The organism is Paenibacillus tyrphae, assembly GCF_024158745.1.
Classification (GTDB): domain Bacteria; phylum Bacillota; class Bacilli; order Paenibacillales; family NBRC-103111; genus Paenibacillus_G; species Paenibacillus_G tyrfis_A.
In genome coordinates this window covers 115,344-171,181 of record NZ_JAMZAW010000018.1, presented here as the reverse complement: position 1 = coordinate 171,181, position 55,838 = coordinate 115,344, and the positions used below count along the sequence as shown (strand labels likewise).

Annotated in this window: 60 protein-coding genes, 2 tRNA genes and 2 riboswitches; of the genes, 57 read left to right on the top strand and 5 right to left on the bottom strand. The window is 54.4% G+C overall.

The genetic code is table 11. From position 1 onward, the window contains the following. The first annotated feature begins 231 nt into the window (after window positions 1-231). From NI000_RS25235 to map, 4 genes are all read left to right on the top strand, one after another. Window positions 232-579 carry a hypothetical protein gene (locus NI000_RS25235; RefSeq protein ID WP_253414131.1) on the top strand — a complete coding sequence of 116 codons (348 nt, stop codon included), beginning with the start codon at window positions 232-234 and terminating at the stop codon, window positions 577-579. 19 nt (window positions 580-598) lie between these two features. After that, window positions 599-778: a hypothetical protein gene (locus tag NI000_RS25230; RefSeq protein WP_253414130.1), complete on the top strand. Its 180-nt coding sequence runs from the start codon at window positions 599-601 to the stop codon at window positions 776-778. Window positions 779-795: 17 nt separating this feature from the next. Beyond that, window positions 796-939: a small acid-soluble spore protein P gene (locus tag NI000_RS25225; protein ID WP_253414129.1), complete on the top strand. Its 144-nt coding sequence runs from the start codon at window positions 796-798 to the stop codon at window positions 937-939. A gap of 515 nt (window positions 940-1,454) precedes the next feature. Next, window positions 1,455-2,198 (top strand): type I methionyl aminopeptidase, encoded by a 744-nt coding sequence (gene map / locus NI000_RS25220; RefSeq protein ID WP_253414128.1) that lies wholly within the window; start codon window positions 1,455-1,457, stop codon window positions 2,196-2,198. A 54-nt stretch (window positions 2,199-2,252) separates the two neighbouring features. Here map and NI000_RS25215 read toward each other — a convergent pair whose 3' ends face one another. Both NI000_RS25215 and NI000_RS25210 read right to left on the bottom strand, forming a co-directional pair. Next, the gene (locus NI000_RS25215) at window positions 2,253-2,468 is read right to left on the bottom strand and encodes a hypothetical protein (RefSeq protein WP_253414127.1); all 216 of its coding nucleotides are present in this window, start codon (window positions 2,466-2,468) and stop codon (window positions 2,253-2,255) included. Between the two features lie 68 nt (window positions 2,469-2,536). Further along, window positions 2,537-2,609 (bottom strand) — tRNA-Arg (locus tag NI000_RS25210). A 73-nt stretch (window positions 2,610-2,682) separates the two neighbouring features. Between NI000_RS25210 and NI000_RS25205 the strand changes: the two genes are divergently transcribed. The 6 genes from NI000_RS25205 to NI000_RS25180 all read left to right on the top strand — a co-directional run bounded on the left by NI000_RS25205 (window position 2,683) and on the right by NI000_RS25180 (window position 8,681). Beyond that, window positions 2,683-2,919: a hypothetical protein gene (locus NI000_RS25205; protein WP_253414126.1), complete on the top strand. Its 237-nt coding sequence runs from the start codon at window positions 2,683-2,685 to the stop codon at window positions 2,917-2,919. Continuing rightward, window positions 2,873-5,578 (top strand): discoidin domain-containing protein, encoded by a 2,706-nt coding sequence (locus NI000_RS25200; RefSeq protein ID WP_253414125.1) that lies wholly within the window; start codon window positions 2,873-2,875, stop codon window positions 5,576-5,578. The genes NI000_RS25205 and NI000_RS25200 overlap by 47 nt, the downstream gene beginning before the upstream one ends. Before the next feature lie 190 nt (window positions 5,579-5,768). Further along, complete coding sequence (locus tag NI000_RS25195) at window positions 5,769-6,377, top strand: RNA polymerase sigma factor (protein WP_301292672.1); 609 nt, start codon at window positions 5,769-5,771, stop codon at window positions 6,375-6,377. Further along, window positions 6,374-6,886: an anti-sigma factor family protein gene (locus tag NI000_RS25190; RefSeq protein WP_253414124.1), complete on the top strand. Its 513-nt coding sequence runs from the start codon at window positions 6,374-6,376 to the stop codon at window positions 6,884-6,886. Before NI000_RS25195 ends, NI000_RS25190 begins: the two co-directional genes overlap by 4 nt. After that, a complete protein-coding gene (locus tag NI000_RS25185; protein ID WP_253414123.1) occupies window positions 6,883-8,016 on the top strand; it encodes a hypothetical protein in 1,134 nt (377 codons plus the stop codon). The genes NI000_RS25190 and NI000_RS25185 overlap by 4 nt, the downstream gene beginning before the upstream one ends. Continuing rightward, a complete protein-coding gene (locus tag NI000_RS25180) occupies window positions 8,013-8,681 on the top strand; it encodes a hypothetical protein (RefSeq protein ID WP_253414122.1) in 669 nt (222 codons plus the stop codon). Before NI000_RS25185 ends, NI000_RS25180 begins: the two co-directional genes overlap by 4 nt. A gap of 88 nt (window positions 8,682-8,769) precedes the next feature. On the opposite strand, the gene NI000_RS25175 is transcribed toward NI000_RS25180, so the two are convergent. Further along, entirely contained in the window at window positions 8,770-9,252 is a 483-nt protein-coding gene (locus tag NI000_RS25175) for a GNAT family N-acetyltransferase (RefSeq protein WP_253414121.1), read from the bottom strand. 291 nt (window positions 9,253-9,543) lie between these two features. Here NI000_RS25175 and NI000_RS25170 point away from each other — a divergent pair, with 291 nt between their 5' ends. The 5 genes from NI000_RS25170 to NI000_RS25150 all read left to right on the top strand — a co-directional run bounded on the left by NI000_RS25170 (window position 9,544) and on the right by NI000_RS25150 (window position 14,699). Beyond that, complete coding sequence (locus tag NI000_RS25170; RefSeq protein WP_253414120.1) at window positions 9,544-10,164, top strand: glycerol-3-phosphate responsive antiterminator; 621 nt, start codon at window positions 9,544-9,546, stop codon at window positions 10,162-10,164. Then, window positions 10,161-11,087: a carbohydrate ABC transporter permease gene (locus tag NI000_RS25165; RefSeq protein WP_253414119.1), complete on the top strand. Its 927-nt coding sequence runs from the start codon at window positions 10,161-10,163 to the stop codon at window positions 11,085-11,087. Before NI000_RS25170 ends, NI000_RS25165 begins: the two co-directional genes overlap by 4 nt. Continuing rightward, a complete protein-coding gene (locus NI000_RS25160; RefSeq protein WP_253414118.1) occupies window positions 11,084-11,911 on the top strand; it encodes a carbohydrate ABC transporter permease in 828 nt (275 codons plus the stop codon). Before NI000_RS25165 ends, NI000_RS25160 begins: the two co-directional genes overlap by 4 nt. A gap of 40 nt (window positions 11,912-11,951) precedes the next feature. Next, window positions 11,952-13,349: an ABC transporter substrate-binding protein gene (locus NI000_RS25155; RefSeq protein WP_253414117.1), complete on the top strand. Its 1,398-nt coding sequence runs from the start codon at window positions 11,952-11,954 to the stop codon at window positions 13,347-13,349. Between the two features lie 150 nt (window positions 13,350-13,499). After that, window positions 13,500-14,699 (top strand): winged helix-turn-helix domain-containing protein, encoded by a 1,200-nt coding sequence (locus NI000_RS25150; RefSeq protein ID WP_253414116.1) that lies wholly within the window; start codon window positions 13,500-13,502, stop codon window positions 14,697-14,699. Window positions 14,700-14,741: 42 nt separating this feature from the next. Here the strand turns inward: NI000_RS25150 and NI000_RS25145 are convergent. Both NI000_RS25145 and tadA read right to left on the bottom strand, forming a co-directional pair. Then, window positions 14,742-14,815, bottom strand: a tRNA-Pro gene (locus NI000_RS25145). 115 nt (window positions 14,816-14,930) lie between these two features. Beyond that, window positions 14,931-15,404 (bottom strand): tRNA adenosine(34) deaminase TadA, encoded by a 474-nt coding sequence (gene tadA, locus NI000_RS25140; RefSeq protein WP_301292670.1) that lies wholly within the window; start codon window positions 15,402-15,404, stop codon window positions 14,931-14,933. Between the two features lie 348 nt (window positions 15,405-15,752). Then, window positions 15,753-15,841, top strand: a riboswitch (cyclic di-GMP riboswitch). A gap of 96 nt (window positions 15,842-15,937) precedes the next feature. Between tadA and NI000_RS25135 the strand changes: the two genes are divergently transcribed. From NI000_RS25135 to mreB, 42 genes are all read left to right on the top strand, one after another. Next, complete coding sequence (locus NI000_RS25135) at window positions 15,938-16,621, top strand: flagellar brake protein (protein ID WP_253414114.1); 684 nt, start codon at window positions 15,938-15,940, stop codon at window positions 16,619-16,621. A 91-nt stretch (window positions 16,622-16,712) separates the two neighbouring features. Continuing rightward, window positions 16,713-17,432 carry a peptidoglycan recognition protein family protein gene (locus tag NI000_RS25130; RefSeq protein ID WP_253414112.1) on the top strand — a complete coding sequence of 240 codons (720 nt, stop codon included), beginning with the start codon at window positions 16,713-16,715 and terminating at the stop codon, window positions 17,430-17,432. Between the two features lie 165 nt (window positions 17,433-17,597). Continuing rightward, window positions 17,598-18,698, top strand: a complete 1,101-nt coding sequence (gene ychF, locus NI000_RS25125) for a redox-regulated ATPase YchF (protein WP_054976172.1) — start codon at window positions 17,598-17,600, stop codon at window positions 18,696-18,698. 174 nt (window positions 18,699-18,872) lie between these two features. Next, window positions 18,873-19,952, top strand: coding sequence for a peptide chain release factor 1 (prfA, locus tag NI000_RS25120; protein ID WP_253414144.1), 1,080 nt, complete (start codon window positions 18,873-18,875; stop codon window positions 19,950-19,952). Further along, a complete protein-coding gene (prmC, locus tag NI000_RS25115; protein WP_253414111.1) occupies window positions 19,945-20,862 on the top strand; it encodes a peptide chain release factor N(5)-glutamine methyltransferase in 918 nt (305 codons plus the stop codon). Before prfA ends, prmC begins: the two co-directional genes overlap by 8 nt. Before the next feature lie 136 nt (window positions 20,863-20,998). Then, the gene (spoIIR, locus tag NI000_RS25110) at window positions 20,999-21,832 is read left to right on the top strand and encodes a stage II sporulation protein R (protein WP_253414110.1); all 834 of its coding nucleotides are present in this window, start codon (window positions 20,999-21,001) and stop codon (window positions 21,830-21,832) included. Window positions 21,833-21,880: 48 nt separating this feature from the next. After that, complete coding sequence (locus NI000_RS25105; protein ID WP_253414109.1) at window positions 21,881-22,942, top strand: L-threonylcarbamoyladenylate synthase; 1,062 nt, start codon at window positions 21,881-21,883, stop codon at window positions 22,940-22,942. A gap of 157 nt (window positions 22,943-23,099) precedes the next feature. Next, a complete protein-coding gene (locus tag NI000_RS25100) occupies window positions 23,100-23,663 on the top strand; it encodes a manganese efflux pump MntP (RefSeq protein WP_253414108.1) in 564 nt (187 codons plus the stop codon). 101 nt (window positions 23,664-23,764) lie between these two features. After that, the gene (locus NI000_RS25095; protein ID WP_253414107.1) at window positions 23,765-24,349 is read left to right on the top strand and encodes a low molecular weight protein arginine phosphatase; all 585 of its coding nucleotides are present in this window, start codon (window positions 23,765-23,767) and stop codon (window positions 24,347-24,349) included. Window positions 24,350-24,430: 81 nt separating this feature from the next. Next, window positions 24,431-24,511: riboswitch (ZMP/ZTP riboswitch) on the top strand. Window positions 24,512-24,610: 99 nt separating this feature from the next. Further along, window positions 24,611-25,069: a ribose 5-phosphate isomerase B gene (rpiB, locus tag NI000_RS25090; RefSeq protein ID WP_253414106.1), complete on the top strand. Its 459-nt coding sequence runs from the start codon at window positions 24,611-24,613 to the stop codon at window positions 25,067-25,069. A gap of 34 nt (window positions 25,070-25,103) precedes the next feature. Further along, on the top strand, window positions 25,104-25,733 hold the full coding sequence (locus tag NI000_RS25085; RefSeq protein ID WP_253414105.1) for a TIGR01440 family protein: 630 nt from the start codon (window positions 25,104-25,106) through the stop codon (window positions 25,731-25,733). Window positions 25,734-25,771: 38 nt separating this feature from the next. Continuing rightward, entirely contained in the window at window positions 25,772-27,019 is a 1,248-nt protein-coding gene (gene glyA / locus NI000_RS25080; protein WP_253414104.1) for a serine hydroxymethyltransferase, read from the top strand. Window positions 27,020-27,265: 246 nt separating this feature from the next. Further along, the gene (upp, locus tag NI000_RS25075) at window positions 27,266-27,895 is read left to right on the top strand and encodes a uracil phosphoribosyltransferase (RefSeq protein WP_036682788.1); all 630 of its coding nucleotides are present in this window, start codon (window positions 27,266-27,268) and stop codon (window positions 27,893-27,895) included. A 28-nt stretch (window positions 27,896-27,923) separates the two neighbouring features. Further along, a complete protein-coding gene (gene wecB, locus NI000_RS25070; RefSeq protein WP_253414103.1) occupies window positions 27,924-29,066 on the top strand; it encodes a non-hydrolyzing UDP-N-acetylglucosamine 2-epimerase in 1,143 nt (380 codons plus the stop codon). Window positions 29,067-29,239: 173 nt separating this feature from the next. Next, on the top strand, window positions 29,240-29,476 hold the full coding sequence (locus NI000_RS25065; protein ID WP_054977492.1) for an AtpZ/AtpI family protein: 237 nt from the start codon (window positions 29,240-29,242) through the stop codon (window positions 29,474-29,476). Continuing rightward, a complete protein-coding gene (locus NI000_RS25060; RefSeq protein WP_253414102.1) occupies window positions 29,477-29,842 on the top strand; it encodes an ATP synthase subunit I in 366 nt (121 codons plus the stop codon). A 26-nt stretch (window positions 29,843-29,868) separates the two neighbouring features. Then, the gene (atpB, locus tag NI000_RS25055) at window positions 29,869-30,642 is read left to right on the top strand and encodes a F0F1 ATP synthase subunit A (RefSeq protein WP_253414101.1); all 774 of its coding nucleotides are present in this window, start codon (window positions 29,869-29,871) and stop codon (window positions 30,640-30,642) included. Between the two features lie 81 nt (window positions 30,643-30,723). Next, entirely contained in the window at window positions 30,724-30,939 is a 216-nt protein-coding gene (gene atpE, locus NI000_RS25050) for a F0F1 ATP synthase subunit C (protein WP_025850351.1), read from the top strand. Between the two features lie 82 nt (window positions 30,940-31,021). Continuing rightward, on the top strand, window positions 31,022-31,507 hold the full coding sequence (gene atpF, locus NI000_RS25045; RefSeq protein WP_253414100.1) for a F0F1 ATP synthase subunit B: 486 nt from the start codon (window positions 31,022-31,024) through the stop codon (window positions 31,505-31,507). After that, complete coding sequence (locus NI000_RS25040; protein WP_253414099.1) at window positions 31,504-32,055, top strand: F0F1 ATP synthase subunit delta; 552 nt, start codon at window positions 31,504-31,506, stop codon at window positions 32,053-32,055. The genes atpF and NI000_RS25040 overlap by 4 nt, the downstream gene beginning before the upstream one ends. A 16-nt stretch (window positions 32,056-32,071) precedes the next feature. Further along, window positions 32,072-33,586, top strand: coding sequence for a F0F1 ATP synthase subunit alpha (gene atpA / locus NI000_RS25035; protein WP_010500435.1), 1,515 nt, complete (start codon window positions 32,072-32,074; stop codon window positions 33,584-33,586). 153 nt (window positions 33,587-33,739) lie between these two features. Beyond that, on the top strand, window positions 33,740-34,597 hold the full coding sequence (atpG, locus tag NI000_RS25030) for an ATP synthase F1 subunit gamma (protein ID WP_253414098.1): 858 nt from the start codon (window positions 33,740-33,742) through the stop codon (window positions 34,595-34,597). Between the two features lie 98 nt (window positions 34,598-34,695). Beyond that, a complete protein-coding gene (gene atpD / locus NI000_RS25025) occupies window positions 34,696-36,102 on the top strand; it encodes a F0F1 ATP synthase subunit beta (RefSeq protein ID WP_010500433.1) in 1,407 nt (468 codons plus the stop codon). 111 nt (window positions 36,103-36,213) lie between these two features. After that, a complete protein-coding gene (locus tag NI000_RS25020) occupies window positions 36,214-36,621 on the top strand; it encodes a F0F1 ATP synthase subunit epsilon (RefSeq protein ID WP_253414097.1) in 408 nt (135 codons plus the stop codon). A gap of 246 nt (window positions 36,622-36,867) precedes the next feature. Further along, entirely contained in the window at window positions 36,868-37,233 is a 366-nt protein-coding gene (locus NI000_RS25015; RefSeq protein ID WP_251602038.1) for an NADH-quinone oxidoreductase subunit A, read from the top strand. Next, window positions 37,218-37,736, top strand: coding sequence for a NuoB/complex I 20 kDa subunit family protein (locus NI000_RS25010; RefSeq protein WP_010500430.1), 519 nt, complete (start codon window positions 37,218-37,220; stop codon window positions 37,734-37,736). Before NI000_RS25015 ends, NI000_RS25010 begins: the two co-directional genes overlap by 16 nt. Beyond that, window positions 37,733-38,935, top strand: a complete 1,203-nt coding sequence (locus NI000_RS25005) for an NADH-quinone oxidoreductase subunit C (RefSeq protein ID WP_253414096.1) — start codon at window positions 37,733-37,735, stop codon at window positions 38,933-38,935. The genes NI000_RS25010 and NI000_RS25005 overlap by 4 nt, the downstream gene beginning before the upstream one ends. A gap of 6 nt (window positions 38,936-38,941) precedes the next feature. Beyond that, the gene (locus NI000_RS25000) at window positions 38,942-40,045 is read left to right on the top strand and encodes an NADH-quinone oxidoreductase subunit D (protein ID WP_253414095.1); all 1,104 of its coding nucleotides are present in this window, start codon (window positions 38,942-38,944) and stop codon (window positions 40,043-40,045) included. Beyond that, window positions 40,045-41,052 (top strand): NADH-quinone oxidoreductase subunit NuoH, encoded by a 1,008-nt coding sequence (gene nuoH / locus NI000_RS24995; protein ID WP_301292668.1) that lies wholly within the window; start codon window positions 40,045-40,047, stop codon window positions 41,050-41,052. Before NI000_RS25000 ends, nuoH begins: the two co-directional genes overlap by 1 nt. Window positions 41,053-41,097: 45 nt before the next feature. Then, window positions 41,098-41,541: an NADH-quinone oxidoreductase subunit NuoI gene (gene nuoI / locus NI000_RS24990; protein ID WP_090672266.1), complete on the top strand. Its 444-nt coding sequence runs from the start codon at window positions 41,098-41,100 to the stop codon at window positions 41,539-41,541. Next, window positions 41,541-42,068 (top strand): NADH-quinone oxidoreductase subunit J, encoded by a 528-nt coding sequence (locus NI000_RS24985; protein ID WP_253414094.1) that lies wholly within the window; start codon window positions 41,541-41,543, stop codon window positions 42,066-42,068. Before nuoI ends, NI000_RS24985 begins: the two co-directional genes overlap by 1 nt. 3 nt (window positions 42,069-42,071) lie before the next feature. Continuing rightward, window positions 42,072-42,389 carry an NADH-quinone oxidoreductase subunit NuoK gene (nuoK, locus tag NI000_RS24980; RefSeq protein ID WP_010499416.1) on the top strand — a complete coding sequence of 106 codons (318 nt, stop codon included), beginning with the start codon at window positions 42,072-42,074 and terminating at the stop codon, window positions 42,387-42,389. Between the two features lie 111 nt (window positions 42,390-42,500). Continuing rightward, window positions 42,501-44,396 (top strand): NADH-quinone oxidoreductase subunit L, encoded by a 1,896-nt coding sequence (nuoL, locus tag NI000_RS24975; protein WP_253414093.1) that lies wholly within the window; start codon window positions 42,501-42,503, stop codon window positions 44,394-44,396. Then, complete coding sequence (locus NI000_RS24970) at window positions 44,386-46,017, top strand: complex I subunit 4 family protein (protein ID WP_216794165.1); 1,632 nt, start codon at window positions 44,386-44,388, stop codon at window positions 46,015-46,017. Before nuoL ends, NI000_RS24970 begins: the two co-directional genes overlap by 11 nt. A gap of 4 nt (window positions 46,018-46,021) precedes the next feature. Next, complete coding sequence (locus tag NI000_RS24965; protein WP_253414092.1) at window positions 46,022-47,536, top strand: NADH-quinone oxidoreductase subunit N; 1,515 nt, start codon at window positions 46,022-46,024, stop codon at window positions 47,534-47,536. Window positions 47,537-47,739: 203 nt separating this feature from the next. Next, window positions 47,740-50,259: a S8 family serine peptidase gene (locus NI000_RS24960; RefSeq protein WP_375541001.1), complete on the top strand. Its 2,520-nt coding sequence runs from the start codon at window positions 47,740-47,742 to the stop codon at window positions 50,257-50,259. 75 nt (window positions 50,260-50,334) lie between these two features. Beyond that, entirely contained in the window at window positions 50,335-50,586 is a 252-nt protein-coding gene (locus tag NI000_RS24955; RefSeq protein ID WP_054972593.1) for a DUF1146 family protein, read from the top strand. 145 nt (window positions 50,587-50,731) lie between these two features. After that, window positions 50,732-52,057: a UDP-N-acetylglucosamine 1-carboxyvinyltransferase gene (murA, locus tag NI000_RS24950; protein ID WP_253414142.1), complete on the top strand. Its 1,326-nt coding sequence runs from the start codon at window positions 50,732-50,734 to the stop codon at window positions 52,055-52,057. 168 nt (window positions 52,058-52,225) lie between these two features. Then, window positions 52,226-53,281, top strand: a complete 1,056-nt coding sequence (gene spoIID, locus NI000_RS24945) for a stage II sporulation protein D (protein ID WP_253414090.1) — start codon at window positions 52,226-52,228, stop codon at window positions 53,279-53,281. A gap of 67 nt (window positions 53,282-53,348) precedes the next feature. Further along, complete coding sequence (locus NI000_RS24940; RefSeq protein ID WP_253414089.1) at window positions 53,349-54,080, top strand: M23 family metallopeptidase; 732 nt, start codon at window positions 53,349-53,351, stop codon at window positions 54,078-54,080. A gap of 191 nt (window positions 54,081-54,271) precedes the next feature. Then, entirely contained in the window at window positions 54,272-54,559 is a 288-nt protein-coding gene (spoIIID, locus tag NI000_RS24935) for a sporulation transcriptional regulator SpoIIID (RefSeq protein WP_036682840.1), read from the top strand. 280 nt (window positions 54,560-54,839) lie between these two features. Then, window positions 54,840-55,838, top strand: a complete 999-nt coding sequence (gene mreB, locus NI000_RS24930) for a rod shape-determining protein (RefSeq protein ID WP_036682843.1) — start codon at window positions 54,840-54,842, stop codon at window positions 55,836-55,838.

Below are 55,838 nucleotides of genomic sequence, written 5' to 3'. Positions count from 1 at the left end.
GGAGGAGCAAGCAGGTGGGATGAGAACCGAAGGTTCGTCGGAGCCTAAGCTTCGATAGGGATACATCGCAGTCGGCCACGAAGTGGGCGCATCCCACCCTCTCCGCCATAATTCAAAAATGTGAAAACGACCTTGCGAGAGGTCGTTTTTTTGATGGCTATTTTTGCTGCTTCGTCCTTGGTATAAGAAGGTCTCGGACTTCGCATGTTAACAACCATGGAGGTGTGACTCATGAGCAAAAAGGACAGCTTGCAAGTGGACAACCAACGTTTGGCGGAAGCTTGGGCGAGAACGATGCCGACCGTCCTGAACGCCTCGGACCGTGCGGAAGTGAAGGCAGATGAAGCGGAAGCGAACGTTATTCGGATTCATATCGCGACAGCCGGACGTAGCAATTACAGCTTCGATTTTAAATGCACGTATGTCGATTCCCGGGAAGTGCAGGTGGAGCTGGTCGACGTCGAGAGGGAAGGGACGGCTGTCGACGAGCGGACCGACGTCATTCAAACGCTTGTGGACGATTATGTGAGACATATCCATGAATGTGCCCAGCAGCTTCATGCTTTTACGCATAGCTAAAACGGAGGAAGGTCAAGTCATGACTCAAAATAAAAGCGGCGTCGATAAAAATTTGCAAAATGTCGTGAAGGATTTGGACAAAACGACGGTAACCAGTCATCAAGCTCAACAAGTACAGCAGCAAACAAACGATCATCGGCACCAGGATGCCCTGAACCACGATAAACCGCCTCATGAGCCGATGTCCGATATCGACTGAAGGGAGAAGGCCTAACGATGCCTAAAGATATTCCACAAGCCGTCAACCCTCCAAGCGGCCGGCATAACCGGGAAGAGAGCCGTCAGCCGAATGTCCCGTTATCCGGTTCGAAAAAAGTAAAAAATCAAAACCATAGCCACCATAATAATGGCGAAGGGTAACACAAATAAGCCTCTTACTTTTTGTAAGAGGCTGTTGTTTTTATACTACATAGTTATAGATTGTTTTTTTCTCTCTCCACCCTAAGAAAGCATTCATTCAATAACAAGTGAGCCATCTCTTCGTTATCTGCATATCCGTATAACGAAGACCCGCCTGCTATCGCATCACATACATCGTCCAACATGGTACAAATGGAAATGGAGTATTCATCATAAATGATGTAATAGCAGCTGTTTGCCGGCATCATGTCCACCTCGATTTTGTGATTGAAACCTTATTTTACCATAGGGCGCAACAAAAGAGAATGCATTTTTTGCGTGATATTAATCACTTTTTGCGTCATAATGCACAAGTCGTTGCGTGGATTTGTAATTGAACAAAAGCTTATTTTGACCTGAGTGGCAGGACACGGGGAATCGTCGTAAAATAGTTTGAAGCCGACTGTTGCCTGCCGTGCATCGGGATTCCTCCACGTCGCACGCAATCAATGATCGTCGGAGGGAGGAGTGGTCTGATGATTCATTTGAAAACGCCGCAAGAAATTGCTTTAATGGCCAAAGCCGGAGCCGTTTTGGCCAAATGTCATCAAGAAATCGCCAAGATGGTTCGTCCCGGGCTGACGACGCTTGAAATCAACGATTTTGCCGAACGGTTCATAAATGAGCATGGTGCAAAACAAGTGACCAAGGGTTACAAAGGATATCCGTTCGCCACCTGCGCTTCCGTGAACGATGTCATCGCCCACGGCTTTCCCAGCGAAGAGCCGCTGCAGGAGGGGGATATCTTAAAGATGGATATTGTCTGCAGCTACGATGGGTGGATGGCCGACTCGTGCCGTACGTATGCTGTCGGAAAAATATCTGAGGAAGCGGAGCGGTTGGTTCGCGTCACGAAGGAGTGCCTGGATATGTCCATCCCCAAAGCCATTGTCGGCAATCGAATCGGGGACGTCATGCATGTGGTGCAGCAGCATGCTCAGCAAGCGGGCTTTTCCATCGTTCGCGATTTGGTCGGACACGGCATCGGCCGCGAAATGCATGAAGAACCTTCCTTTGCGCATGTCGGCAAGCCGGGACGCGGATTTTTGCTGCAGGAGGGCATGGTGATCACGATCGAGCCGATGATCAACGCTGGGAAGCATGAAATGTTTATCGACTTCGACGGCTGGACCGCCAAGACGTACGACGGCAGCCTATCGGCGCAATTCGAGCATACGGTTGCCATTACCCGGGACGGTCCGCTCATTTTAACCGAATGAAGAACAAGAGCCTGCGGTACGAAACGAAATCGTACTGCGGGCTCTTGGCCGTTGTCAAGCTTGCTCAATTGGTTGGTTTTTTGGCGTTTCAGAGACATTCGTCCGTTTCGAAGAGCCCAGTTCGCCGGTGGCGTCCGGCTTGACATCGTTAATCGCTTCGTTGTTGAAAATGTAAATCTCTTCGTCCGAATCGTTCCTGCTGACCATCGGCATCACCTCAACGCTAGTATGGCAAGAGGGACGTTTTTTAATGCACGCATGTGCGCGCATAAAAAAGAGGCCCCCTGCACTTCAGGGCCTCTACTTTGCTGTCATCGGATCATACAAAAGTATATATACGTCCCCGAGAGGACTCGAACCTCTATCGGTCCTTTAGGAGAGGACTGCTCTATCCTGTTGAGCTACGGGGACTTGATTCAAGCAATACTCATTATATCATAGCGCGCAAAGGGAATAAAGTCGGCCTACGTTGATGTGCTGTAGGGTGAAACGCAAAAATATACAGGTGAAGCATAAATTAGCACATTTTCTGAGTGAGGAAAAGTTTGGTATGTTCATCTTGCAAGCGTTTTCCAAAAATTCAATGAAAATCGGAGGTATGCTTTATGGCTTGGCGCAAGTGGATAGGTTTCCCCCTTTCTTTTATCCTGGCCGTAACGCTTGGAATGCCGGCTATGAAAACAAAGGCGGCAGAACAGCCTGTCAATCTGGTACGGAATAAGCCGGTCCAAACAAGCTCGCAAGCAAGCTCCACCGGACCGGGGACAGCCGCCGTCGACGGCGATGCCTCGACGTTCTGGCAGCCCCTGGCGAAAGACCGGGAGGATATGAATGTGTGGATCTCGGCGGATCTGGGCAAGGCGGAGACGTTCAATACATTTACGGTATCGTTTCGGAGTGTGGACATGGTGTCGGCTGTAAGCGCACTTGTGTCGTCGGACGGTACGACTTGGCAAGAAGTTGCGTCCAAGAAAAGCGATTTGACCGCACAGGATAAAATCCGGTTTAAGGATACCTCCGCGCGGTACGTGAAGCTGGATATCACGCTTAGTAAGAACAGCAATGTCAATTTGTTCGAATGGGGCGTTTACCGGGAAAGTGGAGACGGTCCGGGACCGAATCCGGAGGAACCGGCCGTACCGGACTTGGCAAGCGTTTATTTTGTTAAGGAGAACGGAAAGCCTTACGCCGTAAACGAAGCGATTGAGCTGAAGAAAGGCGAGTCGAGAAAGCTGTCGCTGAATTTGAAAGGAAAGCGAAAGAACGGCGAGATCGTTGACTTGTCCAAGTACAATAAAACGTTAAAAACGAATACGAAGTTCATCACGGTGGAGCAGAACGGAACCGTTACGGCACTTCAAGTCGGAGCGAGCACGGTGTATACGGAAGTGAAGGTCACTAAGGACCTGACGCTGACCACCCCGGATATTTGGATCTTGGTCAATGATCCGAACGAGTTTTTGGCGGAAGCTTTGATTGCGAATACTTCGCTCACTCACCCCCGTATGAAAACGGAGATCGGCCAGCCTGCGGTACTTCAGCCCGGTGACGATTTTCCGGCCGTATCGGTGCAGGCAAACGTGAAGCTGGACGTGAGCGGGAGCGTGATCCGGAACGGTCAGCCTGTTGCGGTTATTCCGAAAGTAGCTGTGAACAAGTCGCAAACGAAGAACGTCAAGCTTCCGCTTAAGGCTGATCAACCCGGAAGCTACGAAATCCGGCTGACGCTGCAAAGAGAAGGTCTGCCTCCGGCTTATGACGTGTTCTATTTTACGGCGATGGATTCGGCTGCGATTCCGAGCGGGCAGAGCAGCATTGCGTATATGGGGCCTGACGGCAAGCTTGTGTATGTTCCGGATTATAAAGGCAACCGGGTGATCGATTTCTCGAACGCCGGGTATATGGGCGGCGGGGTTCAACTTCCGGATGTACAGGCTCGTGTAGCCGTCGAGCCGGGAGAAGGCGACGCTACGGCGCGAATCCAGCAAGCGATCGATCAGGTATCCCAAATGCCGGCCGGACCCGATGGATTCCGAGGAGCGGTGCTGCTGAAGAAGGGGCGCTACGAGATCGAAGGCACGCTGTACGTTCGGACGAGCGGCGTCGTGCTGCGTGGAGAAGGGCAGGACGAAGGAGGTACGCTCCTGTTCGGCGCGGGGAACAAACCGCGCAATCTGATCGAAATCGGCTCTTCCAAAGGGCCGGCCATCGACAGCACATCTATGACAGACGTTACGGACTTATATGTCCCTTCGGGGGCGAAAACGTTCCACGTGAAAGATGCAAGCGCCTATAAAGTAGGCGATAAAGTTATCGTGCGTCGGATCGGCAATGCCCGTTTTATAACCGAAATCGGCATGGATTATATTTATAAACGGCCGGGAGGCACCGTCAGTCAATGGGGACCGTTTAACCTTGATTTTGACCGCGTCATTACCGGTATTAACGGCAATGAGATTACGGTGGATGCAGCACTGGCGAACAGCATCGAGCTTCGTTGGGGCGGCGGACAGCTCTATAAATACAGTGATGATGAGCGGATCGAGAAGGTCGGCGTGGAGAAGATGCGGGTGGATTCGGCTTTTGACCCGTCCGTCATCGATACGACCATGGATAACGGCAAGACCGATCCGTATTATGCCGATGAGAAGCATACCGAGCGCTTTGTCATGATGAACAGCGTGAAAAATGCCTGGGTCCGCAACGTGACCGGATATCACTTGGCCTATGCCCTGGTGCAAATGGGCCGCAACGCGAAATGGGTAACCGTACAGGACTCCAAAGTGTTCGATATGGTCAGCATTATTACAGGCGGCCGACGTTACGCTTACTACATTCAAGGGCAGCAAAATTTGGTGCAGCGCACGTATGCGGAGACGGCAAGGCACGGTTATGTGGTGGACAGCCGCGTGCAGGGGCCTAACGTATTTCTGGAAGGCGAGAGCAGGATCGACTACAATACAAGCGAACCGCATCATCGCTGGTCGGTCGGCGGGCTGTTCGACAATATCAAATCCCCGATCATGATCCGGGACCGGGGTTGGCTGGGAAGCGGCCACGGCTGGGCGGGAGCGAACTATGTGACATGGAATACCGAAGGCAAGCTGACGAGCCAGCAGCCGCCGACGGCCCAAAACTATGCGATCGGCCACGTCGGAGAGAAGGTTCCCGGATTTTTGCCGGATACGGATTACGATACAAGGCCGCGCAAGGATGCTTACTGGGAGTCGCATGGGCAGCACGTGACGCCGGTCAGCCTATACAAGCAGCAATTGAAAGAGCGCTTGGGCGAGCAAGCTCTGCAACATATCGCTTACCGTTCGGTAGGAGGAGGTTCGCTGGATACGCCGATCCCCCAGCAATCATATCAAGGCAATTAGTACGAATAGAGCCGAGAACGGCTTGAGCCGCAAGCGGCCGTAATTTAGAAGAAGCGTATGCTGTTGCATTTATCAATTCATAGCAAAAAGCAGGTTGCAGGAGCCGGGCGTTGTCCGGCTCTTATTTTGTTTTCCATTGTTCCTGCCCGGGATGACCGTTACAATAAAAATTTAAAGTTTTAAAAAAATAATGCAGGGTTTGGTTTCCCCGGGTTCGTCTATTCGCAGAGAAGGGAGGGGGAGAACGATTACAGAAGAAGCATGGATTGCGCGCATCGTATCGGGCGACGCAGATGCATTCCGTGAACTGGTGGACAAATACGGAAATTATTTGTTCCAAGCGGTCTACGGGGTATTGCGTTCGACGAAAGATGCAGAAGACGTCACGCAGGAAGCGCTGCTGAAAATATATGCGTCTCTCCCCCAGTACCGGTACCAAGGTCTTAAAACCTGGCTCACGCGAATCGCCGTCAATAAAGCGATCGATTTCAAACGGTCGCAGGACCGCAAGAAAGAAGACTTAACGGATGACTGGGAGGGACGCACGCCTCCCGAACCGCTCCAGAGCAGTCCCGTAGAGACGCAGGTCATCCGACGTGAGAGAAGCACGTATGTTCGTGAACGTCTGGATCGTCTGCCGGAAAATTACCGGGATGTCGTGGTCGCCTTTTATATCGAGGAAAAAAGCTATCAACAGATCGCCGAAGAGCAGCAGGTCGCGATCAAAACGGTGGAATCGAAGCTGTACCGGGCAAAGCAATATATGCGTAAGGTTTGGAAGGAGGAGGAGTGGGAATGAATCAACACAGGCCGCTGAACATCTGGATGCAGTATGTGAACGATGAGTTGCCGCCGGAGGAGAGGGAGCGCTGCGAGGCGCATCTGGACGGCTGTGACGCCTGCCTGGAGCTGTATATGGAGTGTATCGGGCAACTGGCTGCCGGGCTGCCGGGACTACCGGATACGGACGCTTTTGCCACTGCGGTCATGCAGCGTTGGACGGAAGAGCAGCCGTTTGCTCCCGGGGCCGAAGATAATGCGGCGAACCAACCAGGTGAGCGCAAACGGCGTATTCCCTGGACGCAGAGTCCCTTCTTCCATTATGCTGTTGCTGCGGCCATCACGCTGCTCTTAATGAGCACTGGCGTGTTCCACTCGCTCATGGGTAATCCGGAGCCTAGCCGCGTGTCCCATTCCGCTTCCGATCGGACGGAAGCCTACGTTCCATTCTCCGAAATCTTGCTGGAGAAGACGATCGGTTTACTCGATTCCATCCAACCGAAACATGAAAGAGGAGGTACCCGATGAACACATATAAAAGTCCGGTGGCGGCGTTCCTGCTGTCGTTCATTCCCGGACTAGGCCATTTGTATATGGGGCGCGTATTCCGGGGCTTGGTATACGGGTTCGGATTTTTTGGTCTGGCGTTGCTGACGTTCTTTGTCGCTACAGTTGCAAGGGGGGACTACGCGTTCTTGATTTTGCTAGTTGCCCTTGCTGTTGCCGTCATAAACGTCTTTGATATGGTATTCTTCCTGCTCACCCGGGGCGGCCGTCCCCCTGCAGGTCGGCAATCCCACATCGCGGAAGGCCAACCCTATGGACCTGCAGATGGAAACTATCGGTCTTGGCCCCATGAGGCCGCGGCTCCGATAAACGACCGGTTTCGCACCATTGTGCTTTCTTTCGTTCCGGGGCTCGGCCATCTCCACCTGGGGCTTATGCAGCGAGGGCTCGGCTTCATGGTCTTGTTCTTCGGCCTGGCGGTGATGATCTTCTTCCTCAGCGTCATTACGCACCGCGACGTATTCTTGGTATTCCTCGGCGCGCTGCCGGTTATTTGGCTGTACTGCATGTTCGACTGCGTGCAGCAGTATGGACGGAAGGAGCGGGGAGAGGTTCTGACGGACCGGACCATCTTTGAAGAATTTCAAGAGAGCCGGGGGTCAGGCAAGAAGAATAAAACGCTGGCTACGCTGCTCTCGATTTTCCCCGGGGCGGGGCATATGTACCTTGGTCTGCAAAAGCGCGGCCTGCAGCTCATGGCGGCCTTTCTGTTCTGCATCTATATCATGGATGTGATGCGCCTGTCGCTGTTCATGTTCCTGATTCCGATCCTGTGGTTTTTCAGCTTCTTCGACGCGCTGCAGATGATATCTAAGAGCGGTCGCGAGGAGTTAAGGGACGTGCCGGTCATCGGCTGGCTGCTGCACCATCAGCGGTGGCTCGGTTACGGATTGCTTGCGCTCGGGATATACTATTTGCTCGATCGCGTGCTGCTGAGCGCGCTGGATATCTGGCTTCCCGAAAAACTGCAGCGGCAGGTCATGCTATGGTTCGACCAGTATTTCCAGACGTTCGTCATCTCGGTGCTGCTGATTGGCGGGGGCATCCGGCTTCTGCTCGGCAATAAAAAGAGCAGGGGGGACCGCTCATGAAATCATGGCGCGTAGGTACGCTGTCGATGGGACTGTCGCTTATCTTTCTCGGGGTCGTGCTGGTAGCGGCCCAACTGAGAGGGCTTGTCGCATACGATACGCTTATGGCTTGGTGGCCGCTTCTGTTCGTTCTGCTCGGGCTCGAAATCGTCGTCTATTTGTTCGTCGCGCGCAAGGAGAACGGCGGGGTGCGCTACGATTTTCTCAGCGTATTTTTCGTCGGCGTGCTATTCTTTGGCTGCCTGGGCTTCACCTTATTGTCCGGCCTTGGCGTCATTGGCGAAGTCCGGCAGCTGCTTGGCGAAGTGGAGCGGACGGTCGAGCTGCCGGAAGCGAAAGAGGCCGTAGCGGCCGAGGTGAAGCGGATCGTCGTGCAGACGGCAGGCCAGCAGGTGAAGGTGGACAAAACGTCCGGGCGGACGATGCATCTGTTCGGCAGCTACCGCGAGCGAATCGCGAAAGACGGAGGGGAGTTCGTCCCGCAGGACAAAGCGTATTCCATTCATACGGTCGGCGATACGATGTACATTCAGCTCCAGCAGCCGCCTGTGCGACGGGGGTTCCATTCCGACTATCCGGATATGAGCGTGACCGTGGTGCTGCCGCAGGATATCCAAGCGGAGCTGCTGGACAGGCATCACAACCCGATTGAGATCAACGGGTAATCGAAAAAGGACCGTGTATTCACGGTCCATGAGCATTGGAGTCAGCGGCTATTCCTCCGAAAGCTGATAAGGAGATGGCCGCTGTTTTTTACGGGAGCGATCGAAAGATTTGAATGGGTCCTTCCCAATCGTCTCTCGTAATCTCTTGATAGCTGCCCTTCGTATACTCGTCAATAATTCGTCTCCAGAACGTCTGGGCCGGCACGTTCTCCTCCATTTCAGCCACTTCCCATTGGCCCGGGAACCGGTTAAACAAAGCAAAGGCCATCTCCCGTCCGACGCCGTGCCGGCGGTATTTTTTCATGACAAAAAATTCGGCGACCGAATACACCCGCTCATCCGACCCCAGTTCCCGAATCAAGGCAAACCCGGCCAGCTTCCCGTCCACACGAACGAGGAAAGCGTGTCTTCCTTCCTCCGTCCAGTAATGATCCAAGTACGGATATTCGAATAATCCATGCTCGTTCACGTCTTCTGGATCGAATTCGGTAAAATCGTATTTGTACAGCTCCAGCAAATTTCGCACGACGGATTTTTGCTCCTCCGCGGCTTTTGAAACGACAATATCCATTTCGGTTCTCCTTTTTCACAATCATGAAGCTCTCGTTTTTATTATAAATGAAACGGTACGGAAAGTACGAGTATAGCGATTTTCTCTTGCCGCCGATGCTTGCGTTAACAATATCTTTAGACCGGGTTAAACTTGCTCTAACATACGAGAGGTATGCTGTAACCGAACAAGTAAATAAATCCGATAGGTTGGAGTCACATGGAGAAACCTTAATTAGATTTTTTCCCGAAGCTGCAGGGTTGAAAAAGTCTATTTAAGGTTTTTTTGTGTCAGAAAGGCGGGCTGAAGGATATGCAGGATCTGGATTTTTTGGAAAGGCTGCGTCAAAGCCGGATGATTGCATCGGTTAAGGAACACAAGACGCTGGAGAAGGCTGCGAAGGCCAAGGTCGGCGCGGTGGTGCTTTCGATCGGCAACATCGGCAATATTAAGAGCTTTGTAGACTTGTACAAAAAGAACAGGATTCCCGTATTTCTTCACGTTGAACGGCTCGGAGGACTAAGCCAGGATAGCGAAGGGATGTCTTTTCTGGCTACCTGCGTCAAGCCTGACGGCATTGTGACGACGAGGAATCAACTGATCAAGCTCGCCAAGAAGGAAGGCCTGCTTACGATTCAGCGGATATTTTTATTCGATAGCGATTCGGTCAAATCAGGCCTCAAGTCGGTGCAGGAAACTCAGCCGAATGCGATTGAGATCATGCCTGCACTGCTGCCGGAATATATTCGTGTCTATCGGCAGGAAACGAATATCCCGATCATTGCGGGCGGCTTGATCCAAACCCGGGAACAAATCAAGGAGGCGCTGCAAAGCGGGGCGGTAGCCGTGTCGATGGGGACGCATCAATTGTGGAGGGAGCCCATCGGAGAAGTGCTGCCGAACGGCGGCCCGGGAGAGGAGGAATCTCGATGAATCCGGACGCTTCTTACGTTTCCAAGCCGACGTTTAAAGAATCCGCCCGCAAGCAGATTGGCAGCAAAATCGGTCGGATGCTGAAGCCCTATTTGTTTATTTTGCCCTGCGTCGTACTGGTGCTTCTTTTTAACTACTACCCTTTTGTCAAAACGATGGTTTTGGGCTTTACGCTGGTGGACATGCTCGGCAATCCGGTGGAGTTCGTGGGGCTGGAGAACTTCGTCGAAGCATTCCAGGATGAGCGGCTGCTCCGGGCGTTGCTGAATACGCTGCAATTCACCATCCTGACGGTGCCCACTACGCTGTTGATCACGCTGACCTTGGCGCTGCTGGCGGAGAAGGTAAGGAAAGGCAGCCGTATCTATCAAGTGATGTTCGCTTTGCCGATGGCCGTCTCCATGTCGTCGGCGGTCATGATCTTCCAACTGCTCATGAATCCGACAATCGGGATGTTCAACTATATTACCGGACTGGGCTTGAACTGGTTCGGCGATGAAAAATATGCGCTAACGGGCATTGCGATCATCTCGGTGTGGATGAGCATCGGGTTCAGCTTCTTGTTTTTGCTGGCTGCCCTTAGGAACGTTCCGCAGGAGCTGTTGGAATCGGCCGAGATGGAAGGAAGCAGCTACATGCAGAAGCTCATTCGAATCAAGCTGCCGCTTATTTCGCCGACGTTGTTTTTTCTGCTGTGCACCGACTTGATCGGCTCCTTGCTGGTGTTCGGTCCCGTATCGATACTGACCAAAGGCGGGCCGCTGGGCGCTACGGAAACGATGGTGTACTGGATGTACACGGAAGCCTTCGAGAAGGGCAAGTACGGATACGGAAGCGCCATCGCCGTCATCATTTTCTTCATCGTCATGATCTTTACGCTGATCACCTTCGCGTACGAGAAGAAAGGGGTGCATTACACATGATGGCAACGAAGCGGCTGTACGATTGGGGAGTGCTTGCGATCTCTATGCTGGCGGGTCTGGTCGTCATTTTCCCGCTCATTTATTGCATCGGAGTCAGCTTGATGAGTCCTTCCGATCTCGGCTCCTACCCGCCCAGGCTGTTTCCCAGCACGTTATTTTTGGACAATTACAAAACGGTATTTACCTCGACGCCGATTTTCACGTTTATGTGGAACTCGTTCCTGATTGCGGTTGTCGGCACGATCGGCCGGTTGATTACGAGCAGCTTGGCGGCGTACGCCTTCGCGTTTATGGAATTCCGGTGGAAGAAAGGGTGGTTCCTGTTCATTCTGGGAACGATGATGATCCCGGGGGACATGCTCATTATTACCAACTATATTACGGTCGCCCAGATGGGGCTTATCAATACGTACGGCGGCGTCATGATCGTCATGCTGGTGGCAGCGGTGTTCATGTTTATGCTGCGGCAGCACTTCATGACCGTGCCGAGAGATTACAGAGATGCGGCGCTTGTGGACGGCTGCGGCGATATGCGGTTTTTTGCACAAATTTTGCTCCCGATGTCCGTGCCTGTCTTATCTTCGATCACGATTACATCGTTTATCGGTCTTTGGAATACATACCTGTGGCCGCTGCTGGTGACGAACTCGGAGCAGATGAGAACCGTGCAGGTCGGCATTACGATGCTGCAATTCCCGGAAGGGATGGTGTACGGACCGATTATGGCCGGTGTAACCGTGATCCTCATTCCGTCCGTGCTAGTCTTCGTCTTCTTCCAAAAGCAGCTCGTCTTCGGCGTGACGTCGGGCGGCTTGAAAGGATAAGGATTCACAATATAGCCCACTACCTGAGGAGGATAACCAAATGAAAAAGCCTATGATCACCCTAGTCAGCGTATTGACAGCTCTTAACGTATTGACCGCATGCGGAGGCGGCGCGAATCCGAGCGCCAAGGCGACGCCCGACAGCAGCGCTGCTCCATCGACGGCGAGTACAGGGCCGGTGAACCTGACCTTCTGGCACGCGATGGGCGGTGCCAACGAAGAGGTCGTCAAGAAAGTGGCGAAGACCTTCAACGATACGGTCGGCAAGGAGAAAGGCATTGTCATTACGCCTGTCTTTCAAGGCAGCTATGGCGACTTGATGAAAAAAGTAAGAGCCGCGGTGCAGGCCAAGGATGTCAAAAACTTGCCGGATATCGTGCAGTCTCCCGCTTCGGAAACGGCTTATATGAAGGATATCCCTTACGTGGTTCCGGCGCAGACGTTGGCCGACCAAGATGCTTCTTTTCGCATAGCGGACCTGGAGCCGAATGTCGTGGCCTCCTTCAGCTACAATGGCAAGCTGATCGGCGTGCCGTTTGCCAACTCTACCATTCTGCTGTACTATAACAAAAATTTGTTTAAGGAAGCGGGCTTGAATCCCGAGAAGCCGCCGGCGACGATCGACGAGATGGGGCAGTATGCCGCCAAGCTGACGAAGAAGAACGGTACGCAAACCAGCCAGTGGGGCTTTTCCGGAACGCCGGACTTGTATCATCTGTCCAGCTGGATCGGCATGCAGGGCGGCTATATCGGGAATAACAAAAACGGCCGCGCCAATACGATGACCGCGGTGGAGTTCGACTCGAACGGGACGATGAAGAAATTTATGACGGAGTGGAAAAAAGCGGTCACATACGGCGGAATCCAGACGGGAACGGAGACGAATCAGAACGAGGAATTTGCCGTAGGCAAGCTTGCCATGTTTGTGAATTCGACGGCCGGGCTCAAAGGAGTGCTGAACGCCGTCGGCGGGAAGTTCGAAGTAGGAACGGCGTTCCTTCCGAAAGTGGATGCGGGCGATAAGGGTGGCGTTGCTGTCGGAGGCTCCGCATTATATACGATGGACCGCGACGACAAAGCTAAGATCGATGCAGCCAGAGAGTATATGAAATACAGCACGTCTGCGGAAACCCAGTTCGTATGGCACTCCGGGACGGGCTATTTTCCGGTCAATTTGAAGACGTACGATCTGCCGGATATGAAAGCGCATCTGGACAAAAATCCACTGTTTAAGACGGCTATCAATCAGCTGCATGCTTCCTCGCCGGATACGCAAGAGCCGATGAATGCGGTATCCAGCGAAATCAGCACCGCGATGAAAGAAGAAATTTTGGGCTACGTCACCGACAAGAAGGATATCGACAAGGCCATCGCCAGCATGGTTACCCGAATCAACAAAGCGTTGGCGGACTATAACCGGGCGAATAGCAAGAATTAAAGAGTAGCGGGCGAAAGAGCTTTGAAGCCGGACAGATGTCGGGTCAAAGCTCTTTTTTATTCAGTCTGAGAAAATGGCTTGCCAACCTGGAACAAAGCGGAATATAATATAGGAACATAAGTTCGTGATTCGTTAACCGTACGATTCGAGGTGAAACGATTGACCCCTATTCTGCTAACCAAATCGCAAGCCAAAAGGTTTTTATTGTATTACCACGGACTGCACGGCGATTTTGAATTTGCCGGTCCTGAGGGAATCGTTTCTTATATCCGTCGGGTGGGGTGCATCCAGTTCGACCCTCTCAATGTGGTCGGGATGAATCCGGAGCTTGTGCTTCAGAGCCGGATCAAGGATTTCAATCGCAGCATGCTTCGGGACCTGTTATATAACGAACGTAAGCTGATTGATCACTGGGATAAAAATATGGCCATTTTCCCCGTAGAGGATTGGCCCTATTTTTCAAGATTCCGAAAAAAATATCAAGCTTGGTGCGCCGCCCGTCAAAGCACGGTAGATAAAATATACGAAGACATCAAGAACAGAGGCGCTGTCTGCTCCGGAGATATTCATTTTGACGAAAAAATCGATTGGGGATGGGGACCGACCAGGTTAGCCCGGGCCGCGTTGGAAGGAATGAATTATGCGGGACTTCTTGTGATTCATCATAAGGTCAACACCCGCAAATATTATGATTTGGCGGAGAGACATATTGCGGAACAATTATATTCCGCACAGGAACCGTTCCAGTCTGACGAGCAGTACTATGAGTGGAACGTGCTTCGCCGTATCGGCAGTATAGGCATGCTATGGAACCGGCCCAGCGACGCCTGGCTTGGCATTAGCGGCATGAAGAGCCCGCAGCGAAATGAAGCTTTTAAGAGATTATTGAGCGAGAACAGAATCGTTGAAATTCATGTGGAAGATCTGGAGCATCCTTTGCATATCCGAAAGACGGACTTGGAGCTTCTGAACAAAGCTTTATCGGTAAGTCCGGCGATGGAACGTTCAAGTATACTTGCTCCTCTGGATAATATGTTATGGGATCGTAATCTCATCCAAGCGTTATTTGATTTCGAATATCGGTGGGAAGTTTATAAGCCGGCTGCCGAACGGAAATTTGGTTATTATGTACTGCCAGTCCTTTATGGCGATCAAATCGTAGCCCGATTCGAACCTCAACAGCACAAAAGCGGCGCCCCGCTTGCCATAAAAAATTGGTGGTGGGAAGATCCCGTTTCCGTAACGATTCCGATGAAAGAGAGCATACTCGATTGTCTTGAACGTTTTGCGGTGTATCTTGGAACGTCTTTTCATAAAAAAGCCGCAGCGCATATTTTCCGTAAAAAATAAAAAAATTGCGGTCTCATGACCGCAATCCTTGTCTTAAACGTATCGAGACGACAGGATTTGAACCTGCGACCTCTTGGTCCCGAACCAAGCGCTCTACCAAGCTGAGCCACGTCTCGTCGGTGTGCCTAAGCACGAAGCTTTTTTATTCTACCATTGTCCTAAGAAAATGTAAAGAGGACTGCCTCTTTTTTACCGCCACAACTTGTGGCAGTTTGATGTAGAAGCCGGCGTTTATTCTTTTCCCCGCAGCTTGCGGAAAAATTGCGTCAGCATCGTTCCGCATTCCTGCTGCATAACCCCGCCGATCACGTCGACCCGATGATTGAACCGGTCTTCTTGAAGCAGGTTCATCAGCGTGCCTGCGCAGCCGGCCTTCGGGTCCGAGGTACCGAAGACGACTTGACTGATTCGGGCTTGCACAATCGCACCCGCGCACATCGGACAAGGCTCCAACGTAACATATAGCCGGCAGTTCAGCAGACGCCAGGCATCCAGACGCTCGCTCGCTTGCTTAATTGCGATCAGCTCGGCATGCGCCAGCGGGTCCCGCGTCGTTTCACGGACATTGTGGCCGCGGCCGATGATCTCGTCGCCGAGCACGACGACCGCCCCGATCGGGACTTCGCGTATCGCTTCCGCTTTCTGCGCTTCTTCGATCGCGGCTTTCATAAAAGGCAAATGTTCTTCCCATAACGCTGAAGACAAGCTGGACACCTCGATTATCGTATATGCACAATGCGGTCTCGAACAAGTATTCGTTGTTAACACGCTGTGGATAAAATTGTGGATAAAAAGCTCTGTTTTCAACTCATTGTAGATAAATTTAGTCGAAATAGCAAGGAATAAAACGAATTTTGCAGTTATCCACAGGTTGTTGGAGATGTGAATAGCAGAGTTATCCCCATTGTGAATTATTAAGAAAAAATGAATTTCGGCGATACCGTTGAACGATGATGTGGGGGATTGCTATACTAAATATAGTATCGATTAGGTAAATTGTCCTATAATTGATTGTTTTTACATATACGATAATGATAATAAAGTATTGCAACCATTCGTTCATGGCAAACCTGCCGAAAGGCAGCGACGCAAAGCTTAGGGTCTAAGGTCCGCAGACGGACTACGACAGCCTGGCCGCCGAAAAGATGCGGAATTCGTCGGCTGTTTCTCTGTTACGGGGGAGGCGGCCTTTTTGCGCCAAGGACATCACTTAAAAATCAAGGATGGTGACGTAGCGGATGAACACACCGGCTGTTTCCCGCAATCTTAACAATTTCAAAGAAAGACACCGCAGTTCCGGCACGGTTATGCTGAACAGCCGAATTGTAGTGGAGAAAGAGAAATTTGTGTCCACCGGGATATTGACGTACGTCGAAGGGGATATTATCGAAATCGAAATGTCGGAGTACAAAGCGTTCGAATTGGGCGATGCGGTCAAACTGACGATTTATTCCCCGGGCGGCTTTTACCCGTTCGAATCGACGGTCGTGGCCAAGGATCAGGGCGTGGTCATGGTTCTTATTCCGCCCCAGCACCAGAACCGGTTCGCGGAAAAGCGCGAGCATCCCCGGGTCAAGGTGAATCAAAAGGGCGCTCTCGTATCGTACCGCAACGAGGACGATTCTTGGCAGGTGCCGGAGGGGCAGATTCCGCTTACCGTCCAAAACATCAGCCTCAGCGGGATAGGTTTTATCATTGAAGAGCCCGTCGAGCTGGATCGGGACGCGCTGGTGCAGTTGCATCTCGACCTTGGCTTCTCTATGCACTGCCGTGCGGAAATTATACGGACGGAGCCGGTGGAGTTCGGTTGCTATTATGGGGCTCATTTCGTCGAGCTGGCTGCGGATAAGGCCAATTCGCTGCGCGCATTCATCCTGAAAAAACAGGTGGAGACTCATTTTGCGCAGAAACGGGAAGAGTAAAAAAAGGCGCAGCCTTCATCGGCAAACGCGCCGGACTGGTCGGTGACTTGGAGCATATCTTAAAGATAAAAGCTTCGAGGTGGTGAACAGCATGGCGTTTACGATGAAATACGAGATCGTTCCCCGGTATTTGACGGGGCCGAGCCAACGCCGCCCGGTTCTTGCTCTGGACCCGTGCCGCTTCATGGTCGCGCACGATACGGGTAATCCTGGTGCGACGGCTGCATCCAACGTAGCGTATTATGAACGGACCCGAAACGACATGTCGGCTTCGGCGCATTTGTTTGTGGACGACCGGGAGATTATCGAGTGCATCCCGTTTTTGACGGGGGCTCCGGAGAAGGCGTACCACGTTGTGTATAACGTAACGACGGACAATGCCCGTTACGGTGCGGATGCCAACGATGCGGCCGGCGCGGTCGAGCTCTGCTACGGCGGAAGCATCGATCTGGGCGAAGCGTACAAAAGGTACGTTTGGGTATTGGCATATGCTTGCTGCCGGTACAGCTTGAATCCGGAGACGGACATTGCCGGCCACTACATGCTTGATCCGGCCCGGCGCACGGACCCTAAGGAGCCGTTGAGACTGCTTGGCAAGACGTTTGACGATTTTCTGCAGGACGTGGCGGACGAGTACGCTTCCAGCGTTACGCCGGACCCGCCGGATGCGCTTCTTACTGTGGGGGATGCGAATAACTTGATCCGTTTTTTGTCTGCATCGTATTTGGCGATTGACGATGCGGAAGGCCAGGCGGAATTCCACCGGCTGGCGAACGAGCTCAGAAAGGCTTCCGGCCAACCGGAAGAATAGACTGCAAACGAGAGAACGGAGAGAGTGTGCGAATAGAGCCGGCCTTGCGGAAGCGAGGCCGGTATTTTTTGCTGTGCGGGCATGAGGTGACACAAAGGCCGGGTTTGTAGTATAATTTTAAGTTAGGAATTTGCTTAGAAATACACTGAAGGAGTTGTCCTTTTCATGGCATTGAAAGCAGGGATCGTCGGACTGCCGAACGTTGGCAAATCTACGTTATTTAACGCGATTACGCAAGCCGGAGCGGAGTCGGCGAACTACCCGTTTTGTACTATAGATCCGAATGTCGGTGTCGTTGAGGTGCCGGACGAGCGTCTTGACCGGTTGGCCGAGATCGTGAATCCGAACCGCATCGTGCCGACGGCATTCGAATTCGTCGATATTGCGGGCTTGGTCAAAGGCGCCAGCAAAGGCGAAGGACTGGGAAATAAATTTTTGGCGCACATCCGCGAGGTGGATGCGATCGTGCACGTCGTGCGCTGTTTTCAGGATGAGAATATCACGCACGTTTCGGGTACAGTCGATCCGATCAGCGATATCGAGACGATTAACCTCGAGCTGATTTTGGCGGACGTGGATTCCGTCGATAAGCGCATTGATCGCTCTCGCAAAAACATGAAGGGCGGCGACAAAAAGTACGCGCAAGAAGTAGAAACGCTCGAACGGATCAAAGAAGCGCTCTACAACGATAAACCGGCGCGCAGCGTGGAGCTTAGCGACGAAGAGAAGCTGTTGATCCGCGATCTGCACCTGCTGACGATGAAGCCGGTGCTGTACGCGGCCAATGTAAGCGAATCGGAAGTTGCCGACGCCGAAGGCAATCCGTATGTGCAAAAGGTACGCGAATACGCGGCGCAGGAAGGTGCGGAAGTGGTGCCGATCAGCGCGAAGGTCGAATCGGAGATCGCAGAGCTGGAAGGCGAAGACAAAGCGATGTTCCTTGAGGAGCTGGGGCTGCAGGAATCCGGTTTGAACCGGCTGATTAAAGCGGCTTACAAGCTGCTTGGCTTGTATACGTATTTTACGGCCGGCGTGCAGGAAGTGCGTGCTTGGACGATCCGCATGGGCACGAAAGCCCCGCAAGCGGCGGCGGTGATTCATACAGACTTCGAGCGCGGCTTTATCCGCGCAGAGGTCGTTGGCTACGAAGATTTGATCGGGTCCGGCTCGATGAATGCGGCGAAGGAAAAAGGACAGCTGCGTCTGGAAGGCAAGGAATATGTCGTTCAGGACGGCGACGTCATGCACTTCCGTTTCAACGTATAGCGAGGCTGGGCTGAGGGACTTGGGGGACCGTCTCTTGCTTCGGCCGCGCGATTCGCGGTGAAACGGGGAGAGGGGCAGCAGCCGGGAGAGAAGGCTGTGGGCTCCACGGGAGCTGCAAAGGAACCGGAACGGGCAAACTTACGAAAAACGGAACAAAAGAAAGGGTGAATGACGATGCTGGACCGGCTTCAAGCATTGGCCGACCGTTATGAAAAGTTGAGTGAGCTGCTGTGCGACCCGGATGTTGCGGGAGACGCGAAGAAGCTGCGGGAATATTCCAAAGAGCAGTCCGACCTGCAGGAGACGTACGACGCTTATATGGAGTACAAAAGCGTCTCCGAACAATACGAAGCGGCGCGGGCGATGCAGAACGAAAAGCTTGACGACGAAATGAAGGAGCTCGTAAAAATGGAGCTCGACGAGCTGTCGGAGCGGAAAACGGAGCTTGAGGAACGCATTAAGGTCCTCATGATGCCGAAGGACCCGAACGACGACAAGAACGTCATCGTGGAAATCCGCGGTGCGGCCGGCGGGGACGAGGCGGCTCTGTTTGCGGCCGACCTGTACCGGATGTACTCCAAGTTTGCCGATGCGCAGGGCTGGCGGACGGAAGTTATGGACGTCAACATGAACGATCTCGGCGGCTTCAAAGAGATCATCTTCATGGTGAACGGCAAGGGCGCTTACAGCAAGCTGAAGTTCGAGAGCGGGGCGCACCGCGTGCAGCGCATTCCGACGACGGAGTCGGGCGGGCGCATCCATACGTCGACGTCGACCGTAGCGGTTATGCCGGAGATGGAAGACTTCGACATTGAGATCAATGATTCGGACATTCGCGTCGACACGTTCTGTTCGAGCGGCGCAGGCGGACAGTCCGTCAATACGACGAAATCGGCCGTTCGGGTGACGCACATCCCTACCGGGATCGTGGCAACCTGTCAGGACGGCAAGTCGCAAAACTCGAACAAAGAGAAGGCGCTGCAGGTGCTGCGCGCGCGGATTTACGACAAGATGCAGCAGGAAGAGATGGAAAAGTACGGTGCCGAGCGGAAGAGCAAAGTCGGCACGGGCGACCGCTCGGAGCGGATCCGCACGTACAACTTCCCGCAAAGCCGGGTGACCGATCACCGCATCGGCCTGACGCTGCACCGGCTGGACGCCGTGCTGAACGGCGATATGGAAGAAATCGTTTCAGCGTTGACGATCGCCTCGCAAACCGAGCAGATGGAAAAAGGAGAATACGCCGGTGCGTGACGAGCGGCGGATAACGATACGTGAAGCCTATGCCGAGGCTTCTTCTTTTTTGCGGCAGCATGGGGTGCGGGAGCCGGAGGCCAATGCCGGCCGGTTGCTGGAGCACCTGCTGGGCGAGAGCCGCAGCGGGCTTCTGCTGCGCTGGCCGGAGCCGTTCCCGCGGGAGCGGGAGGCGGACTGGCAGCGGCTGCTGGAGCGCAAGGCGAGCGGCGAGCCGGTGCAGTACATCATCGGGGAGCAGGAGTTCTACGGGCTCCCCTTCACGATAACGCCGGCGGTGCTCATCCCGCGGCCGGAGACGGAGCTGCTGGTCGAGCAGGTGGTCCGGCTCGGGCGGCAAATCTTCGGCGGGGCCGCGGGCGGGCCGGGCGCCGGGGGTGTGGCTTCGCCGACGGTCGCAGACGTCGGCACCGGCAGCGGCGCGATCGCGGTGAGCCTCGCGGTGCAGTGCCCTTTGTGGCGCGTGACGGCGTCGGACATCGCGCCGGACGCGCTGGCGGTGGCGCGAGCGAACGCCGAGCGCAATGGGGTGGCCGAGCGGGTCGCCTTCGTGGAAGGGGACCTGCTCGGCCCGTGGATCGAGCGCGGCGAGCGGCTCGATCTGGTGGTGTCCAATCCGCCGTACATTCCGGAGGCGGATGAGGCGGGGCTGCAGCCGGAGGTGCGGCTGTTCGAGCCGCGGACGGCGCTGTACGGCGGAGCGGACGGGCTGGAGCCGTACCGCCGCCTGACGGCGCAGCTGGGCGAGCTGCCGGCGCTGCCCGCGCTGGTCGGCTTCGAGGTCGGCCAAGGGCAGGCGGACGAGGTGCGTCGTTTGCTGGAGCAGGCGGCCCATTGGGACGAGGTGCGGATCGTACCGGACTTGGCCGGGATCGACCGGCATGTGATCGCTTATCGTAGTAAGGATTAAGCCTGAGGACAGGCGACCCGCAACCGCTAGACAAGCGGAGCACACGGAACTTTATTCTCCGGCCGAGTATAAACTCTCTCAGACCCGAGCATACTGACAACTAGAGATGCTAGAGTTCGAGAGGGGCTGTTCGGAGATGGTCAAACGGTTTGCGTGGAAACGATATGCGTACTTGGTTTTTGCTCTTATGGTGATGCTGGCGTGCTGGGAAACGAACCGTTCCAATGCGATGCTGGTCACCGCGGCGGAGCGAGAAACGGAAGCGGGAAGCTCGATTCCGAAGGAAGCGATCCGTCTGCGCATTTTGGCCAACTCCGACGCTCCGGCCGATCAATGGGTAAAGCGCGAAGTGCGCGACGCCGTCATGGAGCAGATGAAAAGCTGGGCGACCGAGCCTCAAGGCATCGAAGCGGCCCGCCAAACCTTGCGCGATCATCTGCCCGAGCTAGATAAGCTCGTCGGCGAGACGCTGCGCAAGAACGGTTTTGACTATACGTATCGCGTGGAATTGGGAATGGTCCCATTCCCGGCTAAAATATATAACAACGAAGTGTATCCCGCAGGAGATTACGAAGCCCTGCGCATCGCCATCGGCGCCGCCGAAGGGCAGAACTGGTGGTGCGTGCTGTTCCCCCCTTTATGCTTTGCAGACACGGGTGTCGTGAAAAAGAACAACACGGCGTATGCCGCCGCTGCGGAAGAGTCTGCGGAAAATGGCGGATCGGCTCCAAGCGAAAATGCCTCGGCTTCAAAACGGGGCGCTGCCGAAGCGGGGAAGAAAAGTCAGCCGGAGAGTAAAAAGGGAAGCGCCGAAGGCGACGCCAAGGTCTGGAACGGTAAAGCGGCCGATAGCGGCAAAGCATCCGTTCTATCGAAAGCTCAACCCGAGGCCCCGGTGGAAGCCCCGCAGCCGGAAGTACGCTTCCTCATATGGGATCTCATGAACAAAGTCGGCTCGTGGTTTGCCTGATGCGGCGGCCCGTCCGGGCCGGTCTGTCAGGAAAGGAAGATAACGAACATGACGACGGAAACAAAGGTGTGGAAAGTGAGCGCGGAAGCCCCTTCCCGGGAAGCATTGCTCGAAGCAGCCGCGCTGCTGCGGGAAGGACGGACGGTCGCGTTTCCGACCGAGACGGTGTACGGCCTCGGGGCGGACGCGCGGAACACGGAGGCCGTTGCGGACATTTTCGCAGCCAAGGGCAGGCCGTCGGATAACCCGCTGATCGTGCATATCGCGGACAGGTCTCAGCTGGAGGAGCTCGTCGCTCCGCCGGAGGAGGCCGTTTTGCGTTTACTGGACGCCTTCTGGCCGGGCCCGCTGACCGTCGTGCTGCCGGTCAAGCCGGGTGCGCTGTCTCCGCTCGTCACGGCGGGACTTTCGACAGTCGGGCTGCGCATGCCGGGCCATCCTGTCGCGCTCGCGCTGATCGCGGCCTCCGGCTGCCCGGTCGCTGCGCCGAGCGCGAACCGCTCCGGACGTCCGAGCCCGACGAACGCCTCGCATGTGCTGGGTGATCTTGCGGGCCGCATAGCAGGAATCGTCGACGGAGGAGAAGCCGGGGTTGGTCTGGAATCGACCGTGGTGGAATTTGCGGGCGATGCGCTTTATATTTTGCGGCCCGGCGGGGTTACGGCGGGCCAGCTTCGCGAAGCGCTGCTGGGCATTCCCGTGATCGAGCCGCAGGCGGAGCACCGCGAGCCCGACACTCCGCGCGCACCGGGCATGAAATATGCGCACTACGCTCCGCGGGGGACGATGGTGCTTGTGCAGGGCGCATCGGACGAACTGGTGCATGCCTGCATGCAGCGTGAGCTGGACGAAGCCCGGGCGCGGGGCGAGCGCACCGGCGTATTGACCTACGCAGAGCACGCGGACCGCTTCCGCGCGGACCATGTCGTGCCGTGCGGCCGCTTGGACGCCCTGGAAACGGTCGCCCATGGGCTGTACGCGGCACTACGCGAGTTCGACGAAGCCGGGATCGGCTTCATCGCTGCCGAAGCTTGCCCCGAAGAAGGCCTCGGGGCCGCGATCATGAACAGGCTGCGCAAAGCTGCCGGAGGTCGCATTTTAACGGTGTAGCTATTTATTCAGCTTCGTGTCTTCCGCCCCGTGTGCCCCACCCATGGGACTCACTCGCCTTCTACAGATTCGTCTATTTTGTGGCATATTATGGAATTCATGTTTACCCTCTTGTCCGCATATGTTGGTTAAGAAGAGGACAGGGGGTAGGGGAAGCATGGATCTGGCATCGCCGCTGCTGTGGGGACAATTCATTTCCATCGGGCTTATGGCGCTGGCCCTCGGTTTGGATGCGTTATCACTGGGGCTCGGGATCGGCATGCGGGGCATCCGCAAGCTCGATATTGCCAAAATCAGCATCGTAACCGCCCTATTCCACATAGTGATGCCGCTCGCGGGAATGTGGACGGGCGGCTATATCAGCTCGCTGATCGGCAAAGTCGCCACGATCTGCGGAGGCGTCCTCCTGCTGCTGCTCGGAGCGCACATGGTTTACAGCTCCTTGCGTGCGGAAGAGTCCCCGACGTACGATCACCGATCCTTTTGGGGGCTTATGCTGTTTTCGCTCAGCGTCAGTATCGATTCGTTCTCCGTCGGCGTTTCGCTCGGGATGTTCGCGGGGGATGTCATCATGACCGTTCTCATGTTCGGCACGGCAGGCGGACTCATGTCGGTCGCCGGGCTGGTGCTCGGGCGAAGGGTCGGCGAATGGGTGGGAGAGTATGGCGAAGCGCTGGGCGGCGTCATCCTGCTTGCGTTCGGCATTCGATTTTTGTTGTGACCGATCCGCATCCGCCCTTGGGCGGTTTTGAGGTAAATCCGGTGGTTTTGAGGTAATATATAGGGGAGAACCAATTTCGAGATGAAAGAGGGGAGAATGCGATGAACCGGATCTTGTTCGTTTGTACCGGCAATACTTGCCGCAGTCCGATGGCGGAAGGATTGATGCGAAAAATACTGGCGGACGAGGGGCTGGCGGGGATTGAGGTGCGTTCCGCCGGGGTAGCCGCCCATGACGGGACTCCGATCTCCGAGCACGCAGCGACTGTGTTGAAATCAAACGGCGGCACAGGGCCTCAGCGTTCCGCAGCTCTTTCGCAATCGACGGTCGAGTGGGCGGATTTGATCTTGACGATGACTTCCTCGCACAAAAGATATACGATTCAACGGTTTCCGGACGCCGTGGACAAGATTCATACCTTAAAGGAATACGTGGAAGCTGATTCGGCAGCCGCGGCAAAAATCGCTGAAGTCGAAAAGTTGATGACCGATATCCAGCTGAAGCAAGCGCTGGCGAAGCCGGTGACGGACGAAGAGCGGTCACGTATTGTAACGCTGCAGCGGAAACTGCCTACTCCGGACATCGCCGATCCGTTCGGCGGCTCGCTGCAGCAGTACGAGAGCTGTGCGACCGAAATTCACGTCTGTCTAATCAAGCTCGCGGCCAAGCTGAAAGAAGCCCGCTGAAGCCGCTTGTACTACCGCTCAGGCAGCAAGATAGGCTTTACACCGGGCGCAGAATCGGATATGATGAACGTATACATGAAGGAATCCCGATGTAACTGGCGACGAGTGGGGGCAACCACAGTGGAGCATCGGGACATACGGCCGGTCGCCTGGGCAAAGAGCATCGCAAGCGTACACGCATGCGTCATGCTCTTTTTTCGTTTTTGTCGCGGTTTTGGGTTATAATGAAATCGACATTAGCGAGGAGGCGAATTCACGAAAATGAAAATTGCAATGGGTGCGGATCATGCGGGGTACCGGCTGAAGGACGAGCTGAAGCCTCTGATCGAATCGTTGGGACACGAGGTTCAAGATTATGGCTGCAGCTGTGCCGATTCCGTCGATTACCCGGATTATGCGCTGGCTGTATGCGAGAAAGTGGCGGCGGGTGATGCGGACAAAGGCATTCTTATCTGCGGGACGGGCATCGGCATGACCATCGCGGCCAACAAGGTGCCGGGTATCCGCTGCGCGCTCGTGCACGATTTATTTTCCGCCAAAGCGACGCGGGAGCATAACGATTCGAACGTGCTCGCGCTGGGCGAGCGGGTTATCGGCCCGGGGGTTGCGCAGGAAATCGTTAAGATCTGGCTCGAAACCGAGTTTTCGGAAGGCGAACGCCATCGGAATCGGGTAAACAAGGTCAAGGCGCTCGAAGATAAGTTCGCCGTACATCCTTAAATTTGCCGCATGGCAGGAAAAGAGGGTGAGATCGATGACCGAACAGCCGAACGTTAACAGCCGGAAGGAAGCGGATTCGCCAGTCTCGGCCGTCCGTACGCAAGTCGAAACGATCGTCCGGGAGCTGGTTCAGGCCGGGAAAATCGAGCCGGGCCAGCTCATCGTGATCGGGACGAGCACGAGCGAAGTGCTCGGCCGCCATATCGGCACCGGGGGCAGCGAAGCGGTCGCCAGGGAGATCTATGAAGCGGTGGAAGCCGTGAGGGCAGAAGCTGGTTTCTTCCCGGTTTATCAATGCTGCGAGCATTTGAACCGGGCGCTTGTGATGGAGCGGGAAGCGATGCGGCGGTACGGCTTGGAGCAGGTAAGCGTCATTCCGGTACCGAAAGCCGGCGGCTCCATGGCCTCTTATGCCTACCGGAAGCTGGCCGACGCCGTCGTCGTAGAGACCGTGGTGGCACATGCCGGCATCGATATCGGAGGCACGTTGATCGGGATGCACTTGAAGCGCGTAGCCGTTCCGGTCCGGCCGTCGATCCGGCAGATCGGCGAGGCGCCCGTACTGATGGCGGTTACCCGCCCGAAGCTGATCGGCGGAGCCCGTGCCGTCTATACGGCAGAGCCGCCTCGCGGAGAAGAAAGCTGCGATGAACAGTCACAATAACCATAAATCATTTTAACTATGAGGAGGACTTATTCATTATGGAACATTTGCGCAAACAGGACCCGAAAATCGTTGAGGCGATGAACTTGGAGCTCGGCCGTCAACGCGACAAAATCGAGCTGATCGCTTCCGAAAACTTTGTCAGCCAAGCCGTGCTTGAAGCGATGGGTACGGTACTGACCAATAAATACGCCGAAGGCTATCCGCATAAGCGCTACTACGGCGGTTGCGAATACGTCGACATCGTAGAGGACATCGCCCGCGACCGCGCGAAAGAATTGTTCGGTGCCGAGCATGCGAACGTACAGCCTCACTCGGGCGCGCAGGCGAACATGGCCGTCTATCTTGCCGCGGTGAAGCCTGGCGATACAATTCTTGGCATGAACTTGTCCCACGGCGGTCACTTGACGCACGGCAGCCCGGTGAATGCGTCCGGCATTCTGTACAATTTCGTCGAGTATGGCGTATCCGAGAAAGATGCCCGCATCGATTACGACGACGTTCGCAAAGCGGCATTCAAGCATAGGCCTCGCCTGATCGTGGCTGGCGCAAGCGCGTACTCGCGTACGATCGACTTTGAAGCGCTCGGCAAAATCGCCGAAGACGTCGGTGCGCTTTTCATGGTGGACATGGCGCATATCGCGGGTCTGGTCGCAGCAGGCCTGCATCCGAATCCGGTGCCGCATGCGCACTTCGTCACGACGACGACGCACAAAACGCTTCGCGGTCCGCGTGGCGGTTTGATTTTGTGCCGCAAGCCTTGGGCGGCGGCAATCGATAAAGCGGTCTTCCCGGGCACGCAAGGCGGTCCGCTGATGCACATCATCGCAGCGAAAGCCGTAGCATTCGGCGAAGCGCTCCAGCCGGAGTTCAAGACGTACGCGCAAAACGTTATCAACAACGCCAAAGCGTTGGCCGAAGCTTTGTCGGCCGAAGGCATCAACATCGTGTCCGGCGGTACGGACAACCACTTGATGCTCATCGACCTGCGCAGCTTGAACATTACGGGTAAAGAAGCCGAGCATCTGCTTGATGAAGTCGGCGTTACCGTTAACAAAAATGCGATCCCGTACGATCCGACCAGCCCGTTCGTGACGAGCGGCATCCGTCTGGGCACACCGGCGGCAACGTCCCGCGGCATGAACGAAGAAGCGATGAAAACGATCGCGAAGATCGTCTCCCTGACCCTGAAAAATCCGTCCGACGCGTCGGTCCACGACAAAGTGCGTGGGATGGTCAAAGACTTGACGGCACAGTTCCCGCTTTATTCGGGGCTTCAATACTAATTCGCTTTTTGCAAAAGAATCGGACCTTTCCTTGGGAAGGGACCGGTTCTTTTGTGTTGTTCGCTTCGGGCGTCGATTCCCGGCTAATGGCAGGCCTGCTGCCCTTACCGCGTGCCGATTTTATTTGTTCCACGTGGATCATTTTTGACGAAGCTGCATATTTTTCACGCGATTTGGGATTACTTCTTATAGTTGTGGTATAATAGACAAGGTTTGGCTTCATAGCGTTAGTAGGGGGAGCAAGGCATGGGAAAAGTATTTGTTTGCGATCATCCGCTGATCCAACATAAGTTAACGTACATACGGGACGAAAATACGACAACGAAAGATTTTCGCGAGCTTGTCGACGAGGTGGCCACGCTGATGGCCTACGAAATTACAAGAGACATTCCGCTGGAGAAGGTGGAGGTGCGCACGCCCGTCACCACGGCGGAAGGCCGGGTCATTTCCGGGCGGATGCTCGGGCTTATTCCGATTCTGAGAGCGGGGCTCGGCATGGTGGACGGCGTCCTGAAGCTCGTCCCGGCGGCTAAAGTGGGTCACATCGGATTGTACCGGGACCCGGAAACGCTGGAGCCGGTCGAATATTACGCCAAGCTGCCGACGGACGTCACGGAGCGCGAGCTGATCGTGATCGATCCGATGCTGGCCACGGGAGGCTCGGCGAATGCGGCGATCGAGGCGCTCAAGAAGCGCAGCTGTACCCAGATTAAGCTGATGTGTCTGATCGCCGCTCCCGAAGGCGTCCAAGCCGTACAGCAGGCGCATCCGGATGTCGATATTTACGTAGCGGCTATCGACGATTATTTGGACGACCACGGCTATATCGTGCCGGGGCTCGGAGACGCGGGCGACCGGTTGTTCGGAACGAAATAAAGTCTTCGGGAAGGGGAAACCGCAAAGCATGAAAAAAACTAAAGTCATTACGATTTTCGGGACAAGACCGGAAGCGATCAAGATGGCTCCGCTGGTGAAAGAGCTGGAGAAGCATCCGGAGCAGATCGAATCGCTCGTATGCGTTACGGCACAGCACCGCCAAATGCTCGATCAAGTGCTCGATATTTTCAAAATCAAGCCCGATTACGATCTGGACGTCATGAAGGACCGCCAGACGCTGAACGAAATCACCATTCGCGTGCTGCAGGGACTCGATCCCGTGTTCAAGGAAGAGAAGCCGGACATCATTCTCGTTCACGGCGATACGCTGACGACGTTCCTCGCCAGCTATGCGGCTTTCCTGCAGCAGATTCAAGTGGGGCACGTGGAAGCCGGGCTGCGCACGTGGAACAAGCTTTCGCCGTACCCGGAAGAGATGAACCGCCAGCTTACGGGCGTACTGGCCGATATGCATTTTGCGCCGACGAATTGGTCGGCCGGCAACCTGCGCAAAGAAAATAAGCCCGAGAACGCGATCTATGTCACTGGCAACAGCGTGACGGATGTGTTTCAATATACGGTACAGGAGCAGTTCACCCATCCGGTGCTGGATTGGGCGAAGGGCAAGCGCCTCGTGCTGATGACCGCTCATCGCCGGGAGTCGCAGGGCGAGCCCCATCGTCAAATTTTCCGCGCCGTGCGCAGGCTGGTCGACGAGTTTGAAGATATTGTCATCGTGTATCCGGTGCATCCGAGTCCGGCCGTTAAGGAGCCGGCACACGAGATGCTCGGAGGGCATGACCGGATCAAATTACTCGAGCCGTTCGACGTGTTGGAATTCCACAACTTTTACCGGCACGCGCATCTGATCCTGACCGATTCGGGAGGGATGCAGGAGGAAGCTCCTTCGTTCGGCGTGCCGGTGCTCGTGCTGCGTGAAACGACCGAGCGGCCGGAAGGCATTGACGCCGGAACGTTGGAGCTGGTGGGAACGGACGAACAGCATGTCTACGAGCGGGCGAAGGCGCTGCTCAGCGATGAGGCGCTGTATGAAAGAATGAGCCGCTCGGCCAATCCTTACGGTGACGGAAAGGCGTCCGAACGGATCGTTCAGGCGATCCTTTACCACTTCGGACATACGCCGGACAGGCCAGAGCCGTTCCAACCGTGACAATATATTGACAAACGCTACAGCGTACAGTTGCACTGTTTGGTTTGTGAGCCAAAAAAACCTTGATATATCAACGTTTTTGTGATTTTTGTCATAGAAATCAGGCCAAGTTGCACAATTGACAAAATTGACTTTGCTTCGATAAAATATACTAGGATTGTAGGGTGGCATCCATGAATGAAAAGGATCCGTACAATCAGCCTTGGCGCGCGGCCGCATTGGTCAGCGCTCTGGGTATCGACATTGTCGTATGCACAACGGTTGGGTATTTCATAGGGAGCTTGGCCGACAAACATTGGGGTGGCGGTACAAAGGCTTGGTTGATCGGCGGGGTATTGATTGGTTTTGCAATCGGTATCTTTACGGTCATACTGGTACTAAAACGGTTTCTGGAGGACAAACGGGAATAAATGAAGAACCAGTTAAAGTCTGTTGTTCGTGTTACGCTGTATTTTTTGTCTGCCCTGCTGCTGTTTTGGGCCCTCATGCCGGCTTACCGGACATACGTGTGCGGATTGATGCTCGGTCTGGCGGTCAGCCTGATCAACGCCTGGCTTTTGGCCATGAAAATTGAGTCGGTTTCCCAGAACGCAAACGAATACATGGGCAAACGAGTCAATTTAGGAACGGTCTCCAGGATGTGCATGGCGCTAATCGCGGTGATGATCGCCGTGAAGCTGCCTCAGTTCAACCTTGTTTTTACCATCATTGGATTATTTTTTGTCCAATTGGTAACACTCCTGATGGGTTTACTTTTTAGAAGAAATCAATCGTAGTGCATGGAAAGGAGGGAAATGTAAAAATGCATAAATTTCCGGTTTTACAGCTCGGGGGACTGAATATCGATATCTCCACGTTTCTGGCGATTATCGTTACTTGCGTCATCGTGTTCGTTCTGGCACGGTTATCCGTAAGGAACTTGTCCGTTACCAATCCTTCCAAAATGCAAAACTTTTTGGAATGGGTCATCGAGTTCGTGCACAATATTATTGCCAGCACTATGCCTTTAAACAGAGTGAAGCCTTATGTTTCGCTGGGCATGACCTTGATTATGTTTATTTTTGTAGCCAACCTGTTGGGGCTTCCCTTCGGTATCGTTACTACGCATGACCAACCGTTGACGCTGTTCGGTTATACGGTCATTTCCGAAGAGATGATCAAAAGCGCCCACGGCGGTCACGGAGTCGAGGTGGCTTGGTGGAAATCGCCGACGGCCGATGTATCGGTCACTTTCGGGCTTGCTGTGATCATATTTGTGCTGACGCATTATTTAGGTCTTAAGCTCAATACCAAGCATTATTTGAAGCATTACTTCGAACCGTTTTGGTTCTTCTTCCCTCTGAATGTAATCAAGGAAATTTCGAAGCCTCTGACGCTCGGTTTGCGTTTGTACGCGAACATTTTTGCGGGTGAGGTGCTGATCGCCACGATTCTGATGGCCGGGATCTTCGGTACTCCGCTGCTTGTCGCATGGCAAGGCTTCAGTATTTTCGTCGGCGCGATTCAGGCGTTCCTGTTCACGATTCTTACCATGGTTTACATTTCGCAAGCTACCGTGCACGAGGAAGGTCATTAATCCGGTGACCGCTTCATGCCAGTCGCGAATTTTAAGAAAACAAACTAAAAAATTAGTTATCAGTTGAGGAGGATTTTAACAATGGAATTTTTGGCAGCAGCTTTGGCAATTGGTTTGGGCGCACTTGGCGCAGGTATCGGTAACGGTTTGATCGTCAGCAAAACAGTCGAAGGTATCGCTCGTCAGCCTGAACTCCGCGGTACTCTGCAAACGACAATGTTTATCGGTGTCGGTATCGTCGAGGTCGTGCCGATTATCGGTGTCGTACTCGGATTCCTGATCTTCTTCGGTGCTTAATTGAATGAAATCGGTTTGGCGCGGAAGGCCTGAGCCATCCACGCCTTCGTTTTGCCTGAAATGACTGAAAGGAGTGGCATGGATGGGTTGGCATTGGGAGTCATTTGTATTTGCGATCGTAGCCTTTCTGATCCTGTATTGGCTATTGAATAAATACGCTTTCGGACCTTTGATGGGAATCATGGAAGCGCGCAAGCGCATGCTTGCTGAGCAAATCGAATCTACAGATAAAAATCGCCGTGAAGCGGAGCAACTGCTTGCCGAACAAAAACAAGCGCTGCAGGATGTTCGCAAGGAAGCTCACGAGATTGTCGAGCAAGCACGCAAAGTAAGCGCCAAGCAAGGCGAAGAAATCGTGGAGCAAGCGAAATCGGAGGCAGCTCGTTTGAAAAACGAAGCGCTTCAGGATATCGAGAGCGAGAAAAACAAAGCGATTGCGGCCGTTCGTGGTCAAGTCAGCGCTTTGTCCGTCATGATCGCTTCCAAAATTATCGAGAAGCAAGTTGACGAGAAGTCCCAGGAAGAGTTGGTTGAACACTACTTGAAAGAAGTAGGGGGCAACCGATGAGCCAGGATCTGATCGCAGCCAAAAGGTACGCCAAGGCATTATTCGATGTTGCTAGGGAGTCCGACCGGGTTGCTCAAGTCGAGCAAGAGCTCGGAAAGGTCAGTGCGGTCTTAAACGAGAATCCGGACCTGTTCAAGCTCATCAAGCATCCGGGCATCGAGGCTGATGTAAAGATCGGGTTGATCAAGCAAATCTTCGATGCGGACGTATCCGAAGTCGTTATTAACACGCTGAAGCTGCTCATCCAGCGCCGCCGGGAAGAGTCTTTGGAAGCTTTCGCGGCAGCTTATAGCAAAATCGCCAGCGATGCGCTCGGTCAAGCGAACGCCACGGTATACACGCCTGTGGAACTCAGCGAAGCGGAGCTCGGCACGATTGCCGAAACGTTCGGCAAATTAACCGGCAAACAAATCCGTGTGGAATCGGTTCTCGATAAAAGATTGCTCGGCGGCATACAAGTCCGCATCGGCGATCGTCTGTATGACGGAAGCTTGGCGGGCAAGCTGGAGCGTCTGCACAAAACGTTGAATCAATCTCAAGCACTGTAGATAGGGGTGAGGGAATTTGAGTATCAGACCGGAAGAAATCAGCACGCTGATTAAGCAGCAGATTGAACAATATAAATCCGAGATTCAAGTGGTTGACGTAGGTACGGTTATTCAGGTCGGCGACGGTATCGCCCGTGCGCACGGCTTGGAGAACGTCATGGCAGGCGAACTGCTCGAGTTTCCCAACGGCGTGTTGGGATATGCGTTTAACCTTGAGGAAAGCAACGTAGGTATCGTTATTCTGGGGCCTTACACCGACATCCGCGAAGGCGACCAAGTGAAGCGTACCGGCCGCATCATGGAAGTTCCCGTAGGCGAGGAAATGCTGGGCCGCGTCGTGAACCCGCTCGGTCAACCGGTTGACGGCAAAGGTCCGATCAACACAACGAATTTCCGTGCAATCGAATCTCCGGCTCCGGGCGTTATGGCCCGTAAATCGGTTCATGAACCGATGCAAACCGGGATTAAAGCAATCGACGCGATGATTCCTGTCGGCCGTGGTCAGCGGGAGCTTATCATCGGCGACCGTCAAACGGGTAAAACCGCAATCGCGATCGATACAATCATCAACCAAAAAGGCAACGGCGTAAAATGTATTTACGTTGCAATCGGACAAAAGCAATCCACCGTTGTCGGCGTAGTAGAGCAGCTGCGTAAAGCAGGCGCGCTCGAATACACGATCGTGGTTACCGCTTCGGCTTCCGAGCCGTCCCCGATGCTGTGGCTTGCTCCTTATGCAGGTTGCGCGATGGGCGAGTACTTCATGTACAAGGGCGAGCACGTCCTGATCGTTTACGACGACTTGTCCAAACAAGCGGCTGCATACCGCGAGCTGTCCTTGCTGCTTCGCCGTCCTCCGGGCCGGGAAGCTTATCCGGGCGATGTCTTCTATCTGCACTCCCGTTTGCTGGAGCGCGCTGCAAAATTGAACGACGAGTTGGGCGGAGGCTCGATCACCGCGCTGCCGTTTATTGAAACGCAAGCAGGCGACGTATCCGCATATATTCCGACCAACGTAATCTCGATTACGGACGGACAGATCTTCCTTGAGTCCGACTTGTTCTACTCCGGCCAACGTCCGGCGGTTAACGTCGGTATATCGGTATCCCGGGTAGGCGGCTCCGCACAAACGAAAGCGATGAAAAAAGTTGCCGGTACGCTCCGCGTCGACTTGGCTCAATACCGCGAGCTTGCCGCATTCGCACAGTTCGGTTCCGACTTGGATAAAGCGACGCAAAGCCGTTTGAACCGCGGTGAGCGCACGCTTGAAATTTTGAAGCAAGGCGTTAACCAGCCGATGGGTCTTGACCGTCAAGTGGCTTCCCTCTTTACGGTTGTCAGAGGCCATCTGGACGATATTCCGGTAAAAGACGTGCTTCGTTTCGAATCCGAATTCCTGACCTATTTGGACACAAGCCGTCCGGAAATTCTCCAAAGCATCCGCGACACGAAAGACTTGACCGCGGACAACGAGAAAGCATTGACGGACGCGATCGCACAGTTCAAAAGAAGCTTCTCGGTTTCCGAATAATATATAATTAACCCGGGAATCTGGTGAAGAAACCCGGTGCTCTACGATAAGCCTGAAACAAGCGTTTCGATGAAGGTTCTCCCTTGCGGAAGCATAGGCCGTTCAGGGCCTGCGGAAGCAAGCGGAGAAGCCTCGAAAGAGAGGTGAGCAGGTATGGCAAAAGGGATGCGCGAGATTAAGCGCGCGATCAGATCCAAGCAAAACATGAAGCAAATAACCAAGGCCATGGAAATGGTTGCGGCTTCCAAGCTTCGAAGAGCCCAAATGGCGGCGGAATCCGCCCGTCCTTACGCGGATAAGCTGAAGGAAGTGGTCGGCAGCATCGCTGCGGGAACGAAGGGTGTAAAGCACCCGATGCTCGAAACCCGCGAGGTGAAGAAGACCGGTTATTTGGTCATCACGTCCGACCGCGGTCTGGCCGGTGGTTACAACGCCAACGTGTTGCGGAAGGTGTTGGCGGAAATTCGGGAAAAGCACAACTCTCCTGCCGAATATTCGATCTTCGTGATCGGACGCAAAGGCAGAGATTTCTTCAAGAAGCGGAACATTCCGATTTTGGAGGAAGTAACCGGGCTTTCCGATTCGCCGACGTTCTCGGATATTAAGTCGATTGCGGCTGCAGCGGTAGCTAATTTCGAAAACGGGTCGTATGACCAATTGTTCTTGGTCTACAACCAGTTTAAAAATGCGATGACTCAAATCCCGACCGTCAAACGCCTTCTCCCGATGGAAGACGTATCCGTCGAAACAACAGCAGCCTACGAGTATGAGCCGTCTGCCGAGGGCGTATTGGAAGTGCTCCTTCCCAAGTATGCCGAGACGCTCATATACAGTGCGGTACTGGATGGAAAGGCCAGCGAGTTCGGCGCCAGAATGACGGCGATGAGCAGCGCGACGAAGAACGCGACGAAGATGATCAACGAATTGACGTTGTCTTACAACCGTGCGCGTCAGGCTTCGATTACCCAGGAAATTTCCGAAATCGTCGCCGGTGCGAACGCTAACGCCTAGATCGAATCATGGTACGTTAATGGCTTTGCCTCCGGCAAGGCTCGGATATATGCTTACGATGCAGTTTTGCCATAGGCAAAACTTTGAGGAGGGAAAACATGAGCAAAGGGCGCGTTGTGAATATCACAGGGCCGGTCGTTGACATTGAGTTTGAACGTGGACACCTCCCTGAGATTTTGAATGCCATTAAGATTGAAAAGAAAGCCGAAAAGCAAGGCGAGCATGACATCAGCCTGACGGTTGAAGCTGCGGTACATCTCGGCGACAACCTGGTTCGTTGTGTTGCGATGTCTTCCACGGACGGTTTGGTACGCGGTATTGAAGCCGTCGATACCGGAGCTCCGATTTCCGTACCGGTAGGACCGGCTACGCTGGGCCGCGTATTTAACGTGCTTGGCGATCCGATCGACGGAACGACAGAAGTCGACCGTACCAACGTCAGCCCGATTCATAAAGCCGCTCCTGCGTTCGACAACCTGTCGACGAAGGCGGAAATTCTTGAAACGGGAATTAAAGTTATCGACTTGATGGCTCCTTATGCGAAGGGCGGTAAGATCGGTCTCTTCGGCGGTGCGGGCGTAGGTAAAACCGTTACGATGCAGGAGCTTATCCACAACATCGCTCAAGAGCACGGCGGTATCTCCGTATTCGCGGGCGTAGGCGAAAGAACGCGTGAAGGTAACGACCTTTATCACGAGATGAAGGACTCCGGCGTTATCTCGAAGACCGCGATGGTGTTCGGACAGATGAATGAGCCGCCGGGTGCGCGTCTTCGCGTGGCATTGTCCGGCTTGACGATGGCGGAATATTTCCGTGACGAAGAAGGCCGCGACGTGCTTCTGTTTATCGACAACATCTTCCGCTTTACCCAAGCGGGTTCCGAGGTTTCCGCATTGCTCGGCCGTATGCCTTCCGCGGTAGGTTACCAGCCGACGCTGGCTACCGAGATGGGTCAGCTGCAAGAGCGGATCACTTCGACGAAAAAAGGTTCCGTTACTTCCATCCAAGCGATCTACGTTCCGGCGGACGACTACACCGACCCGGCTCCGGCAACGGCATTTGCTCACTTGGACGCAACGACGAACCTTGAGCGCAGCATCGCTGCCGCCGGTATTTTCCCTGCGGTAGACCCGCTAGCTTCGTCTTCCCGGATTTTGACTCCGGAAATTCTCGGCGAAGAGCATTACAATGTCGCTCAAGGCGTGAAGCGGATTCTTCAGCGCTATAAAGAGCTGCTCGATATTATCGCGATCTTGGGTATGGACGAGTTGTCCGACGAGGACAAACTGGTCGTACACCGCGCTCGCCGTCTCCGTTTGTTCCTGTCGCAGCCGCTTCACGTGGCCGAGGCGTTCAACGGGATCCCTGGCTTGTACGTGCCGGTTAAAGAAACCGTCCGCAGCTTCAAAGAAATCCTCGAAGGCAAGCACGATAACCTTCCAGAGCCTGCGTTCCACAACGTGGGTACGATTGAAGACGCGATCGAAAAGGCAAAAACGCTGTAATGAAATAGAACGCGGCTGAAGCGCCGATTCCGCTGAAGAATCGGGCTTTGGCGGCAAGATTAATGCTTACGATGTGGCTTTCTAACGAAAGCCCTTAGGAGGGGAATCCAAGTGAGCACATTCCTGTTGGAAATCGTCACCCCCGAGCGTAAAGTGTACGCCGAACAGGCGAACATGATTGTCGTAAAGGGCGTTGAAGGGGAGCTTGGAATTCTGCCGAATCACATTCCGCTGGTCACTCCATTACGAATCGCTCCGATTACTGTGAAACTGAAAGGGTCGAAAGACACGGTTATCGCAGTAAACGGCGGTTTCATGGAAGTGCGCAAGGATAAGGTGGTTATACTGGCGGAAAGCGCCGAGCTGCCGGAACAGATCGATGTCGAGCGTGCACAGAAAGCGAGAGAACGGGCGCAAAGTCGGCTGTCTCAAGCCAAACAAGACCATGTCGACTTCAAGCGGGCCGAGCTTGCTTTGCAGCGTGCATTGAATCGAATTGACGTCTCTGGGAAAAAATAATAAATGAACCAAAAAAAGACGGAGGAACACGGTTCCTTCGTCTTTTTTTTCTAGTTCTTCCAGTACACTATATGAATCGTACGGGATTAGGCTTCCCGACTTATGAAGGCATTGTGAAAGTGGATGAAAATGTTAGACACCCCAAAAGGCATTTGTTATAATTGGGAAGGCATAACATTAACAACTGTCCTGCAGGAGTAATACGCAGGCGGGACCCAATATAATAAGGGAGGCGGTTCGTTCGCGATGTACATGAACAACTACGTGGTCGTAACGATTTTTCTCTTCTTAGCGGTATTGCTTCCAATTGCAGCGCTTACAATCGGTCGCTGGCTCCGTCCCTACAAACCGGTGGAGGAAAAGTATACGACTTATGAAAGCGGTAACGAGCCGGTAGGAACGGGCCATGTCCGATTCAACATCCGGTATTACCTCTTTGCGCTGATGTTTGTCATCTTTGATGTGGAAACCGTATTTTTGTACCCGTGGGCCGTTGCTTATAAGCAATTAGGCTTGTTTGCGCTTGTAGAGATGTGCATATTTGTGGGCCTGCTGATCATAGGCTTACTCTACGCTTGGAAGAAGAAGGTGCTGCAATGGACTTCAATTTAGAGAGCATTACGCCGGAGGAACGGCAGGAGCTGGAGCGCAACGTATTCATGACGACGCTGGAGCAGGTGAAGGCGTGGGCCCGCAGCAATTCGCTGTGGCCATTGACTTTCGGACTGGCTTGCTGTGCCATCGAAATGATGGGCACGGGCGCGTCCCATTACGATTTAGACCGTTTCGGCGTTATTTTCCGGACGTCCCCACGCCAGTCGGACGTAATGATCGTCGCCGGTACGGTGACGAAGAAGATGGCCCCGCTGTTGAGGCGTTTGTACGAGCAGATGCCGGAGCCGAAATGGGTTATTGCGATGGGCTCCTGTGCCACGGCAGGCGGCCCGTATGTGAAATCGTACGCGGTAGTGAAGGGCGTTGACCAAGTCGTTCCGGTCGATGTGTATATTCCCGGCTGTCCGCCGAATCCGGCCGCCCTGATCTACGGCATCAACAAGCTGCAGGAAAAAATCCGCTATGAAGCGAAAACCGGTAAGCAGGTGACCAATCGATGAGCGAGGAGCAAAAGCGAGAGAAAGCTGATGCGGCCGCTGCCGAAGAGCAGAAGCAAGCGAAAGCGGACGCTAACGCAAAGCCGTCGGGCGATCAAGCGGAAGCCATTTCAGACGAGCAGTCGACGGCGGGCGAAAATACGAAAGCGAACGCAGGCGAGCCGTCTGCGAGCGATAGAGTGAAAGCGGGTGCAGCCGGTGAGCCGGCGAGCGATACGGCGAAAGCTAGCGTAAGCCAAGCGTCCGCCGGGGAAGCGGTCGCAAGCGAAGCCGCTCCCGCGAAGAGCGGCGCAGAGGCAGGCAGCGGCGACGCGAAAGCCGCTGGCGGCGAAGCGCTCGATGCGAAGCCTGCCCCCGCGGCGGCGCCGATGAGCGGCGAGCCGACGGCAGCGCCGGGCGCCGACGTCGCCAAGGCGGGCGGCGCAGGCGAGCCGCCGGGCGGGTACGCCGCGGCGAAGCCGGCAGCGCCGCAGGCAGGCGCCGAAGGCGCGCAGCCGCTCGAAGCGGCCGCCGGCGGCAGCGAGCCTGGCGCGGAGGCGCGCAAGCCGCGGGCCGCGAAGGCCGCCGCAGGCGAGCCCGGCGACGCGCCGGAGGCGGAGCGCGCAGCGCCGAGCGACGCCGAGAAGGAGGCGAAGGCGAAAGCCGCCGCCGAGGCGAGAGCCGCGCGAGCGAACGCGCGCGCCGCGAAAACGGAAGGGGCGGAGCCCGAGGCGCCGAAGGAGCCGTCGCCGAACCAGCCGCTGGTGGACCGGCTTGTGGCGATATTGAAAGATTTTCGCGCGGATGCGGTCGAAGAAGCTTTTATTAATGAAAAAGACGGGCATATTCCTTATGTTATTGTCAAAGCCGAGGCTTGGCCGGACGTGGCGGAGTTGCTGCGGACGCATGAGGAGCTGAAGTTGAACTACTTGCGCAATTTGTCCGGAATCGATATGGAGACCCATATGGAAGTGGCCTACCATATCATTTCGCTGGAAACGAAGCGCAATTATTGTGTGAAAGTGAAGACGGACCGGGAATCGCCGTCCATTCCTTCCGTGACTCCGATTTGGCCAACGGCCAATTGGAACGAACGGGAGGTCTACGATTTATTCGGTATCGATTTTCCGGGACATCCCGACCTGCGCCGGATTATGATGTCTGACGATTGGATCGGTCACCCGCTGCGCAAAGATTATGAGCCGCTCGACCCGGAGGTGTGATGAAGTTTGGCCATTAGAACGGAAGAACTGCTGCTGAACGTAGGCCCGCAGCATCCGAGTACGCATGGAGTGTTTCGGATCGTCGTCAAGCTCGACGGCGAAATCATCACGGAAGCGATCCCGGTCATGGGATACCTGCACCGGGGAACGGAGAAGCTGGCCGAAAACTTAACGTATACCCAAATCATTCCCTATACGGACAGGCTGGACTACGTATCGGCGATGACGAACAATTACGTGCTTGTCAATGCCGTGGAAAAGCTCATGCAGCTGGAAATCCCGGAAAAAGCGGAGTTCCTGCGCTTGATCGTGATGGAGCTCCAGCGGGTCGCCAGTCATATGGTTTGGTGGGGCACATATTTGCTTGATATCGGGGCGATGAGCCCGTTCTTGTTCGCGTTCCGCGACCGGGAGATTATTATCGACCTGTTCAACGAGCTATGCGGCGCCCGGCTGACGTACAACTATATGCGGGTCGGCGGAGTCAAGTGGGATGCGCCGGAAGGCTGGATTCAGAAGGTGCGCGAGTTTGTCCCTTACATGAGGGGCAAGCTGGACCAATATAACGATTTGGTGAGTGGAAACGAAATTTTTCTGGCCCGGATCAAGGGCGTCGGCAAATACGACGCGGAGACGGCTATTGCCTACGGGCTGAGTGGTGCGAATCTGCGTTGTACGGGGGTAAACTGGGACCTGCGGAAGGACCAGCCTTACAGCATTTACAATCGTTTCGATTTCGACGTCCCGGTAAGCACGGGCGGCGATTGCTACGCCAGATATTTGCTGCGGCTGGAGGAAATCCACCAATCGCTGCGCATTCTGGAGCAGGCGGTCGAGCAATTCCCGGCGGAAGGCGAAATCATGGGCAAGGTGCCTCGTGTGCTGCGTCCCGCCGAAGGGGAAGTGTACGCCGGTATCGAATCGCCGCGTGGTGAAATCGGCTGCCATATTATTTCCAAAGGAAAAGATAAGCCGTACCGCCTGAAATTCCGCAGACCGTCATTCGTCAATCTGCAGATCCTGCCGAAGCTGCTGGTCGGCGAAACGATGACGAATCTGATCACCATTCTCGGAGGCATCGATATCGTTGTCGGGGAGGTGGATAGCTGATGCCGGATTTATTGCAAGAGCCGTTAACATGGACGAATGCGGCCATTTTCTTCGCGTGGGGCGTCGTGCTGCTTTTGATCGTTCTTGGCTTTGTGACGTACGCGATCTATTTCGAGCGCAAGGTCATCGGCTGGATGCAGTTGAGGATCGGTCCGAACCGCGTCGGCCCTCTCGGACTGCTGCAAAGCGTCGCGGACGTATTCAAGCTTTTGATCAAAGAAGACACAATTCCGAAAAAGGCCGAACGCGAGCTCTTCATCCTCGCTCCGGTGATTACGTTTATTCCTGCGTTTACGGTCATTGCCGCCATTCCGTTCACGGACCGGCTGATCAGCAGCGACCTGAACGTCGGAGTGCTGTACTATGTCGCGCTTTCCGGAATCTCGACCATCGGCATCGTGCTCGGCGGCTGGGCTTCCAATAACAAATACGCCCTGCTCGGCGGAATGCGCTCTGCTGCCCAGATGATCAGCTATGAAATTCCGCTGGTTATCTCTATCGTAGGCGTCGTGATGATGTCCGGCAGCATGAACCTTCGCACGATCGTGGAAGGCCAGGCGGGCGGGTTCTGGCACTGGAACTTTTTGCCGCAAATTATCGGCTTTGCCGTGTTTATCGTTGCTGCCGTTTCGGAGCTGAACCGGACGCCTTTCGACTTGCCTGAGGCCGAGTCGGAGCTGGTTGCAGGCTACCACGTTGAGTACAGCGGTTTCCGCTTTGCCTTTTTCATGCTTGCCGAGTACGTCTACGTGTTCGCTATCGCCGGCTTGACGACGTCCGTGTTTTTGGGAGGGTGGCAGGCGCCGCTTCCGTTCCTCGATTTTATCCCGGGGATCATCTGGTTTTTGCTGAAGTTTGCGTTCATCGTATTCTGCCTGTTCTGGCTGCGCGCAACGATGCCCCGGATTCGGGTGGACCAGCTGATGGGACTCGGCTGGAAGGTGCTGCTGCCGCTGGCGCTGGTTAATATTTTTGTAACGGCCATCTATATGGCGATTGCGATGTAACAAGGACCCGGCAGCCGGATGCCGAGGATGAAAGGGTGATTGACTATGAAGGGCATCATGAAGGGACTGGGCGTGACTTTTAAATCCATGACCCAGAAAAAAGTGACCTACGCTTATCCCGACGTTCCGCTTCAAATGCCGGACCGGTTCCGGGGCATCCAGCATTTTGACCCCGAGAAGTGCATCGTCTGCAATCAATGCGCGCGCATTTGCCCGACGGAGTGCATCAATCTGGTCGGCAAGCCGAACCCGGACCCCGAGAAAAAGGGAAAAGTGATCGATACGTACGATATTAACTTTGAAATATGCATTTTGTGCGACTTGTGCACGGAAGTATGTCCGACCGAAGCGATCGTGATGACCAACAACTTTGAGCTGAGCACGTACAGCCGCGACGATTTGTTCAAAAACCTGCAATGGCTGAACGAGAACAATCACAACGTGCGCAAGGAGAACAACTCCGCGCTTCCGAAAGGCGGGGCGAAATAATGTTCGGAAATATCGTCGACTTTTTGTCCCGCGGCGAAAATATCGCATTTTTCATCTGTGCGCTGCTTGCCATCGGCGGGGCGATTTTCATGCTCAGCTTTACCAAAGTGGTTCACATGGTCGTGGCCGTGGCGCTGACGTTCATCAGCCTGGCCGGGCTGTATGTCGTGCTCGAAGCGGAATTTGTGGCCGTCGTTCAGATCTTGATCTATGCGGGCGCCATCTCCATTCTCATGATTTTCGGGATCATGATGACCAAGCATACGAAGGAAGAGGAAGAAGAGCCGAAGCGGCCGTGGCATAACGGACTGTTGTTCGTCGGGGCGGCGGGACTGTTCGGCATCATCTTCTACGCGATCCAGCAATCGCAGCTTCCTTCCGGCGAATACCCGTCGATGCAGGACAATACGATGGAGATCGGGAAGCTGCTGTTTACCAACCATGTGATCCCGTTCGAATTGATGTCGGTGCTGCTGACGGTCGCTTTCATCGGTGCGATCATCGTAGCGAAGAGAGAGGAGGACTGAGGGATGGGAGCTACCGGATTGGCTACGCCTTACTTGACGCTGGCAGCGATTCTATTCTGCATCGGATTGTATGGAGCGCTCTCGAAAAAGCATGCCGTTATCGTCTTGCTGTCTGTCGAGCTGATGCTCAACAGCGTCAACCTGAACCTCGTCGCTTTTTCCAAGCTGGGCGTCAACCCGGGATTAACCGGGCAAATTTTCTCGCTGTTTAACATTACGGTGGCCGCGGCGGAAGTGGCCGTCGGCATTGCGATACTGATTGCGCTGTACCGCAACAAAGGAACAACGGATGTCAACGAGATGGACTCAATGAAGCGATAGCGCAGCTTCCGCAAGCGCTTGTCCGGAAGCTAGGGAGGCTATCCGGACAGCAATCAGAGATCGTTTTCTTAGGAAAGCTTGCGGTAATCTCTTGGAGGAGGACTTAAGCCTATGGTATCGGCTTATTCGCAATACGCTTGGCTCATCCCGTTGTTCCCCTTGCTGTCGTTTCTCATTTTAACGGCGGTGGGGCGCAGCTTGCGGGAGACGGGCGCTTATATCAGCATAGTGGCCGTGTTTGCTTCGTTCGCGCTGTCTGTCCTTATTTTCTGGGAACGGATCGGCGGGAACGTCGAAGATTTCACGTGGAACAAATTGCAATGGCTCCATCTTGGCAACATTACGCTGAACATGGGCTTCGAGGTTACGAATTTGAATGCGCTCATGCTGGTCATCGTGACCTTTGTCAGCTTGCTTGTCAATATTTATTCCAAAGGCTATATGCACGGGGACGAGCGAATTAATGTGTTTTTCGCTTATATCGCCCTGTTTACGTTCTCCATGCTCGGACTTGTCATCTCGGAGAACATGGTGCAGTTCTACATATTCTGGGAGCTGGTCGGCGTCTGCTCGTTCCTGCTCGTAGGTTTCTGGTATTTCAAGCCGGAAGCCCGGGCGGCTGCCAAGAAGGCGTTCATCGTCACCCGGATCGGCGACGTCGGGTTATTTCTCGGTATTTTGCTGCTGTTCTGGGTTATGCCGAACCATGCACTCGACTTTAGCTCGATTCATAATGCGCTGTCCGGTGGAAAAATTTCCGGCGACATGGCGACTTGGATCGCCATTCTGATTTTCGTCGGCGCCATCGGCAAATCCGGCCAATTCCCGCTGCACACGTGGCTGCCGGATGCGATGGAAGGTCCGACGCCGATCAGTGCGCTGATCCATGCCGCGACCATGGTTGCCGCTGGCGTGTATCTCGTAGCGCGGACGTTCGACATTTTCACGGCATCGCCTGTGGCTTTGACCGTGGTCGCTGTGGTCGGGGCGTTCACGGCGATATTTGCCGCCACGATCGGTACGGCACAGAACGATATTAAGCGGATCTTGGCCTATTCTACGGTCAGCCAGCTCGGCTACATGATGATGGCGCTGGGGATCGGCACGACCGTGGCGTATACGGCAGGCATTTTCCACTTGTTCACGCACGCCTTCTTCAAGGCTCTGCTGTTCCTTGGCGCAGGCAGCGTCATTCATGCGGTGCACACGCAGAACATTCACGAAATGGGCGGCATCGGCAGCAAAATGAAAATTACGGCGTGGACGTTTGCCATCGGCGCGCTCGCGCTCAGCGGGATCGTGCCGCTGTCCGGCTTCTGGTCCAAGGATGCGATTCTTGCCGAAGCGTATAACACCGGACATACCGGATTGTTCTGGGTCGGACTGATTGCAGCGTTTTTTACGGCATTTTATATGTCACGCCTGTTCTTTCTGGTGTTCATGGGCAAATCCCGGCAAAAGGAAAATCACGGTCCGGTTCACGAATCTCCCGGCTCCATGACCTTCCCGCTTATCGTGCTGGCGGTTCTTGCCGTCGTAGCCGGCTTCGTCTTCACGCCGTTCAATCCGTGGCTGGGCTCGTGGCTGACCGGACATGCGGAAGAAGAGCATGCTTCCTGGTTCGTCATGGTGATGTCCAACGTCGTCGGTTTGCTCGGGATCGGACTCGGATATCTCGTCTATCTCAAACGCGTGATTTCCGCCGATGCCGTCTCGGCTGGCGCGCCTTGGCTGTACCGGCTGCTGAACCGCAAGTATTACATCGATGAGCTGTATCAGGCGATCATCGTGCGCCCGCTTCAGGGAATCGGATCTTTGCTGCACCTGTTCGACGTCTATGTGGTCGACGGTGTCGTTCGTTTGGCTGCCTATACCGTAACCGGCCTCGGACGTCTCGGGTCCCGGATGCAGAACGGACAGGTACAATCGTACGGGCTGATGACGCTGCTCGGGCTGTTGATTTTGATGCTGGCCATTGCGGGAAGGAGGTTCATCGATGTCGGATAGTATTCCTATTTTATCGCTCATCGCTTTTTCGCCGCTCATCGGTGTGCTGATCCTGATGTTCACGCCTAAGACGCAGGGCCAGTGGATCAAAGCGACGGCGATTGTCGCGACGCTCATTCCGCTGGTGCTGTCCGCCTGGCTTTACGGGCAGTTCAACCATAATCTCGAAGGCATGCAGTTTAGAGAAGAGGTACCGTGGATCCTCGTTCCGTTGAACAAAGAGACGCAGGGACTCAGTCAATTGACGGCGTACTTCTTTGAGTTCAAGTATACGATGGCCGTTGATGGTCTTTCGCTGCCGCTCGTCTTCTTGACCGCGATTGTCGCAACGATGGCTGCGCTGGCTTCGGTGTACATCAAGAAGCGCTGGAAATCGTATTTTATATTGTTCCTGCTGCTCGAAACCGGCATGTTCGGCGTCTTTATGGCGCAGGATCTGTTCTTGTTCTTCGTCTTCTTCGAGCTGACGCTGATCCCGATGTTTTTCCTGATCGGCATTTGGGGGTATATGGATCGGGAGCGGGCTGCGAACAAGTTCTTAATCTATAACGGAATCGGTTCGGCGATTATGCTGATCGCTTTTCTCATCCTCGTCAGTACGGCGGGCTTCGGCCAAACGATGGGGGATAACGGCATTTCGATTCATTATTCCGGGGATATCAACGTGATTATGGAGCATCTGTTCCAGAGCGCGGATTCGTATGTGAATCAAGGCGATCTGGAAGGCAACCCGTTCTATTTAAGCGAAACGATGAAATGGGTGCTGTTCCTGATGATGCTCGTGGCCTTCGGCATCAAGCTGCCGATTTTCCCGTTCCATACGTGGATGCTGAAAGTACATACAGAAGCTCCGCCGTCGATCGTTATGATTCACTCCGGCATTTTGCTGAAAATGGGCGCTTACGGCTTGATCCGCTTCGGGATTCTGCTGTTCCCGCAGCAGGCGGTGCAGTGGGCTGCCGTACTGGCGATTCTCGGTGTGATCAACATCGTGTACGGTGCGATTCTGGCCTTCGTGCAAAAGGAGTTCAAGCTGGTGCTGGCTTACTCCAGTATTAGCCATATGGGCATCGTGCTGGTCGGCATTGCCGCGTTTAACCCGGCCGGTCTGGAAGGAGCCGTATTCCAGCTCGTCTCTCACGGTCTCATCTCGGCGCTGTTGTTTCTGCTTGTCGGGAGCATTTATGAGCGTACGCAGACGACGGAGCTTGACCAGCTTGGGGGCTTGGCCAAATCGGTGCCGTTCATTTCCGGCATTCTGCTTGTAGCGGGGATGGCCTCGCTCGGCCTGCCCGGGTTGTCCGGCTTCATCGGCGAATTCCTGGCCTTCTTGGGCTTGTTCGAGAAGTATAAGATCATTACGGCCGTCGGGGCGCTCGGGATCATTCTGGCTGCGGTCTACGTGCTTCGCGGGGTGCTCGGTATCACGTACGGACCGCAGAAGACGACGCTGCCGGAGATGCGGGATGCACGGCTGATCGAAGCGATTCCGATGATTGCGCTTGTCGCTTTCATCGTGGTGCTCGGGATTTACCCGGGCGTGCTGAGCAATCCGCTGCATCAAACCGTCAGCAGCTTCGATCAATTCATTCACAGCGTTTCTGCGAAGATAGGGGGTTAGACCGGTGGAACCGATACGTCTTGAGCTAAGTGATCTGGGTCTGCTGGCTCCGGAGCTGACACTTGTCGCCGCCGCTGTGGTGTTGTCGCTGCTTGATCTGCTGCTGCCGCGTCAGATGAACCGGACCTGGCTGGGCTGGCTATCGCTGGTGGGCATTATTATCGCTGCTGTATTTGCGGCAGGGCAGCTCAATCCTGCAGAACCGAAGCAGCTGCTGAACTTCAGCTACCGGGTCGACGATTTTGCGGCCATCCTGAAGCTGGTGCTGCTGGCGGGAGCCGGGCTGATTACGCTAATGAGCATCGGCTCGGTGAAAGAAGATGAAATTCCGCATATCGGCGAATTTTATTATTTGCTTCTGCCGGCGACGCTCGGCGGTATGATTATGGCTTCGTCCGGCGATCTGATCACCATCTTCGTCGGCCTGGAGCTGCTCAGTATCACCTCATATATTTTGGTAGCCATGCGCAAGAAAGACAAACGCTCGAACGAGGGGGCTTTTAAGTACCTTGTGCTGGGCGGCGTATCGTCAGCCGTCATTTTGTACGGTATGTCCTTCTTGTACGGCATGACGGGCTCGACGGTGATCAAGGAGATTAACGCGGGACTGGGGGCAGCGTCCCATGGAATGCTTCCGCTCGTTTATTTAAGCTTTTTCCTGCTGCTTGCGGGCTTCGGCTTCAAAGTGGCGGCGGCGCCGTTCCATATGTGGGCTCCGGACGTATACCAAGGAGCTCCGACGCCGGTTACCGCTTTTCTTGCGGTCGTGTCGAAGGCGGCGGCATTCGCGATTTTGTTCCGGTTCATGTACAACGTCTATGCGATCGGGGATCTGATGAATCTTCCGTTCCATAAGGACGTCTTGCTATCCTTGATGGTCGTGGCGGCCGCTGCGATGATCGTCGGTAACTTCATTGCTCTGCGGCAAACGAACATGAAACGGCTGCTGGCTTACTCCGGGATTGCCAACTCGGGATACTTGATGGTGCCGATCGCGATTCAGTTCTCGATGATGCATTATTCAAATTTTGCTGAGTTCGCTTTTTACCTGATCGCCTATCTGTTCATGAACATCGGGATTTTCGCGGTGCTGATGATCATCGAACGCTCGACGGGCGACGATGAGATCAAAGGCTTGGCCGGCTTGTATTACCGGGCGCCGGGAACGGCTATCGCAACCGTGCTGCTGGTGCTGTCCCTGGCAGGACTGCCAGTGTCCGGCGGCTTCTTCGGGAAGCTGTACATTTTGCTCGGCACGCTGCAAACGCAGCATTACTGGCTTGCGGCGGTCATGATCGGAACGAGCGTCGTTTCGTACTACTTCTACTTCGGCTTGATCCGCCAAATGTTCATGCGCAGTGAAGACGGGGCGCAGCCGATCCGCACCAGCGTTCCGCTTAGCGTAACGATGTGGCTGTGCGTAGCCGCGAGCGTAGTGCTCGGATTGTTCCCGCACTGGGTGCTCGGCTACTTGGAACGCATCTTCTCGCTTACGCAGGATTTGTTCATATTTAGCTAGTCCGGGTGGAAGTATTTCTCCACTCGTGCATGTGAAACCCCGCTTTTCCTTGACCGGAGAGGCGGGGTTTTTCGGCGTATATGTCTGAATGGTGAAACTTTGCTCTCAGGTTTTCAATTCCAGTTGCAGGGATTCGGCTTAAAGCTTAGAATGAGATAATGGGGTTAGGCTGAAGAAAATCATGATAAAGGATTCTGAATGCGATGAACGGCATACAACTTAAACATACAATATACTCATCATTCTTGGGCCTCACGATTTTCCTCACCAGCACCGGTACGGTTTATGCTTTGGAGGCGGACGATCCGTTCTATGCCAAGCAGACTTACCTTAAGCAAATTCACATGAACGAAGCCTGGAATGTGACGCAGAGCAACAGCGGCATGATTATCGCGGTCGTCGATACCGGAGTGGATTTGGCGCATCCCGATTTGAAGCCCAATTTGGTGCCGGGCGTCAACCTGATTCATCCGAAACAGCCGCCGGCGGACGACAACGGCCATGGCACCAACGTAGCCGGTGTCATAGGCGCTGTGGGAAATAACGACCGGGGCGTTGCCGGCATGCTGTGGAATGCCAGGATCATGCCGATCAAAGCGCTTGAAGCGGACGGGTCCGGCGGCGAGCAGAAGCTCGGAGAAGGGATTCGTTATGCCATCGATCATGGCGCCAAGATTGTTGTTCTCTCGCTGGGCCTCAATAAATACTCCGCCTACATGAACGATATCGTACGGTATGCGGAGGAAAGAGACGTGTTGCTTGTAGCCGCTACGGGCAACGAAGGCAACCGCGTCAAATACCCGGCGGCGTATCCTACTGTCCTCGCGGTTGGCGGAGTGAACACCAACGGTGCGGTGAACGAATTGTCCAACACGGGACCGGAGGTCGACGTCGTTGCGCCTTGGGATGTGTTCACGACGGCGATAGGCGGTTCGTACGAAGCGAAGGATGGGACGTCGATGGCTGCACCGCAAGTTGCGGCTGCGGCCGCACTGCTGTGGGGACGGAATCCGGAGATGAAAGCGTATCAGATCCGTCAATGGATTCGCCAAACCGCGGAGGACCTAACCGGAAAAGGCTGGAATCCGCGCACCGGCTACGGCTTGCTTCGGGTAGACCGATTGCTCAATGAGCCTTATTTGGCCGACATGTACGAACCGAACAACCGTAAGGATCAGGCCAAAGCGATCTCCGTCAGTAAAAAGATTACCGCATCCTTCTCGGATGGTTCGGACAACGACTGGTTTGCTACGGATGCTTCCTACGACGGAACCGTAAATGTTACGCTGGAGCTTGATAGCAGCTTATCGGTGAATGTGCAGCATACGGACGCTTCCGGTGTGCTGACGACCAAAACCGTGCAAGGAGGCCAGACGGTTCCGTTCAAAGTGTCGAAGGGGCGAAGTTATTTTCAACTGCAGCTTAGCGACCGCAACCGCAAAGTGGAGACGCCTTACGGACTGACGACTTCCTTTGACATTTACCGCGATCCGTACGAAGACAACGACCGCCAGTTCAAAGCGTACGTGCTGCCCTCCCGGAGCGTAAAGGTCAAGGGGACGTTTCACCAATACAACGATGTGGATTGGTATGAATTCCCGGTTACCCAAACCGGTTCGTTGCGCATTCATGTGACGACCGATACGGCACGAATCGACCCGGTGCTTCTCGTTCAAAAGCAAGGGGAGAAGTCGGTGACGATCGACGAAGGTGACGACGGCGCAACGGAGTCGTACTCCTTGCCCGAAGTATTTCCCGGCACCTATTACATTCGGGTGAATAACGTGAAGGATTATACGAACCCGGTTGTTGGCGAATATACGCTCGCGATCGAGTACGACGCGAAGCTGATTGATCCGAACGAACCGAACAACCGATCTTATCAGGCGACCGCCATCTCGATGGATACTCCGTATAATGGCCTGCTCGACAAGTCGGACGACGTGGATTGGTTCCAGTTTAAGGTGGAAGAGGAAAGCTTCGTTCGGGTCGGACTTAGCGACATTCCCTCCGGCGTGAGCATGTATATGCATTTATACGACGGGTCGATGAATTCGATGGCGACCTCGATGAACAACAGCTCATCCGACTCGCAGGAATTGTCGGGCCGCTTCAAGCCGGGGACGTACTATCTGAAGCTGACTTCTAACCGGCCGTTCGATAACCGCATGTATCAGCTGCTCGTTAACGCCAAGCCGCTGACCGGCGGCTATACCGATATTCGAGGGCATTGGGCGCAAAATGCGATCTTGAATTTGACCGGCAAACAGGTCATTAACGGATACGACAACTATACGTTCCAGCCCGACCGGCCGATTACCCGTGCCGAAGCGACGGCGGTTATCTCGCGGGCGTTCCGGCTGTCGAAGCAAAAAGCGGTCAGCTACTCGGATTTGCCGGAGACGCATTGGGCCTACGATCATGTGGCCCGGGCGACACAGGCGGGCATTATCGAAGGCTACCCGGACCGGACGTTTGCGCCGGACCAGCCGGTCACTCGCATGGAGATGACGGCGATGCTGGCACGCAGCATGAACATGACGGGCAAACGAAGAGGCGCCCTTCCGTTTACCGACGTGGATGAAGAGTATTGGGGCGTCGGTCTGCTCAAGCAGATGAAAGCCGAAGGGCTGGTCGGCGGCTATGCGGACGGCTCGTTCCGGCCCGAGCAGCAGGCGACCCGGGCTGAATTCGTCCAACTGCTGATGGGGATTCTGAAATAAACCGGGTCCGGAAGCGGCCAATCGGCTTTTCCGGACCGGCGGGACACTTCGGTGAAAGCGGGGAATGCTTTTTCCATGGATTATTTGGATCAAATGAGCGCGTCGATGGGACTAAAGGGGATGATCAACATTGTGGTCGTCCTGGTATTCATCGGCGTCTCTTGGTGGGCTCTGCAGGAGCTGAAGCTGGAGACGATGCTGAGACGCCCCAAAAGCGCCCAGGCCAAAATGCTGCAAATCCTGCTCTCGATCGCGCTCGGGTATCAAACTGCCCGCTTCGTGATCGACTATTTGGAGTGGTCGACTTGGTTCTCCGGAATGTTCTGAAAAAACATTTTTTCGAATAACCGAGGAGAATGTTGTCAACAATGGTTAGTACAACCGTTAAAAAATCCGCTCAGGCCACGAATGGTATCGTGACCGGCTAAAGACTATGAAACCGCAGGCAGAAATTACGCGGAGGGGGATCATGATGAGCAAAATAATCGTCCGCGGCGGCAAAAAGCTATCCGGCAGGGTCAAAATAAACGGCGCAAAAAACGCTGTCCTGCCGATCATCGCAGCCTCGATCTTAGGAACGGATGGAGTCAGCGTCATTCACGACGCGCCTCCCCTGGATGACGTCCTTGTCATTAACAAGGTGCTTGAAAGTCTGGGAATCAAGATTGAATATAAACATGAAACGGTCCGCATCGATGCATCCAAAATCGATACGTGCGAGGCCTCCTATGATCTGGTGAGAAAAATGCGGGCGTCGTTTCTGGTCATGGGCCCGCTGTTAGCCCGTGTAGGTCAAGCGCGCATATCGCTGCCCGGAGGATGCGCTATCGGTACGCGTCCGATCGACCAGCATCTGAAAGGCTTCGAAGCGATGGGCGCGGAGATCGAGCTCGGCCAAGGGTATATCGAAGCGAGAGTGAGCGGACGATTAAAGGGCGCCAAGGTATACCTCGATGTCGCCAGTGTGGGAGCGACGGAGAACATTATGATGGCCGCGGCGCTTGCCGAAGGCACGACCTTAATTGAGAACGCCGCCAAGGAGCCGGAGATCGTCGATCTGGCAAACTATCTTAACGCGATGGGCGCCAAAATCCGCGGAGCAGGTACAGGCATCATCCGCATCGACGGCGTATCGAAGCTCACCGGCGCAGTACATACGGTCATTCCCGACCGCATTGAAGCAGGTACATATATGATTGCCGCCGCCATCACGAACAGCGATTTGTACATTGAAGGAGCGATCGGTGACCATTTGCGTCCGGTCATTTCCAAAATGCAGGAGATGGGCGTGCAAATTCAAGAAGATGAGAACGGCCTCCGGGTGTATACGGATCGCCCTCTCCGTGCGGTAGATCTTAAAACGCTGCCTTATCCCGGTTTCCCTACCGACATGCAGTCGCAGATGATGGCTTTGCTGCTGATGGCAGATGGGACCAGCCTGGTTACCGAGACGGTTTTCGAGAACCGTTTTATGCATGTGGAGCAAATGCTGAACATGAACGCGCAGATTAAGGTGGAAGGGCGTACGGCGGTCGTCAGCGGTGGCAGCAAGCTCCAAGGGGCCAAGGTGTGCGCGACCGACCTGCGTGCCGGAGCAGCGCTTGTTTTGGCTGCGCTTGCGGCCGATGGCGATACTGAAATTTCCGGCATTCATCACATTGACCGGGGCTATGTAAATATTGCCGAGAAGCTCAGCACGCTGGGGGCGGACATCCGCCGGATTCCTGTCGAGATCGTCGATACGGAAGAAGAGGAACAAACGCTCCCGCTGTTCGCCGTGCAACCAAGCCTCGCTTAACGCTTATGGCTTCTATTCTCTTGGAACGGGAACCGACTCTTTCATTCGGAAAGGGCCGGTTCTCTTTCTTTTGAGGTTCTATTCTATCTTTTCGGTTCATAAGATGGTGTTACCTGCAGCCGCAGCGCCTGATTTTCGAGAGCCGACAAAAGATGGAGGAACCCGTTGATGAAGTACAAGCTGACCCGGACGCAACAATCTTGGATTCGCTGGTTGGCCGTATGGCTGGCCAGCTTCACAGCTGTCGTCGTGCTGGTACCCGGCCTGCTCGTACGTACGGGGCCCGGGAAGGAGCCGGAACCTGCGCCGCCTGCTGCAGAGCAGCCGCCCGCAGCGCGACAGCAGGACGAACTGCTTGTTCCCGTTTACCGGGCAAAGGAGAAGAGGACGGAGAGAATGGCCCTCGAGCAGTATGTACGGGGAGTCGTCGCAGCGGAGATGCCCATCGAATTCGAGCCGGAAGCGCTCAAGGCCCAGGCGATGGCCGCACGCACCTATATCGTCCGAAGGCTGCTCGATGGCGACCAGAGCAATGTCCCGGATGCAAATGCGCTCGTAACGGATACGATCAGCCATCAGGCTTACGTCACCGACGAGGAGCTAAGGCAGCGTTGGGGCGAGGAGGTGTTCCTCTCCCGCATGGACAAGCTGAAACGAGCGGTAGAGGAAACAAGAGATCTCGTACTAACCTATCAAGGGAAGCCGATCGAAGCGAGCTTTTTCTCTACCAGCAACGGGTATACGGAAAATTCGGAAGACTACTGGAATTTCAACGTTCCGTATTTGCGAAGCGTACCGAGCCCTTGGGATGCCAAGCTGTCGCCCCGCTATAAAGAGACAGTAGCTTTTACATCCAAGGAGCTGCAGCGTAAGCTGGGGTTGCCCGGCGCTGTGCCGGTATCGGCCGGAAGCGCTCTCGGCATCAAGGTGATAGAGAAGAGCCAAGGAAACCGTATCAAGAAGCTGTCTATAGGCGGAAAGCTATTTACGGGAAGAGAGGTTCGAGAGAAGCTCGGACTGAATTCCAGTCAGTTTCAATGGTCATGGAGCGGCGGAGAATGGCGGTTTACGACATTCGGCTACGGGCATGGCGTAGGGATGAGCCAGTGGGGCGCCAACGGGATGGCAATGGAGGGACGCAAAGCGGAGGACATTGTCAAATACTATTATGCCGGCATAGCCATCGACCGGGCTTCCAATCTATTGAAAGGAAAAACTTTCTAATAAAATAGGTTTTCCTGCGTATAAATCTCGCGAACCTGGCAAGAATGGTTAGCGAGGTGATATACAAATGAGTGAACAAAAAAGAGATTTGGTCCAAGAAGAAGCTCCTAAATCTACCGAAGGAGCCCAAAGCGGCACATCGTCATCCTGGAAAAGATTGCTCGCCAAGAAGTGGGTATTTCCGGCAACGTACATGGCAGCTGCGGCAATCATCTTAACGTTAATGTGGTGGTACCAAGGGTCGAGCATCACGAAACCTGACAAAAACGTCAGTCTTGATGCTACGAAATCCGGTACGGTCACAGGAAACGTCTCGGGTACCGATGCGGTAGCTACCAACGCAAAACAGGAAACGATGCAATGGCCGGTCAAAGAACGCAGCGAACTGGATGTCGTGCTTCCTTTCTTCGATAATAAAGCGTCGAACGAAGTGCGGCAAGCCGCGATGGTCGAATACGGCGACACCTTTACCCCGCACATGGGTATGGATTTCGCAAGACACGACAATCAAGCGTTTGACGTATTGGCAGTTATGAATGGTAAGGTCACGGCGGTACAAAAAGATCCGGTTGTCGGCAACTTGGTGGAAATTACGCACAGCAACGGGCTGGTCTCGGTTTATCAAAGCTTGGCCGAAATCAAGGTCGCCAAAGACGCTGAAGTGAAGAAGGGCGACGTGATCGCCAAGGCGGGACGCAACGAACTGGAAAAAGATCAAGGCACCCATTTGCATTTCGAATTGCGTCAAGGTCAAGGCGGCCCAGCGGTTAATCCGGAGCAATACCTCGGAGATCATTAATATCGGCAGAGCAGCAGGCAGGGGATCGCTCCTCTGCCTTTTTGTTTTCGGGGACGAATATCTCTTGCGAAAAAACGCTTGTCCTTGAAATAATTGTTCGCTGCGGGCTTGTCAGCCTTCCGAAACAAAGAATATAAGCGTGGGCCCCTCATATAATGTACCAAACTAACTCGAGTAGGGAGGCGAGGGGAGTGCACGATTACATCAAAGAGCGAACCATTAAGATAGGCCGCTGCCTGGTGGAGACCAAGCATACGGTTCGCACCATAGCCAAGGAATTCGGCGTTTCCAAAAGCACGGTGCACAAGGACTTGACGGAACGTCTGCCGGAGATTAATCCGGAGCTTGCCAATCAGGTGAAGCATATTTTGGAATATCATAAGTCCATCCGTCACCTGCGCGGGGGAGAGGCCACCAAGATTAAATACCGGAAAACCCGCAGCCCGAAGGCGCAAGAGAAGCTCGTTACCGTTAAGTAAAACCGGCCCCGTTGCAGGGCGCGTTCCCATCCGTACCGTGAGCTGTATTTCCCAACGCGGAGGTAGGCCTATAGCCCTTGGATGCACACGGGCCTCCGCGCCGCTGACGGTACGCCCCTTCTCCCGAACCGGCCGGAAACGAAGCGATATTTGTCGAAAAATCGTTCAAAAAAAAGAGGAATTTTGAAATACATGGCGAATTTACCTAAGTAACGTATATAATAGAAGTGCCACTTCTTTACAATAAGGATGGACGGTTGGCTAGGGAGGATCAATAGGAATGTTAAGCAAGGATATCGGCATAGATCTCGGGACTGCGAACGTCTTGATTCATGTGAAAGGTCGGGGCGTTGTCCTGGATGAACCGTCCGTCGTCGCCATCGAAAGCGATATAAAGCGAGTGCTGGCCGTGGGCGAAGAAGCGCGCCGCATGGTTGGCCGAACGCCCGGCAATATTGTGGCGATCCGTCCGCTGCGGGACGGCGTTATTGCCGACTTTGAAATAACGGAAATGATGCTGAAGTATTTTATCAATAAAGTCGGCGGGAAGAACTGGTACAGTCACCCCCGTATTTTGATCTGCGCTCCGACGAACATCACGTCGGTAGAACAGAAAGCCATTCGGGAAGCGGCCGAACGGAGCGGGGCGCGCGAAGTGTTTTTGGAAGAAGAGCCTAAGGCTGCAGCCATCGGCGCCGGAATGGATATTTTTCAACCGAGCGGCAACATGGTCGTAGATATCGGCGGAGGTACGACGGATGTGGCCGTATTGTCCATGGGCGACATCGTTACCTCCTCTTCTATTAAAATCGCAGGGGACAAGTTCGACTCTGCCATTATGAAATATATTAAAAGCAAGTACAAGCTCTTGATCGGTGAAAGAACAAGTGAGGATATTAAAGTCCGCATCGGAACGGTACATCCGGACGGCAAGCGCGAGACGATGGATATCCGCGGCAGAGATATGGTGAGCGGACTGCCGTTAACGGTGACCATCAATTCGCAGGAAATTCAAGAAGCGCTGTGGGAGCCGGTATCGTCTATCGTGGCGGCTGCCAAGAGCGTGTTGGAACGCACGCCTCCGGAGCTTTCGGCCGATATTATCGACCGCGGCGTTATTTTGACCGGTGGCGGCGCGATGCTGCACGGCATCGATCAATTGCTGGCGGACGAGCTTAAGGTGCCCATCCTGATTGCGGAAGATCCGATGCATTGCGTTGTAAAAGGAACCGGCATTATGTTGGACAACCTGGATAAAGTAACCAAGCGCAAATTTTAG

What these genes read in the sequence shown, in the direction of transcription:
- NI000_RS25200 (WP_253414125.1), top strand. Translation starts at nt 2,873, where the DNA reads ATGAAAACAAAGGCGGCAGAACAGCCTGTCAATCTGGTACGGAATAAG.
- prfA (WP_253414144.1), top strand. Translation starts at nt 18,873, where the DNA reads ATGCTGGACCGGCTTCAAGCATTGGCCGACCGTTATGAAAAGTTGAGT.
- NI000_RS25065 (WP_054977492.1), top strand. Translation starts at nt 29,240, where the DNA reads ATGAATGAAAAGGATCCGTACAATCAGCCTTGGCGCGCGGCCGCATTG.
- nuoI (WP_090672266.1), top strand. Translation starts at nt 41,098, where the DNA reads ATGAAGGGCATCATGAAGGGACTGGGCGTGACTTTTAAATCCATGACC.
- NI000_RS25135 (WP_253414114.1), top strand. Translation starts at nt 15,938, where the DNA reads ATGAACACACCGGCTGTTTCCCGCAATCTTAACAATTTCAAAGAAAGA.
- NI000_RS25180 (WP_253414122.1), top strand. Translation starts at nt 8,013, where the DNA reads ATGAAATCATGGCGCGTAGGTACGCTGTCGATGGGACTGTCGCTTATC.
- NI000_RS25105 (WP_253414109.1), top strand. Translation starts at nt 21,881, where the DNA reads ATGACGACGGAAACAAAGGTGTGGAAAGTGAGCGCGGAAGCCCCTTCC.
- nuoK (WP_010499416.1), top strand. Translation starts at nt 42,072, where the DNA reads ATGGGAGCTACCGGATTGGCTACGCCTTACTTGACGCTGGCAGCGATT.
- atpE (WP_025850351.1), top strand. Translation starts at nt 30,724, where the DNA reads ATGGAATTTTTGGCAGCAGCTTTGGCAATTGGTTTGGGCGCACTTGGC.
- NI000_RS25010 (WP_010500430.1), top strand. Translation starts at nt 37,218, where the DNA reads ATGGACTTCAATTTAGAGAGCATTACGCCGGAGGAACGGCAGGAGCTG.
- mreB (WP_036682843.1), top strand. Translation starts at nt 54,840, where the DNA reads ATGTTAAGCAAGGATATCGGCATAGATCTCGGGACTGCGAACGTCTTG.
- NI000_RS25040 (WP_253414099.1), top strand. Translation starts at nt 31,504, where the DNA reads ATGAGCCAGGATCTGATCGCAGCCAAAAGGTACGCCAAGGCATTATTC.
- NI000_RS25130 (WP_253414112.1), top strand. Translation starts at nt 16,713, where the DNA reads ATGGCGTTTACGATGAAATACGAGATCGTTCCCCGGTATTTGACGGGG.
- rpiB (WP_253414106.1), top strand. Translation starts at nt 24,611, where the DNA reads ATGAAAATTGCAATGGGTGCGGATCATGCGGGGTACCGGCTGAAGGAC.
- atpB (WP_253414101.1), top strand. Translation starts at nt 29,869, where the DNA reads ATGCATAAATTTCCGGTTTTACAGCTCGGGGGACTGAATATCGATATC.
- NI000_RS25235 (WP_253414131.1), top strand. Translation starts at nt 232, where the DNA reads ATGAGCAAAAAGGACAGCTTGCAAGTGGACAACCAACGTTTGGCGGAA.
- NI000_RS25155 (WP_253414117.1), top strand. Translation starts at nt 11,952, where the DNA reads ATGAAAAAGCCTATGATCACCCTAGTCAGCGTATTGACAGCTCTTAAC.
- NI000_RS24985 (WP_253414094.1), top strand. Translation starts at nt 41,541, where the DNA reads ATGTTCGGAAATATCGTCGACTTTTTGTCCCGCGGCGAAAATATCGCA.
- spoIID (WP_253414090.1), top strand. Translation starts at nt 52,226, where the DNA reads ATGAAGTACAAGCTGACCCGGACGCAACAATCTTGGATTCGCTGGTTG.
- atpF (WP_253414100.1), top strand. Translation starts at nt 31,022, where the DNA reads ATGGGTTGGCATTGGGAGTCATTTGTATTTGCGATCGTAGCCTTTCTG.
- NI000_RS25095 (WP_253414107.1), top strand. Translation starts at nt 23,765, where the DNA reads ATGAACCGGATCTTGTTCGTTTGTACCGGCAATACTTGCCGCAGTCCG.
- NI000_RS25100 (WP_253414108.1), top strand. Translation starts at nt 23,100, where the DNA reads ATGGATCTGGCATCGCCGCTGCTGTGGGGACAATTCATTTCCATCGGG.
- wecB (WP_253414103.1), top strand. Translation starts at nt 27,924, where the DNA reads ATGAAAAAAACTAAAGTCATTACGATTTTCGGGACAAGACCGGAAGCG.
- NI000_RS24960 (WP_375541001.1), top strand. Translation starts at nt 47,740, where the DNA reads ATGAACGGCATACAACTTAAACATACAATATACTCATCATTCTTGGGC.
- NI000_RS25160 (WP_253414118.1), top strand. Translation starts at nt 11,084, where the DNA reads ATGATGGCAACGAAGCGGCTGTACGATTGGGGAGTGCTTGCGATCTCT.
- spoIIR (WP_253414110.1), top strand. Translation starts at nt 20,999, where the DNA reads ATGGTCAAACGGTTTGCGTGGAAACGATATGCGTACTTGGTTTTTGCT.
- NI000_RS25165 (WP_253414119.1), top strand. Translation starts at nt 10,161, where the DNA reads ATGAATCCGGACGCTTCTTACGTTTCCAAGCCGACGTTTAAAGAATCC.
- NI000_RS25230 (WP_253414130.1), top strand. Translation starts at nt 599, where the DNA reads ATGACTCAAAATAAAAGCGGCGTCGATAAAAATTTGCAAAATGTCGTG.
- NI000_RS25015 (WP_251602038.1), top strand. Translation starts at nt 36,868, where the DNA reads ATGTACATGAACAACTACGTGGTCGTAACGATTTTTCTCTTCTTAGCG.
- murA (WP_253414142.1), top strand. Translation starts at nt 50,732, where the DNA reads ATGAGCAAAATAATCGTCCGCGGCGGCAAAAAGCTATCCGGCAGGGTC.
- atpG (WP_253414098.1), top strand. Translation starts at nt 33,740, where the DNA reads ATGGCAAAAGGGATGCGCGAGATTAAGCGCGCGATCAGATCCAAGCAA.
- NI000_RS25225 (WP_253414129.1), top strand. Translation starts at nt 796, where the DNA reads ATGCCTAAAGATATTCCACAAGCCGTCAACCCTCCAAGCGGCCGGCAT.
- map (WP_253414128.1), top strand. Translation starts at nt 1,455, where the DNA reads ATGATTCATTTGAAAACGCCGCAAGAAATTGCTTTAATGGCCAAAGCC.
- NI000_RS25195 (WP_301292672.1), top strand. Translation starts at nt 5,769, where the DNA reads ATGCAGGGTTTGGTTTCCCCGGGTTCGTCTATTCGCAGAGAAGGGAGG.
- upp (WP_036682788.1), top strand. Translation starts at nt 27,266, where the DNA reads ATGGGAAAAGTATTTGTTTGCGATCATCCGCTGATCCAACATAAGTTA.
- nuoH (WP_301292668.1), top strand. Translation starts at nt 40,045, where the DNA reads ATGCCGGATTTATTGCAAGAGCCGTTAACATGGACGAATGCGGCCATT.
- NI000_RS25175 (WP_253414121.1), bottom strand. Translation starts at nt 9,252, where the DNA reads ATGGATATTGTCGTTTCAAAAGCCGCGGAGGAGCAAAAATCCGTCGTG.
- atpD (WP_010500433.1), top strand. Translation starts at nt 34,696, where the DNA reads ATGAGCAAAGGGCGCGTTGTGAATATCACAGGGCCGGTCGTTGACATT.
- glyA (WP_253414104.1), top strand. Translation starts at nt 25,772, where the DNA reads ATGGAACATTTGCGCAAACAGGACCCGAAAATCGTTGAGGCGATGAAC.
- ychF (WP_054976172.1), top strand. Translation starts at nt 17,598, where the DNA reads ATGGCATTGAAAGCAGGGATCGTCGGACTGCCGAACGTTGGCAAATCT.
- NI000_RS25185 (WP_253414123.1), top strand. Translation starts at nt 6,883, where the DNA reads ATGAACACATATAAAAGTCCGGTGGCGGCGTTCCTGCTGTCGTTCATT.
- NI000_RS25005 (WP_253414096.1), top strand. Translation starts at nt 37,733, where the DNA reads ATGAGCGAGGAGCAAAAGCGAGAGAAAGCTGATGCGGCCGCTGCCGAA.
- NI000_RS25060 (WP_253414102.1), top strand. Translation starts at nt 29,477, where the DNA reads ATGAAGAACCAGTTAAAGTCTGTTGTTCGTGTTACGCTGTATTTTTTG.
- NI000_RS24970 (WP_216794165.1), top strand. Translation starts at nt 44,386, where the DNA reads ATGTCGGATAGTATTCCTATTTTATCGCTCATCGCTTTTTCGCCGCTC.
- nuoL (WP_253414093.1), top strand. Translation starts at nt 42,501, where the DNA reads ATGGTATCGGCTTATTCGCAATACGCTTGGCTCATCCCGTTGTTCCCC.
- NI000_RS24955 (WP_054972593.1), top strand. Translation starts at nt 50,335, where the DNA reads ATGGATTATTTGGATCAAATGAGCGCGTCGATGGGACTAAAGGGGATG.
- NI000_RS24940 (WP_253414089.1), top strand. Translation starts at nt 53,349, where the DNA reads ATGAGTGAACAAAAAAGAGATTTGGTCCAAGAAGAAGCTCCTAAATCT.
- NI000_RS25215 (WP_253414127.1), bottom strand. Translation starts at nt 2,468, where the DNA reads ATGCGCGCACATGCGTGCATTAAAAAACGTCCCTCTTGCCATACTAGC.
- NI000_RS25190 (WP_253414124.1), top strand. Translation starts at nt 6,374, where the DNA reads ATGAATCAACACAGGCCGCTGAACATCTGGATGCAGTATGTGAACGAT.
- NI000_RS25170 (WP_253414120.1), top strand. Translation starts at nt 9,544, where the DNA reads ATGCAGGATCTGGATTTTTTGGAAAGGCTGCGTCAAAGCCGGATGATT.
- NI000_RS25085 (WP_253414105.1), top strand. Translation starts at nt 25,104, where the DNA reads ATGACCGAACAGCCGAACGTTAACAGCCGGAAGGAAGCGGATTCGCCA.